Here is a 53,047-nt window from a genome sequence, read left to right on the forward strand (position 1 = left end):
GAAAGTTGGGTGTATTTCTTCATTGTGTGCTTTCCAATTGCGAGTTGAAAAAGTCTAATGATTCTATGAATACACCTAACTTTTTCAACTAACTACAAATGTGTTGCACTTGGGATTTGAATCTGCGTGATTTAAAAATGATAAAAATCAAAAAGAATAAAACCAAAGCGTTATTTCACCTAGGAATCAGGAACTCAGCTGCCTTCTTGCATGTTTCAAAGCCGTTCTTAAACCTTCTTCTAAAGTGGGATGATAGAAAGGTTTTTCTAAAATTTGGTGTATTGTTATATCTTCATCAAGAATCCAAACTAATGATAAATTTAAGTATTTATAAATGAAGGTGAAATTTTAAATTTATAATTACGTATATAAATAAAAAGAATAGAAAAAATACAAAAAAATGAGTTTTGAATAGTTATTTATGTTATAAAAAATAAAACGGCATAAAAATTGCTTATAAAGTGCGGTTCATAAGGGGGATGTAATTAATGAAACTTGCTATGGGGTTAAGAGTTGCCAATTCCCTGTCATTAACACCACAGTTGCAACAAGCTATTCGTTTATTACAATTATCAAGTCTGGAACTCGAGCAAGAAATTCAGATCCAATTAGATAGCAACCCTTTATTGGAAAAAATTGAAGAGCAAAATTCAGTTGAAAGCTTAAATAATTTACAAGAACAAGAAAGAGAGAGTAAAGATTTAACAAATGAACTCAATGCTGACCATTTGCCAGATGAATTACCTGTAGATACAGAATGGGATGATGTTTATACACATCAGCCAACAAGTTTAGGTGCTGCAGAATTTGAAGAGCGGGAAGATAATCGTCAAGGGCATCAAAGTTTACAAGCACATTTAATTGAACAGGTAAATTTACTTCACTTTTCACTTGTCGATAAATTAATCGCACATTGCATTATTGATTCATTGGATACAAAAGGTTTTCTAGATTGTGAAATTCAGGAGATTACACAATCCGTTCAACATCTTTTAGAGTCTATGGACTATGAAGAAGAAGTTGAAGACGATGAAGTATTGGTTGTACTTAAGCATATTCAGCGCTTAGATCCTGTGGGTGTAGGGGCAAGAAACTTAGCGGAATGTTTGATGGTGCAAGTACAAACATTGCCTGAAAATACACCGTGTCGAAAGGATGCTTTGGTACTCTTACAGAATTATGAGCTTTTGATTAGTAATGAGTTACCGAAATTAATTAAACAAACAGGTTTAAATACAGAACAATTAAAATTAGCAATTTCTTTATTAAAGACATTGAAAGCGCATCCTGGTCAAGAATTTGAAGATAAAGAGTCTGATTATCAAATTCCAGATGTTGTTGTGTTAAAGAAAAATGAACACTGGTTAGTGCAACTCAACCCAGATGTAATGCCAAAACTTCGTGTAAATTCTTTCTACGCAAATATGATTAAGCGTGCAGATCACAGTGATGATAATCAGTATTTACGTAATCAAATGCTTGAAGCTAAGAATTTCATTAAAAGCATTGATGAACGACACAAAACCTTACTGAAAGTTGCAACGTGTATTGTTGAGCATCAACGTGCTTTTTTTGAACAAGGCCCTGAGGCTATGCGCCCGTTAGTCTTACGTGATATTGCAGAGGAAGTTGAATTGCACGAATCTACAGTGTCTCGCGTCACTACAAATAAGTATATGCTGACACCACGTGGTTTATTTGAATTGAAATATTTCTTTTCTAGCCATGTTGGTACATCTACAGGCGGTGAAGCGTCATCGACTGCTATTCGTGCAAAAATTAAGAAAATGATAGCAGAAGAAAATACACGTAAACCTTTATCAGATAATGCAATTGCTGTGATGTTAAATGCAGAAGGGATTGATGTGGCACGACGTACTGTGGCCAAGTATCGTGAATCGTTACATATTCCATCATCATCTGAGCGAAAAGTATTGATCTAATTTTTAAAATCTGACTATTCTAGAGGTTCATTATGACGAAATAATGAACCTCTTTTATTTTAGGAATGGTTGAAATGTTCTGACGCTTTAAAATTTGGATGTTGTAATAGCGCAGGATGTTTTGCCCTGAACTTTCAAACCTTAACGAGACGAGGAATAGTGCTATGCAAATAACAATTCGTGGTCATCATTTAACAATTACGCCAGCAATAGAAGAAAATATAAGAATAAAGTTTGCTGAAATGACCAAGCATTTGGATCAAGTAAATAGTATGCAGGTGAAATTATCCAAAGATCATCAAATCGATAAACGTTCAAAAAAAGGTAGTGATAATCACATTGCAGAAGCCATTATACGTTTACCTGGGACAGAGTTTTTTGCCCAGGCCTGTGCGGATGATATGTATACCTCTATTAAGAAGCTCTCTGAAAAATTGAAAAAGCAGCTCGATAAGCATCGAAAAATGCAGTTGATCTATGTGCCTCTAACGGCATAATACATAAAAATGTAAAAAGAGGTTTTTTATAACCTCTTTTTTTATATATATAATGTATGTGACTAATGAATTATTTTTTAGATTTATAGTAAAATGACGGGTTTTACACCGTTAGTCCTATATGGGGTCTTGTGATGAATAGTGAACAGCTCACTGATATTTTAAAAGCTGCGTTTCCAGAAGCTGAAGTTGCAGTAAGTGGGCAGGGCGGCAAATTTGATCTACGTATTGTCGATGATCAATTTGAAGGTAAGCGTCCAGTTGCTCGTCAACAATCTGTTTATGCACCTTTGAACTCCTACATTGCCAGCGGTGAAGTACACGCAGTAACTATACGCGCAATGACCAAAGAAGAATGGCGCAAAGCAAGCTTATTCGGAGCTTAATAATTAATGGATAAATTTCTGATTCAAGGCGGCACAAAGCTCGAAGGTGAAGTGCGCATATCTGGTGCGAAAAATGCTGCGTTGCCACTACTTGCTGCAACAATTCTCGCGGATACGCCTATTACCTTGACGAATGTTCCAAATCTAAAAGATGTCAATACATTGGTCAAACTGATCGCTGGTCTTGGTGTTCAAATTAGTTATGAAGGTGATACTGTTAAAGCAGATATTTCTACGCTTGATAACCAATTTGCACCTTACGAATTAGTTAAAACCATGCGCGCATCTATTTTGGTGCTAGGCCCATTGTTGGCGCGCTATGGTAGTGCAAAAGTTTCACTTCCAGGTGGTTGTGCGATTGGCTCTCGTCCTGTTGATCAACATCTTAAAGCACTAGAAGCTCTAGGTGCTGAGATTGAAGTTGAAGCAGGTTATGTGCATGCAAAAGTGGACGGTCGTTTAAAAGGCGGCGAAGTTGTATTTGATATGGTCACTGTCGGTGGTACAGAGAATATTCTAACTGCCGCTGTGCTTGCTGATGGTGTTACTACGATTCGTAACGCAGCACGTGAACCTGAAATAACTGATCTTGCCAATATGCTGATCAAAATGGGTGCGAAAATTGAAGGTCTAGATACAGATACTTTAATTGTCACTGGTGTTGAAAGTCTTCATGGCTGTGAATATGCTGTTGTTGCAGATCGTATTGAAACGGGTTCATATCTTGCAGCTGCCGCAATCACGGGTGGTAAAATCAAAACAACACATACTGATCCAAACCTACTCGAATCTGTTTTAGATAAATTTGAAGAAATGGGCGCAGAAGTCACTCGCGGTGAGGATTGGATTGAACTCGACATGATGGGTAAACGTCCTAAAGCTGTCAGTTTCCAGACATTGCCGCACCCAGAATTTCCAACAGATATGCAAGCACAATTGATGGCAGTCAATGCGATTAGTCGTGGTTTTGCGACAATTTCAGAAACGATTTTTGAAAATCGTTTTATGCATGTACCTGAATTAGCACGTATGGGTGCCAATATTCAGGTTGAAGGTAATGATGCTGTTGTAACAGGCGTAGAAAAACTTTCTGCTGCACCTGTAATGGCGACGGATTTACGTGCTTCTTTCTCATTGGTTCTTGCAGCACTTGCCGCTGATGGGGAAACATTGATTGACCGCATTTATCATATTGACCGCGGTTATGAAGATGTTGAAGCGAAGTTACAAGGTTTAGGCGCCCAAATTAAGCGAGTAAGTTAATGAGCGATATGAGAAACGATGATCCAAACTTTGACGTTATGGGCAATTTTGATCATGGTTTAACTTTAGCATTAAGTAAGGGACGTATCTTAAAAGAAACACTGCCTTTGCTGGAAACAGCAGGCATCAACTTACTTGAAGATCCGGATAAATCTCGTAAGTTAATTTTCCCGACAACTCATAAACAAGTGCGTATTTTAATTTTACGTGCTTCTGATGTACCGACTTATGTTGAAAATGGTGCAGCAGATATTGGTGTTGCGGGTAAAGATGTTTTGATGGAGCATGGCGCTCAAAACGTTTATGAACCATTAGATTTGAAAATTGCCAATTGTAAGTTAATGACAGCAGGCAAAGTGGGTATGGTTCGTCCAAATGGTCGCTTAAAAATTGCCACCAAGTACGTAAATTTAACCCGTCAATACTATGCAAGCTTAGGTGAGCAAGTTGATGTTATTAAGCTTTACGGTTCAATGGAGCTTGCCCCTTTGGTTGGTTTGGGTGATTACATTGTCGACGTAGTCGATACAGGTAACACCTTACGTGCCAATGGTCTTGAGCCGTTGGAAGAAATTTGCAAAGTGTCTTCACGTTTAATCGTGAACAAAGCAAGTTTCAAGCGTAAACAGCAATTGCTGAATCCAATTCTTGCACAGCTTGAAAAGGCTGTAGAAGAACGCGAAGCTGCGAAAAAAGCATAATTTGCTTTATCTTTAGAAGACCGTCCATAAGGGCGGTTTTTTTATTTTTAAGAATTTGAATGTGTTAATTAATTTATCAATTTAACCAAATGCTATTTCCAATAAAATTCATGTTGATACTCGGCACTAGCTACCGACAAAAGTGCATAAAACAGGTAAACTAAAGCTTCCCTTTATTTTCATTGTGGATAAATTGATGCGACGTTTATCGACTCAAGATCAAAATTTCAAACAAATCTTTGCTGATTTGTTGGCTTTTGAGACAGTGAGTGACCCAGAACTTTTAAAAACCGTAGATCAAATCATTGCAGACGTACGTCAGCATGGTGATGCTCATGTTCTAAAACTCACACAACAGTTCGATCGACATCCAGCGCATCAATTCTCTGAACTTGAACTGACACAAGAACAACTCAAAGCCGCTTTTGAAGGTTTAAGCACAGAAGTGCGTGAAGCATTAGAACTTGCAGCAAATCGTGTACGTGAGTTCCATCAAGCACAAAAGCAAGATGGTTGGACGTATGTGGATGCTTTGGGTAATACCTTAGGTCAAAAAGTTACACCGCTTGACCGCGTGGGTATTTATGTACCTGGCGGCTTAGCATCGTATCCTTCATCAGTATTGATGAATGCTGTTCCTGCGCATGTTGCGGGTGTTGCTGAAATTATTATGGTTGTACCTGCACCAAATGGCGACTTAAACCCATTGGTGTTAGCGGCTGCTTATTTGGCGGGTGTACATCGCGTATTTACTATTGGTGGTGCACAAGCGGTTGCAGCACTTGCTTATGGTACTGAAACGATTCCGCGTGTTGATAAGATTACTGGACCAGGTAACCGTTTTGTTGCTGCGGCAAAACGTGCGGTATTTGGTCAGGTTGGTATTGATATGATTGCCGGTCCTTCGGAAATTTTGGTTTATGCTGAAGGCGAAAACAATGCTGAATGGTTAGCAATGGACTTATTGTCACAAGCTGAGCATGACACTGTTGCACAAGCTGTTTTCATTACACCAGATGAAGACTTGTTAAATGCGGTGGGTGAATGGATTGAAAAACACTTAGAAGCATTACCTAAAGCTGAGATTGCTCGTACTTCAATTGAAAACCGTGGTGCATTGGTTTTGGTGAAAGACCGTGCTGAGGGTGCAGTGTTGATTAACCAAGTCGCACCTGAACACTTAATGTTGTGTTTAGATGAAGCAGAAGCAATGGCGGAAGATATTCGTCATGCGGGTGCAATTTTCATGGGACGTTACACGCCTGAAGCCATCGGTGATTACTGTGCAGGTCCAAACCATGTGTTACCAACATCCGGTACAGCACGTTTTTCATCTCCATTGGGTGTATATGATTTCCAAAAGCGTTCAAGCTTAATTATGTGCTCAGAAAATGGTGTGAAAACACTAGCAAAAACGGCTGATATTTTGGCACAACAAGAAAACTTAGATGCGCATGCACGTTCTGCACGCTACCGTTATCAGTAAGTTTCTTTAAAAGATTACAAGGGGGCTGATTGATCAGCCCTTTTTTGAGACCAAATTCGAGATTGAAAAAAAATGTCTATTACAAATGAACAAATGCGTTTTTGGAGCCCTGAAGTACGTGAGTTGGAACCGTACACACCGGGTGAGCAACCAAAAATCCAAAATATTTTAAAACTCAATACCAATGAAAATCCGTATCCACCGTCACCAAAAGTGGTGGAAGCGGTACAAAAGGTGTTAGCAAACTCAGCGGATGTACTACGTCTTTATCCAGATCCTGATGCGACTGAACTGAAACAAGCGATTGCTAAACAGCAAAATGTGCCTGTTGAGCACGTATTTGTGGGTAATGGTTCTGATGAAGTTTTAGCACATATCTTTAAAGCATTTTTTGTACAAGAACTGCCAGTACTTTACCCAGATATCACCTATAGTTTCTATCCTGTTTATAGTCAGTTCTTTGGTATTGCGGCCAACACTAAAATCTTACCGCTCAACGACAACTTTGAAATTGTGGTTGATGATTATAAGCAGCCAAATGGCGGCATTATTATTACCAACCCAAATGCACCAACCAGTATTGCACTTGGTTTGTCTGCTATTGAAGAAGTACTACAAGCCAATCCGAACTCAGTTGTGGTCATTGATGAAGCCTATGTGGACTTTGGTGCTGAATCTGCGGTGGCATTGGTCGAAAAATATGAAAACTTGGTGGTATGTCAAACCACTTCTAAATCACGTTCATTAGCAGGGTTGCGTGTTGGTTTTGCTATTGCTCAGACACATTTAATTGCTGCGCTTGAAGCAGTGAAAAACAGCTTTAACTCATATCCAATAGATCGTTTTGCAATTGCAGCGGCAGTAGCGTCATTTGAAGATCAAGCATACTTTGAAGCACAAAATGCTAAAGTCATTGCAAGTCGTGACAAATTGGTTGTACAGCTTTCTGAGCTTGGTTTTAAGGTTTTACCTTCTGCTGCAAACTTCATTTTCGCAACGCTACCAACGAAAGATGCAGGTGAACTTGCGGCTGAATTACGTGAGCGTGGCATTATTGTACGTTACTTTAACAAGCCACGTATTAATCAGTATCTTCGTATTACCATTGGTACAGATGAGCAAAACCAGCGTTTAGTGGATACGTTGAAAAACGATATTTTGGCATAATTAATCCCTCCTAACCTCCCTTTATAAAAGGGAGGAATTCCCATCTTTATGAAAGAGGGGCTTCCCATAGGTTAAAAATCAGAAGTTCCCTCCTTTGGAAAAGGTGAGAAACACTGCTTCGCAAGGGGGAGATTGATAAAAAAGCGACTCAATCGAGTCGTTTTTTTATTTACTAAGGCGTATACCAAGTGTTGAGTAAATCTAACATCGCTTCGACTTTATCAAAGCACTCTTGATATTCAGCATCACAGTCCGAAGCAATCGTAATCCCACCACCAGCCCACAACGAAACATCTTCTTGATATTTTTGAATAGAACGGATCAAAATATTCCAACAACCTGTACCGTCATGATTAAAATAACCTAATGATCCACAATATGCTCCGCGTGGAGCAGCTTCAAGTTCTTCAATAATTTGCATGGCACGTATTTTAGGGGCACCAGTAATTGATCCGCCAGGTAAAGCCGACATTAAAACATTTAATGGGTTAACATCCGGTTTTAATATCGCTGTAATTTCACTCACCATATGGTGGACTTGATTGAAACTTTCTATATCAAATAATTTTGGTGTTTTCACTGAGCCGGTTTCAGCATATACGCTTAAATCATTTCGCAGCAAATCTACGATCATGACATTTTCAGCCATGTCTTTTTCTGAGCGTTTAAGTCTCTGTTTTGAGGCTTCATCTTTCTGAGCATTAGCATGACGTGGCATTGTGCCTTTAATAGGCTTAGTAATGATTTTGCGCTCAGCCTGAAAATCAATAAATAATTCTGGTGAACAACTCAATAACTCAAAATCACCCACGCGTAAGTAGCCAGAATATGGGGCTTGGGTTAAGTTCCAGAAATCATCAGCTGTATCTACTAAAGAGCCATAGGCTTTAGCCGTAAATTCCTGTGTTAAGTTAATTTGATAGCAATCGCCAGCTTTAATATATTCTTGCACGGAGTTGAATGCATAATCGTACTCTGATTTTGTCCATCGAGCTTGGCAGGGAGTGGTTAAAGCAAAAACTGATGTGCTTTGATTTGACTCAATTAAACTTAAAATATAGTTGAAAATATCATCAGCTATATCTTCATGACTATAAAAATACCAGCCAGTTGATTCTAGTTTTAAATAGCTTTTAAATTCACCTAAAAATAAACTCGGTTGTGCCTTTATACTTATCTTTGTATGTTGATTGGCAGCATAGTCATAGCTGACAAAACCGATAAGACCCCCTGTAAAACTAGGCGTGTTTTTATTTTTAGCGCTATTAAACTCAAAATTTAAAATTGCGTGCTCATCAGAAGCGATATATTCAGATATGCCACCACGTTTAAAAGATTGAATCTCACTGTTTATTATTTGTACATAAGATGTAGGCATGAGTCCGATAATCGGGCACTGCTGATTCTGCAGATATACTACATGAGGGAGAGTTGCAAAAAATTTTAATATTTTATTAACACTAATATCATGTTTAAAAATAAATTTTTTGTAAGTTGAGGATAGAGACATCTACAGCTATACATCAATAAAAGAACAAAGAATAGTTTATAACATTCCTCAATTGTTTTACTTGAAAATACCGTTTGTCGGTAAGAAATAGATTGCGACCAACAACAGTTGATCAATTGCTTCGTTGGATATAATTTAATCGTGCGAGCAAGCTACTCAAGGAAATGGTGTAAACGTTGCCACAAAATAAATATGCAGCGTAAAACATCGAGTGGTTGACAATCAAAAAAATAAATACTCTTGGGAGAGTAAAGTATGAAAAAGTTCACTAAATTAGCTTTAGTTTCTTCAATCGCATTTAGCGCTAATGCTATGGCTATGCAAGCAATGGATGATGCAGCGCTTAGCTCAACCACTGGTCAAGACGGTTTAAGTATTGGTCTTGGAATTTCTAAAGTTACTGTTGATAAATTATTTGTACATGATAATGATGGTTTGAGTAATACAGCATTAGGTGGTACTTCGACAGCTGGTGCGATTGTTATTCAAGGTACTACTGATGCGGCGAAGGCAAAAGAAATCACATTAACTGATGGTTCAAAAATTTCTTCTGCTGACTTTGGTGTTTTCGTCGGTGCGAACTATAAAGATGGTGGAACACATTTACTTAATACACATAATTTAGCTGACTTGGTAATTGATACAGATGCTGGTACTGCTGCTAAAGGTGGTGCATTTATTAACGTTGCTGCTCAAGTATCAGGCCTTGAAATTCATATTGGTGAAATTGGTGTAACTGCATCAGGTACTCAAGGTACAGCGACTTCAGCGATTCGTCGTGGCGGTGATAGTTCAAATTACAATGCAATTTTATCAGGACTTGGTATTAAAACAGGCATCATGTCTGCTAACGTTCAACTCGGTGCAGCACCACAAGGCGCGATGATTAAACTAAACTCTGTAATGCAGGGTGGATTGGAAATCACCGATCTTGGCATCTTGGATAGTTCAACTAAAGGTGTGACTGGTGTGGCGGGTGAAATTCTAATCGATAGTATCAAGGTAGCGAATACGGATTCTAAAGATTTGGATCTAAAATCGGCTATTTCTGTATATGGTGCTTCAGCTAACACAGGTAACGGTTTCCTACGTATTGTAAATGATGATGCTAAGGGTATTGATACTTATGTTAAAGGTGTTCATTTAGGTAGTGCTGCAGCAGCATCAATTGGCGATATCGAAGTTCAGGGTTTACGTACCTATTACAGTCCTGCTCAAGGTCAATTTGTACCTGGTTCTGTAATTACTGTATCTGGACACTAATCCTTATTTACACCTTGGCTTAAATTAGCAGATATCAGTAATGCGGATGCTTTTACAGTCGTCCAAAAGCTAATGAATATTTCAACAGCAGCGGTATTCCAGCCTGAATTTGCATTATTTTCAACCGCTGAACAAGCCATTTCTGCAATTAGTGGTTCAAACGGTTTAGTCGGTTGTGATAAAGATGTTTGTGAACTGACCGACAAGGAAAAAATTAACTTATTTGGTCATTTCATGTTAATGACGGATCGCCAAGGTATGACTTTTGGTAGTGGGCTACAATGGCGTGGGAAAGTAGATAAAAATTTATCTACGATTGGCACGACCAATATGCAATTGTTGACTCAAGTTCGCCCCGTTCGTATGACCGCGACGGCACAGGATAACTGGATAGATCCATTAACTAAATCTATTGATAAAAGTCGTAATCTTGGTTTTAAATTTGATGTAGATCAAACAGGCTCAGATCCGCTGATTGTACGTAAGGGAATGCTGCTTGCAGACAAAATGGTGATCGGCACTGCAGGAAATCTTTACAAAACATTAATGGGGTTAGCTGAAACCTATACGCCGACTGAAATAGACAAAGAAAGATTGGGGACATGGGATCAGACCATTAGTGGTACCAAATATAAAGGGACTCTAGATCTTTATAAACTTTATCCAGTGTCTTATTTGGATAAATCTGTCTTTAAATCGATTAATAATGTCGCAACTGGTGAAAACTATATTTTCCCACTTTATGCGGATTTATCATTTAAGTTCACTGATACCAGTATTAAATCGGTGAAATTAGGCGTTGTTATAGACCGAAATGGCGATATTCGTACCAATATTCCTGCGGGTGTTGCAGCAAATGCGTTGACGAAACCGCTTACTGATGTGGATTTATCGACAAGTGCTGATGGCTGTAATAGCACTAATGCGGATGGCGATGTGCTAGATAAATTTCTAATGAAAGATCAAAAGCAAGTTCAGCAGTATCGAATAGGAACTGTTTCAAGAACTTTTACCAAAATTGGTGGGGTTAATCCAAACACGATTTCTATTCGAATGATCTTAGCGGATCAGTTCTTTGGTATTTTGGACGGTGCTTTGATTGGTATGAACTCAAGTGTGAAAACTTCGGACAATACATCAATGACTGTGGGCGGTGCTTTGGTTCAATTGGAAAAATTAGTTGCCGCTGATGCTGGCACCAAGCCTGCAATTAGTTTGACGGATTCTGATAATCAGAAAGTGAAATGGGCTAATAGTTTGGCCAGCTTTACGAATGTTTATAGCAAGCAAAATGACTCCGATGCTGAAGCGAAGGAAATTGCTAAGTTGAGCGGTGGGGAGATTTCAATTTCACTTGCACAATGTTATAGCGTGAAGAAAAAATAACAATAAAAAAGCCCATCAATGATGGGCTTTTTTAGCGAATATAAAATCTAAAAGCATTAGCCTGTATGGTCAAGGCGCGTACCTAGGGTTTCTAAATGCATCTCAAACTGATCGGTTTTTCGGTCTTCAAAGTAATGTCTAAGGGTTCTTTCTACACTTGGGAAGGCTAAATCATCCCAAGGTATTTCTTCTTCGGTAAATAGGCGAGATTCGATCGTTTCATCACCTGCACCAAATTCACCATTCACTAAATCTGATTTAAAAAGTGCGTAAATTTGTCCAATCCGCGGAATATTGTACATACAGTAGAGTTGTTGAATATCTACTTCGGCTTCAGCCTCTTCACGGGTTTCACGTGCTGCACCTTGCTCCATGGTTTCATACAATTCCATGTAGCCAGCGGGAAGTGTCCATAGACCATAGCGTGGCTCAATAGCGCGACGGCAAAGTAAAACTTTATTTTCCCAAATGGCGAGCGCACCACAAATCACTTTAGGATTGACATAATGAATAAAACCGCATGCGGTACAAATACGACGTAATTGATGATCACCAAGTGGAATTGCTTCTTTGGTTTTCTGTCCGCAGTTTGTGCAAAAGTTCATATTCATCGTCAATGATAAAGTTAAACGTCAGAATAACTGAAAATTAGAACTTTGGCATCATTTCTAACCAGCCTAAACAAAATTCAGCTATGATGAGGAAATGATAAAAACAAGGTGGTGAAGTGGATGGAAGCCAGATTATTGACACAGCAATTGCAGCAAAGTTTACGGTTTTCAAAACGTATTCAACCTGCACATGCGGCTGTGTTAATAGCGATCACCCACGAAGAAAATCCACGAATTTTACTTACTCGCCGATCTTTATATTTAAATAATCATGCTGGAGAAGTGTCATTCCCTGGTGGAAAGCGTGATGCACAAGATATCAGTAATATTGTAGTTGCGCTGCGTGAAGCTCAAGAGGAAACGGGTTTAAATCCATTTGATGTACAGTTATTGGGCGATTTACCTATGCAAAAAGCTAGAAATGGGATGTTGGTCAAACCGATCGTTGGTCTGATTCCACCTGATGTTGAATTGATTCCACAGCCGACAGAAATTGACCGCATTTTTTTTGCGTCAATGAAACAGTTATTAGAAACACCGGCATCGCCTTATGAAGTTAGGTTTGCGCAGCAATCTTTATATTTTCCAAGTCTCAGAGTAGAAAATGAAATTGTTTGGGGACTCACAGCTCGCATGCTGATTTCACTATTTCGCTATGGATTAAATTATCAAAAAGAATGGCCATTTTTATTAAATTCACCTGCTTTTAAAATTAATCTATAGCTTTAAATTTAAACTAGCTGAATAATTAATGAAAAATTATCAAATTAGGATGTTTGATTATGTTGTATAAGTTTCAAGGATATAGCCCAAAAGCCACACATCAACCTTGGGATGGTTGGGTTGCTGAAAATGCGACGGTCATTGGTCAGGTTGAACTGGGTCGTGAAGTTAGTGTTTGGTTTGGTGCAGTCATTCGTGGGGACAATAGCCGAATTTGCTTGGGCGACTATACAAACGTGCAGGAAAATGCAGTGCTACATACCGATGCGGGCATTGAAATGCATATTGGTCAATATGTCACCATTGGGCATCAAGCCATGTTACATGGTTGTACCGTAGGGGATAACAGTCTAATTGGCATTAATGCGGTGGTTTTAAATAATGCAGTCATTGGTAAAAACTGCATCATTGGTGCTAATGCGTTAATTCCAGAAGGAAAAGTGATACCAGATAATTCGGTCGTGATGGGTTCACCAGGCAAAGTAGTAAAAACATTAGATGAACAAGCCGAGCTTCGTTTAAAAATGAGCGCCATGCACTATGCCACGCATTTTAAAAATTTTATCCAGCTAGAAGTGGCTGAATTATAAAATGTGACATCCTTACTCAATACAAAAGCCTCGATTATTTCGGGGCTTTCGTATATGCGAGGTTATTGTTGAATGGAAAATCTCGCGAACTGGGAAGGAGTGGAGTATCATATTCCACGTTTTTTAAGATTAAATTTAATTAAGGTTGCGCATGAAAGTACTGGCATTGGAAACTGCCAATGAGCAGTGTTCCATCTCGATTGTAGATGAAACTCAGGAACTTTATTTTCAACTCGATACACGGGCAAAGGCGCAGACACAAACGATTCTCCCAATGATTGAGCAAGGGCTTGATCAAACTGCGACTGAACTTGGTGATTTAACTGTGATTGCATTTAGTCGTGGGCCTGGTTCATTTAGTGGTGTGCGTATCAATGCAGCAGTAACACAGGCTTTGGCATGGGCCAATGATTTACCTGTAGTTCCTGTTTCAACGTTGCAAGCATTGGCACAAGCAGCCTATCGCGTACATGGTTTAACTGAAGTGTCAGCTGTACTTGATGCACGTATGCAGGAAGTCTACGTGGCGAGCTATCAGTTAGATGCTGCTGGTATTATGCAGGCAGTTGATTCTGAACAGATGTTGAATTATACAGAGGCAGCGCAGCAAATTAAGTTTACTGTTGTGGGCTCTGGTTCAGATTTAATTAAGCAAGAACAAACACAATACAAAGACTTAAGTGCAACGGCACAGGATATTGCTACTATTGCCCGCGAAGCTGCACAACGAGAAGCATGGGTAAGTGCTGATTTAGCACTTCCTGTATATTTACGTGATAATGCTTGGAAAAAAATTTCAGAACAAGGCAAGCCATAACTAGGGTTTTATATGGATCTTTTACTGCTGCTCAAAGCGGCAATCATGGGTATTGTTGAAGGGATAACCGAATTCTTACCTATTTCTAGTACAGGGCATTTGATTCTAGCCTCAGAATTAATGAACTTCTGGACCAAAGAAAAAAGTGATGTTTTTGTGATTGCCATTCAAATGGGTGCAATTGCTGCAGTTATTTATGAATACTGGGCTCGCCTATGGGGCGCAGCGACAGGGATGGTGACGGGTGAAGAAAAAGGCCGTCGTTTAGGCTTTGGCTTAATTTTAGCATCCATTCCTATTGTTCTGATTGGTCTTAGCTTTGGGCAAACGGTAAAAGCACTACTTTTCAATAATATTGCGATTGCGATAGGGTTGATTATTGGTGGTTTGATTATTATTTGGATTGAGAAAAACCCGCCACAAGTCCGCGCAAAAGAAGTAGAAGATTTAACAATTAAGGATGCCATTTGGATTGGTTTAATTCAGGTGCTTTCTTTGATTCCGGGTACATCTCGTTCAGGTGCAACTATTATTGGGGCAATGTTCTTAGGTGTATCACGTAAAGCAGCTACTGAGTTCTCATTCTTCTTGGGTATTCCGGTCATTGTTGGTGCAGGCTTACTGGATTTGTATCAAAGTTATGATGTATTCCAAGGTACGCAAGATTGGATCGTCATCGCTGTTGGTTTGATTGTTTCTTTTGTATCCGCATTATTGTTAATTCGTGCTTTAGTTGCTTATGTCGCAAAGCGTGATTTTATGATTTTTGCGTGGTATCGAATCTTTTCAGGTTTATTGATTTTATTGTTCGCATTTACAGGCTGGAAATTATGGTAAGCGACATCCGCTTATATACTGAACAAGAATTTCACCAGAAAGCACAGCAGTATTCTGCTGTGCTTTCTTCACGTGGTGTGTCTGTAAATATTGAATCGGTTGAAAAATTAAATTCGCGATTTTTACGTTTAAATCCGGAATTGGCACTTTGTGTGGATGCAGATGGATTGTGGCTGTGTGCCAATGGCATGAAGATGCAACCCGACTGGAACGCAGAAATTGGACGTTTAAAGCGCGCATCAATAAAGTCTGAAATGATTGCACGTGCGTGTAATTTAGCTGAGAAGCCGAGTTTAATTGATGCGACTGCTGGTCTGGGCCATGACAGTTTATTAATGGCACATCTTGGGGCACAAGTTACTTTAGTTGAACGTCATCCGATCTTATTTACATTGTTGGAAGATTCACATCAGCGTGCACAACAAGATGCATTTTTAAGTGCTGTTGTGGCACGTATTGAGTTGGTCTTTTCTGATTCTGCAGATTATTTAATTGAGCAGGCTCAACAGCAACAAGTTTTTGATGTGGTTTACTTAGACCCAATGTTCCCGCAGCGCGATCAAAATCAGCAGGCAGTAAAGAAGCAAGCGCAAGTCAAAAAGCAAATGCAGCTGTTACATATGTTGTTACCTGAAGACGGTGAAATGGATTTAGGTGATAATTTATTGGCTTTGGCACAAAAAGTTGCACGTCGCGTTGTTGTTAAGCGTCCTCGTTTAGCGGTTTTTTTGGCAAATACTGAACCTCAACATCAATGGCAAGGGGATGCGTGTCGTTTTGATGCTTACTTTCAGCATGAACTTGTAGCTTAAAATGATATTTGCTTCAAAATTGTTCAAAGATTTGTTATATAGTTAAAAAATAGCATTGCTAAAAATAACATCAGGCATAAAATTATTTGTGCAATTAAGCGAGCCTAGGCCCACATCAGAACTCTATGATTGATTTCAAACCCTCCATCAATTTTTGGCATGATTTTAAAAGCAACCAAACTGCGGGGATGTGGTTATTTTTAGGTTCGCGTCGATCTTTACAAATTGTCCGCCCATCCATGTTGCAATTGGTGTTTTGGGGGATATTAGGTGGATGTGCAAACAGCTTATTCAGTTGGCTCAGTACTGGTCGAATTGGTGAATTTAACCCGCAAGGTTTAATTAGTTATGCACTTTGGCCTTTCATTGCTTTAATTGTTGGTATTTTCCTGTCACAGCGGGTGAATAATCCGCGTCTGATGCTAGTGCCTGCACTGCTTTGGTTGGTGCTTGATACACACATCATGTTGTTTCAATGCTTGATTCAATATTTGGGTGATCTTGATTATCTTCCTTATATTTTATATGACTATATTCCAACGCTGTTCATTGTCCTGTTTGTTTGGCAAAGTCTTGCAGTGGTATGGGTATTCTCACGTGAACTGAAATGGCCATGGTGGGAACGTGCGCTGATTATGTTGGCGACGCTATTTACTTTGGTGGTTTGGCAAGTTTCTGTCAAAGACCAACCAATTTGGAAGGTTGAGGAAGTTCCGCCAAGTTTTGCCGAAGATGCCTTTTACGCGCAAAGTAAATTACTGAATAAATCGCTTGATGCTATTGAATATGGTGAATTTGCGCAATCACATTGGTATTTCTTAGGTGTTGCTGGTGCCAGCTATCAAGATGTCTTTAAGCTTGAAATTGAAAGGATTAAAGAACAATTTGATACGCGTTTCGGTACGTACGGGCGTTCTGTCGAGTTAATTAACCATCCTGCGACACGGACTGAAATTCCAATTGCCTCTAAAACCAGTATGGAGTTGGCGCTGCGTCGTATCGGTCAGCAAATGAATCGTGAAAGTGATGTGTTGTTCTTATACATGACTTCACATGGTTTACCGAATGTGTTTGAGATGGAAAATGCACCTTTAGATCTAGCACAGGTTGATCCAAAATGGTTAAAAGAAACCTTGGATGCTTCAGGTATTCGTTGGCGTGTGATTGTGATTTCATCATGCTATTCAGGTAGTTTTGTGCCAGCACTTCAAAATGAAAATACCTTAATTATCACCGCATCCGCCGCTGACCGTCAGTCATTTGGTTGTTCAAATGAAGCGGATTATACCTATTTTGGTCGTGCTTTCTTTGATCAAGCGATGCGAGAACAAACCAATATGCAAGGTGCTTTTAACCAGGCCAAAGAAACAGTTGCAAAATGGGAAGCTGCACAGGGCTTTGAACCTTCTGAACCGCAATGGTCAATCGGTAAAAATATGGCACTGATGTTGCCGCAATTAGAACAACGTTTATTTCCGCCAACAACAAAAGCGGCTGAAACACCTTAAGGGTGTCACTCGAAATTAGGAACATGCATCATGGAATTAGTACAGCACAATCAATGTTTCAATGGTGAACAACGAATTTATCAATTTGATTCGGAAAGCCTAAAATCTTCGACACGTTTTGGTATTTTTTTACCTGCTGAAGCGCTTCAGGGGCAGGCGTGTCCAGCGTTGTTTTACTTGGCCGGTTTAACCTGTACCGAAGAAACCTTTGCAATTAAAGCACATGCACAGCGTCTAGCTGCTCAACTTGGGCTCATCTTAATTAGTCCAGACACATCGCCACGTGGTGATGCTGTGGCAAAGGGTGATCATTGGGATATTGGACAAGGTGCAGGGTTCTATATTAATGCTACTGAACAGCCATGGGCTGAGCATTATCAAATGGAACGTTTTATTAGCGATGAGCTCTATGCTTTAGTACAAGCTGAATTTGCTGTTCAAGCAGATGCAATTGGGATATTTGGACACAGTATGGGCGGGCACGGAGCATTAACTCTAGCTTTGAAACATCCAGATAAATTTAAATCTGTCTCTGCCTTTGCCCCGATTTGTGCACCAAGTCAATGCCCATGGGGTGAAAAAGCATTTGGCCAGTATTTAGGTGCGAACCAAGGCTTTTGGCAAGCCCATGATGCGACGGCATTGGTTGCTGTGAAAGGTGCCTTGTTTAAAGAAATTTTAATTGATCAAGGCCTAGACGATCAATTTTATAGCCAGTTAAATCCAGCCTTGTTCCAACAGGCTTGTGACAGTGTCGGTCAAGCGCTGACATTGCGTGAACACGCGGGCTATGATCATGGTTATTACTTTATTCAAACCTTTATGGATGATCATTTACAATTCCATGCGGTACAACTGCAAGCTTAATTTTCATGCTACTATTCAAAGGCTGATCACGTTTCGGCCTTTTTATTGTTTCAAAGTTCATTCACGCTCATTCTGTTTTGGGCGTATATGAACCATAACACTTTAGATTTATAAGAATAAATTATGCAAAATTCTCAGCTCGAAACTGATTTACCGCCAGCTTTACCAATAATCAATGAAAAGCCTCCCACGCTTTTTGGTGAGACTGATCAGGCAGAATTACTCGGTCGGAACTACACCTTTCGTTTTAAAGGCAATGCATCTGAATATTTTGGGATTTGGATTGTTAATATTTTATTGACCATTATTACTATTGGGTTTTATGCACCTTGGGCCAAAGTCCGTCGTTTACGTTACTTTTATGGTAATACTTGGGTTTTCCAGCGCCGTTTTGATTTTACCGGATTGCCGACCAAAATTTTAGTTGGGCGAATCATTGCTTTGGTGGTATATGGTGGTTTCTCTTTAGCAGTCAAATATTCTTGGGAAGCCTTTCTAGCCGGATTTGTGCTGATTTTCTTTGCTGTACCTTGGTTAATCCGTTCGACAATTCGTTTCCGCGCGCGCAACAGCAAATTTAGCAATAGCCGCTTCTTTTTTTCAGGAACAAATAAAAGTGCTTATTGGTGTTTTGCCAAATGTTTAGCCGTGGTGGTGTTTACACTCGGGCTATTTACCCCAGTCGCTGTGTGGCTATATAAGCGAGAATGTCTGAATCATTTATATTTGGGACAGCTCAAGTTTAGTCTAAATGCGTCTTGGGGTGATTACATGCGTGCCATGTATATGCCACTTTTTGTATTTATGGGCGGCATTGCAGTTTTATCCATCCTGATGGCAATTTTATTTGGCAGCTCAGACGGTTTAAACCCCGCATATTATGTATTTTTAATGGCAGCAGCATATTTCCTTGGTTATATGTTTATTTGGCCACTCACCGCAGCTCGCTTATTTATTACCACATGGAATAACACCACGCTGAGCCGTAGCCAATTTCAAACCAATTGTAATCAATGGCGTTATGCATGGATTGTACTGAGTAATTGGTTTGCCAAGGTCATCAGTTTAGGTTTGCTGACACCTTGGACTGTGGTGCGTTTATATAAATATCAAACTGAATCATTACGACTAATGTTAGTTGATGATCCAGATCAATTACAAAATCAAATGCAGCAAGATCATAATGCGATTGCTGAAGAATTATCAGATATTTTTGACTTGGATATTTCCCTATAACAGAGGTGAAACGCATGAATACAGCTGTGGTAAATGCAACCTATTATGATGGGAAAATTTCTAAGCCTTATGATGCACAGGTGAGTGCAGATGGCGAGCATGCAGTGATTGTGCGTTATGGTGATCAATATGCACAAACTCAGCACTATACCTATAAAGACATGACACTGATTGGAGCACTTGGTGATATTCAACCGGTGATTGAATTGAAAAATGATGCACGTTTGGATTTTCACCAACCTTTGCCCGAATGGTTTAATTTAGAAGCCAAAAGTCGCTGGAATTCGGTATGGAAGCTCGAACGTTCGCCTGCTCTGATTGTATTTAGTGTGGTTTTTGTGGTGGCTTTTGCCTTTATCCTGATTAAGTGGGGGATTCCAGTTGCTTCTCATGTCGTTGCAAATCAATTACCTGAAACTGCAATGAAAAGTTGGGGCGATCAAGCTGAAAAATATGTCTTAGAAATGACTGAACCGACCAAGCTTTCCAAAGCACGACAACAACAACTTTTGCAAAAGTACCAGCATTTAGTTGCTGAACAACGTCCAGCAAAACTGATTTTTCGTGGTGGAGGTAGTATTGGTGCAAATGCTTTAGCAATTCCAAATAACACCATTATCGTGACAGATGAATTGGTGAAAATGGCTAAGGATGATTTTGAGCTGATTGGTGTATTGGCGCATGAGCAAGGGCATTTGGTACAGCGTCATAGTTTGCAGCAAAGCCTTTCAGGACTTGGAATTAGTATAATCTTGTTGATGATTACTGGTGATGGTTCAGATATTTTGACCAGCTTGCCCATTGCTGCGGTCGGGGCAAGTTATTCACGTGACTTTGAGTCTGAAGCAGATTTATATGCGCTGAAAACCATGAGCCAGCAAAATATTCCGACAGCACACTTTGCAAACTTCTTACAGCGTATGGAAGATGAAGAACGTAAAGAAGATACAAAACATGATCAAGCTGAATCGGAACAGAGCAAAGCAGAAACTAAAGATAAAAAATCGTGGACGGATTTTTTTGAATCACATCCTGCAACGAAAGCCCGTATTGATGCAGTGAGAAATTATCAAGCGCATCAGCATCAGTAAGAACCTTGCTAATTTAAGGATTTAAACGCATCATTCAAATAGAGACAGCCTTATTCGCTGTCTCTTTTCCATTTTGCTTCAAGTGGTTCTTGTCCCATTCGAATTAAATGATCTAACACGACACTCTCTAATTTTTCTAAATCGGCAGATGCATCTTGGCTAAGGATAGAAACATCTAGAAATTCAGGTTGTGGACAAAGCGTTACAAGGGCTGCGTGAAGCTGTATCTGAAATACAGGTGTTGAATCAGATAATGTTTCCTTCACGTCAAATTTGTGTTTCCAATGATTGACTAAGCGTTTGGCAATACGTGTCGATTGTAGGGTACTAATTTGTGTAGTCGTTTTCATCATTCATGTCTTTATTGTGGTGAGTAATAACTTAGCAAAGTCACGGGGGCTGATGTAAGCAAAAAAATGCAACGTTGTGTATCGCCTAAATTTGTATAGTCAGCGCTAGCCTAGCAGCAAGCGCCTTTATCGACTATTTGTTATAATGGCATAATTATTACCTTTTCAAAGCCAGGTTCTTTCCATGTCCAAGTCATTCTTAATTGCTCCTTCAATTTTGTCAGCAGACTTTGCGCGCTTAGGTGAAGAGGTTGAAAATGTTCTTGAAGCAGGTGCAGACGTTGTTCACTTTGATGTGATGGATAACCACTATGTACCAAACTTAACTTTTGGTGCTGGTGTATGTAAGGCATTGAAAAAATACGGCATTAAAGCACCAATTGATGTGCATTTAATGGTTTCACCAGTCGATCGTATGATTGGTGATTTCCTCGAAGCGGGTGCGGATATCATTACTTTTCATCCAGAAGCTACAGATCACATTGACCGTTCACTGCAGTTAATTAAATCGGGTGGGGCTAAAGCTGGTTTGGTCTTTAACCCAGCAACACCATTACATTATTTAGATTATGTATTGGATAAAGTTGATCAAGTCTTATTGATGAGCGTTAACCCAGGCTTTGGCGGTCAAAAATTTATTCCAATGACTTTAGAAAAACTTCGTCAAGCGCGCAAAATTATTGATGCTTCTGGTCGTGACATTCGTTTAGAAGTTGATGGTGGCGTGACACCTGCAAATATTCGTGAGATTGCTGAGGCGGGTGCGGATATGTTTGTTGCTGGTTCAGCGATTTTCGGCAAACCTGATTATAAAGCTGTAATTGACGAAATGCGTTCTGAATTGGCAAAAGCCGGTGCTCAGTCTGTCTAAGAACTGAGGTCTAAGTCATTGTGCGATTGTGGGTAACTTTGTGAGTAACTATATGGATATCTATGTCGATAACTATATGGATAAGTTGCATAAATTGTAAACGATTGCACATCAATAGTTTAATATTTAGACGTAAGAAGTATAAAAAGGACTCAATTGAGTCCTTTTTATTTGTCTGTATGTGGCATAAATTCAGTACTTTTATTAACCTACGGTTAATAAAAGTACTGTTTAAAATATAACTTTATTGTTTTAATTAAACGATTAGTACCGTGTTAACAGTTGAAGTATATAAATTTAAAATTATTGTGAATAACTGCACAATTGATCCGTGATAGATGAGTGATTCCTTTTCAACACGATTGGCAAAATCGCTCAATAAGGAAGTCAAGTCAAAAGTTGCTTTGAAAAAATCAGATCGAATTCCTGTTTTATTATGGATGTAATATGACATAAGTCGCACGCCAAATTCTTATTCCTTTTTGAGCTTTACAGGAAAGTTGTGCAAAATGATGGGGAATATGTGATGATTAGGATCTAGTCGGAATGATGAGTCAGAGATATTTTCATCGATTCCACAGTTAATTGTCAGCGATGTGTATTAACTGATGATGAAAGGAGTAAGGGTTGTTTTTAATTTTGCGTAAGCACCTCAGCTTTGCTTTACTGATGGCATTTGTCATTGGTTGGAGCGGTGTGGTTGCTGCACAGCAAAATTTCATCCATCAGCAAATGATGAATGAAATGATAACCGCACAAAATACTTCTCAGAATACCAAGACAGATACAGTATCGGTCAAACAGCAGGGTGATTCAGCGCATATTTTGCCTGATTGTCATCAGCCGCTTGTTAAACACAATGTTATACCTTCGCATCATCAAACAGCCGAACTTGAACATACAACAACTCAAGCAGCTCATTGCGATGAAATGAATCTGCAAAGCCAATCTAATATGGAACAGATGGACTGTCAGGACTGTGCTTTGTGGCATTGTCAGTTCAGCTCGTCATTGATGGATGCTGCTTTAGTTAACGTTCAAGCGGTCTCGATGACGGAATATCATGATGTACCTAAATTCATATATACAGCGCAACATCTAAAAGGGCATTGGCAAGAAATTTTGCGGCCTCCTCAAATTTAACCTGAGTTTTACGACGTTTATTTCGTTATTCAACACAAGGTTAAAACATGTCTATTCAATTTAAATCAAGCCTCATTCTTGGGGTGTGTCTGCTTTCGCCATCATGGGTATTTGCAGCAGTCAAAGAATATCATCTAAATATTGATGAGAAGACCATCAATCTGACCGGTAAAGCGGTCAAGAAAATCAGTGTGAATGGTCAATTTCCTGCACCGCTTTTAGAGTTTGAAGAAGGTGATGATGCAGTGATTCATGTACATAATCAGCTAAAAAAACAAAATACTTCGGTGCATTGGCATGGACTGTTATTGCCCGGTCTGATGGATGGTGTGCCTGGCTTTAATGGTTTTAATGAAATACAACCAGACGGTAGTTTCACTTACAAATTTAAAGTTCGCCAAAGCGGCACCTATTGGTATCACGCACATTCTAAAGGTCAAGAACAAGACGGTTTGTATGGCGCATTGGTGATTTACCCTAAAGGAAAACAACCAATTACTGCCCACGAAAATACACAGCAGGACTATGTGGTCATGCTGTCGGATTTTCATGAATCGTCTAGCGCACAGATCATAGCCAATCTGAAAAAATCTGCTGAGTATTATCAAAATCAACGGGAAACCACCAAAGACGTATTGAAGCAAATTAAACGCGACGGTTTGAAAAGTACTTGGAAAGACCGTTCGATGTGGAATCAAATGCGCATGCTGAAAACGGACTTGTCCGATGTGACGGGTTATACCTTTTTGGTCAATGGTAAAACGCCAGAACAAAACTGGACAGGTCTGTTTAAGCCAAATGAAAAAGTGCGTTTACGCTTTGTAAATGCTGCTGCAATGTCATTCTTTGATGTACGTATTCCAAACTTAAAAATGACTGTGGTCAGTGCTGATGGTCAACCGGTTAAGCCTGTGCCAGTGGATGAGTTCCGCATTGGTGCTGCGGAAACTTACGATGTGATTGTACAGCCTAAAGCAGCGCATTATCAGATTGAAGCAGAGTCAATTGACCGAAGCGGTTTTGCCATCGGCACTTTGCATGATGAAACTCAGCCGCAGCATGCGGGAATTCATATGCCGGAAGAACGTCCTCGTGCGCTACTGACAATGGAAGATATGGGACATGGCAGTATGTCTAGTACAGATCATTCTAAAATGAATCATGATGTGATGCCAAATACGGATCACTCTAAAATGAAGCATGATGCGATGCCTAACATAGATCGTTCGAAAATGAATCATCAAGCAATTGCACTAGATTATGCTGTACATCACTCAGTCGCTAAAAATAATAAGCCAAAGCCGGAACCATCCGTGATGGGGTGGGCCAATGCGTCAACACCTGTCGGTGATAAAGCACTGCAATACAGCGATTTAAAATCTTTGCAAGCGCAGCCTGACACCCGTGAACCGACACAAGATTTAGTGATTCACCTAGGCGGAACCATGGAGCGTTATTTATGGACGATGAATGGTAAAAAATTCAGTGAGGCTGAACCGCTAAAAGTCAAATACGGCGAACGTATTCGATTGAAGTTCGTCAATGACAGCATGATGGCGCACCCGATGCATTTGCATGGCATGTTTATGCAGCTAGAAAATGGTCAAGCCTCTTCTGAAATGCCGAACAAACATACGGTGATTGTGCCGCCAGGAAAAACTGTCACAGCATTGTTAACTGCAAATGAATTGGGCGAATGGGCGATTCATTGCCATCTGCTGTATCACATGTCTGCAGGCATGATGAATAAATTGATTGTGGCAAATGTGGCTAATTCTTCAGCACAACCAATCCAGCCAGCAGCGAACACAGCGGAGGCTTCACATGCGCATCATTAAATCCTTCAAGTTGTCAGCTGTAACACTTGCTTTGGGCAGCATGACCTCAACATTGTGGGCGATGGGCGAACATACCGATACACACATGTCATCACATCAGATGAGAGACATGTCTGATATGCAATATTTGGCCAAAGACGTTTTCACAGATTCCGCTCAAATCAATCATGCTGAACATGCTGAACATGCTGAACATGCTGAACATGCTGAACATGCTGAACATGCTGAACATGCTGTCGAGCTGCTGATTGCATCAACAGAAAAGCATGTGCATACGGCAGACCATCGTAAAGAACACGGCGGTCAAATATATCAATCCACAGAAATTGATAGTCGCTGGCTTAGCAATTCTGATGGGGAAGGGCTTTTAAAATCCGAGTTAGAAAGCCGCATTGGCACGGATGAAAACAAACTGTTTTTAAAGCTACATGCCGATAAAGCAGAATCAGCCAAAGCAGATTATGCTGCGCAGGCGATGTATAGCCGCATGATTTCTGATTTTTGGGATGTGCAGGTGGGCGTACGCTATCGTTATGATCAAAAGCATAGCAACGATAAATCACGTTATGACGCAGCTTTAGGTTTGCACGGTTTAGCGCCGTATTTTTTTGAAACCGATGCATATCTTTTTGTCGGGCAGGATAATCAAGTCAGTTTTTCTTTGGAAACTGAACGCGATATTTTGCTGACACAAAAGCTAATTACGCAGCCTTATTTAAATATGAATGTGGTATTTAGCGATGACTCACGTTATGCCCAAAAGACAGGCTTAAATGATGTTTGGCTCGGTGTAGAAACACGCTACGAAATTAGCAAGAAAATAATGCCTTTTGTCGACATTGCTTATCACTATGAAAAAGGCGATAAGCAAACGGCATGGCAAACCAAGACCGATAGTGAAGCCGATTGGTGGTATGGTGCAGGCGTTCGAATGAAGTTCTAAATCACGGCTACCCGACTTAAACGATTTTAATTAAATCGAAGCACCATGAATGAATGTTCATGGTGCTTTTTTGGGTTTAAATGGGCGAAAAATACGGTTAAACGCATGAACTGCTTTTATTTGGAGCGAAAGCAGGGCGCGCATAGTAATCAAAACGTATTCAAAGCACTAAAAATGGTCAAAAATTGTAAGCGTTGCCCTAAAATTCAGCAAATTTGCTATACTGGCTAACATCACAGGAGGAACGACCTCCCTTTAACCTTCTATCGAAGGGGCAAGAAAAATCGTCAGGACGACCTGACTCTACTATGGAGGAAGGCATCGTGGCCTGGATTGTTCTTGTTTTCGCGGGTATTTTTGAAATTATTTGGGCTTATTCAATGAAGCTGTCTGAAGGCTTCACAAAACTCGGCCCGAGTTTAATCACATTATTTTTTATGATCCTAAGTTTTGGTTTATTGGCCTATGCTATGAAAACCTTGCCCTTGGGAACTGCCTATACTATTTGGACGGGTATCGGTGCGATAGGTTCATTTTTGGTGGGGATTTTTATCCTCGGTGAACTCGCGACAGCGATGCGGATGTTGGCAGCAGTCTTGATTATTTCAGGATTGATCTTAATGAAATTATCTTCAAGTTAATATTTAAATCGCACAAAAGTGTTTCGCGCTTTTGTGCTTTTTTTTATGGGTATAGAAAATGGCGTGGATGTTATTGATTGTGGCTGGATTGCTTGAGGTTGTTTGGGCCTATTGCATGAAAGTGTCTGACGGTTTTAGCAAATTAACACCGAGTATTCTCACCATAGTCTTTATGATAGCGAGTTTTGCATTATTGTCTTATGCCATGAAAAGTTTGCCATTAGGCACGGCTTATACAGTTTGGACAGGCATAGGTGCGGTCGGTTCATTTGTTTTGGGTATTGTGGTGCTTGGTGAGCCAGCAAATGCAATGCGGATGTTGGCTGCGGTACTGATTATTTCAGGATTAGTCTTGATGAAATTATCATCGTCCTGAATAATCTAAACTGAACTTTTCAATAAAGCTGGTGGCCGTGATGCAATTGTCGTATCAATATTTAGACTCTCCTGTAGGACAGCTACAATTGGTTGCAAACGAAACCGCTTTGGTTGCAGTGCTATGGGAAAATGAAAAGCCTGATCGTGTGCGCTTAGCGAGTTTAGTTGAAGATCACAAACATCCGATTTTGCTTAAAACAGCCAAGCAATTGAATGAATATTTTGCGGGAAAACGTCAAATATTTGACTTGCCGCTCGATTTTTCTGGCACGGAATTTCAGCAAAAAGTGTGGCAAGCGCTATTAACCATTCCTTTTGGTGAAACCCGCAGTTACAAACAAATTGCTGAACAGATTGGTAATGTAAAGGCAGTTCGTGCGGCAGGTGCGGCCAATGGAAAAAATCCAATTTCAATTATTGCACCATGTCATCGCGTCGTTGGTGCGAATGGTAAGTTGGTAGGTTTTGCAGGTGGTTTAGAAAATAAAGATATTTTATTGAAAATTGAGAAATTACAATAAAATAGCATGTATATTTGCGAATAATAAATTACAAAAAGATTTGATAAATGAACATCAGCCAAATATTTGCACCGCTAATTTCAATGCTGTGGTGGGTGATTCCTGTCTTATTAATTCTAGGTGCAATAAAAGTATTTAAACCTTTTTTAAAAGGAAAAATAGGTGAATTTGCTGTAGCAGCGCATGTCAAACTTTATCTAAAAGGTGATTACATACTTCTGAATGATTTGACATTGCCTGATATCGAAAGTGGGACTACGCAAATTGATCATATTCTTTTGAGTCCTTATGGCATTTTTGTTATAGAAACCAAAAATTATAAAGGGTGGATTTTTGGTACTGAGCGTCAAAAACAATGGACTCAAAAAATTTATAAGCAAAGCTTTAAGTTTCAAAACCCGATCCATCAAAATTATAAACATATGAAAGCGCTTGAAAAGATTTTAGCTGATATTTTGGATAAGGAGTTTATACATACAGTCATTGTATTTATGCCCGAAGCTGTATTTAAGACAGACATGCCCTCAAATGTTTTTCATCGTTGTGGAGCAGATTAGACAGATTATGTAAAAACTTACAAACAATCCGTAATTTCACCTATGAAATTAAAGCGTGTCCAACTCAGATTAGAAAAAGAAATTTTGGAAAAGTCTTGGAAAACTAATCGTCAACATGTAGAGAGCTTAAAGCAGCGGCATGATTCTTAATCATGGTGTATTCTTAAATTTTAAGTGATCATTTTTATTACAATAATTCGTCGGACATTAAAAATGCAAAATTCCCTTCAACAGCTCTATGAAACAACCTCCGATCATCCGGAACAATACCAAGATTTCTATCAGCAATTGTTGAATACTCAAGTGTTCTGTTTAGGTGAAAGAGATGAAAATCAGCAGTTACATTTTCAACTCATGCAAACTGATGATGGGGAACGAGCTATTCCATTCTTTTTAAATTTAGCTATGTTGCAGCAAGATGTTGGACTTGACGCTGAATTTGTCATGATCAATGCGGAAAAGTTATTTACGATTACCAAAGGCGCAACTTTAGTTATGAATCCACTCTCAGAACATCCAAAAGAGTTTTTAGCTGAAGAAGTTGAGGCAATTTTAGAGTTCGCAAAACAAAAAAACCTTTGATTGTTTAAGTACAAACAAAGGTTTAAACATGGTTACATACCCGCTTTAAGCTTTTCGACAATTTCATCCAAAGGCTTAACGCGTTTTACTTCATCCCAAAGGATTTTGGCTTCAGGGTAGTGCTTTGACATCATTCCTAGCCACTGCTTATAGCGACCGACCATATTCATTTCTTTTTTGTATGAACCATTTAAGAAGCGAATTTGTAAGCCTAATAATTCATGCCATGTAATTAAGGGTTGGTCAGTATTTTGGCGAATACACTGGGTAATGTCAGGGGTAGTGACAGCAGCACGGCCAATCATCAGGTCTTCACAGCCTGATTCTAATTGACATTGCTTGGCATCTGCATTGTTCCAAATTTCGCCATTGGCAATCACATTGATTTTTAAGGCTTCACGAATGGGTTGTAACTGATCCCAAAAAGCTGGTGGGGTATAACCATCTGCCTTTGTTCTTGCATGAACGGTTACCCATGCTGCGCCTGCATCTTCAATGGCATGTGCATTTTCTAAAGTAAAGTTACGGTCCATGTAGCCTAGACGCATTTTTGCTGAAACTGGAATATGACTTGGGACAGCATCGCGCACAGCTTTAACCAGTTCATAAACAACTTCTGGTTCATCTAGTAGCACGGAACCACCGCGGTGTCGATTCACTGTTTTAGCAGGGCAACCGAAGTTCATATCAATAGCCGGAGCACCGAGTTCAACTGCACGAACAGCATTAGCTGCAAGCATGGTTGGATTATTACCTAAGAATTGTACATGTACAGGCGTACCAGCAGCAGTTTTGCCATCATGTAACAGTTCAGGACAGTAACTATGATAAATGTGATCCGGCAGCACAGAGTCCGTGACACGTATGAACTCAGTTACACACCAGTCAAAACTCCCCACATGCGTTAAAACATCGCGCATAATTGGGTCGGTTAAGCCTTCCATGGGTGCAAGTACAAGTTTCACAGTGACACTGCCAGAAAAAGAAAAACGGTGTTATACGTGTTTTTAAGCATGCTGTCTAGGTTGTAATCGGTTAGTAGATAAAATTGTTAAAAAGTATAAATTTTTCTGAAAATGAACAGATCTCTACTGCGAAAGTAGAATTTAACTGACATGAAATTTAAATAATAATGTGATGAAATACATGAGGATAGTAAGAATTAGAATATGATTTACTTCGTTGTTTTTAAATGGAATCAACGACATATATGACACTTGAATAATCTAAGATTTCATGTATGATAGCTGCAACTAGAAAAAAAGTATTGTTTCGTAAATTTTCTTTAAGTATCGCAGTGTTAGTCATAATCCTTCGTTTTTTCAGAGATGAAGTTCAATTCTTTATTATTTTCAAAGTTATAGTCAGTCATCATCCAATGGCTAAATCAACAAATTAATAGGTATTATTATGTCTAATACAGTTACTGGTACAGTTAAATGGTTCAACGAAACTAAAGGTTTCGGTTTTATTGCACAAGACAACGGTCCTGACGTTTTCGCTCACTTCAGCGAAATCACTGGTTCTGGCTTCAAAACTTTGCAAGAAGGCCAAAAGGTTTCTTTCAGCATCGCTCAAGGTCAAAAAGGCCCGAATGCTGTAAACATCGTTGCTCTATAATTTAGACGTAATGAAAAAAAAGCGCGATTCGCGCTTTTTTTATGCCTAAAATTTATTGAGTTGTATAACTTTAACTACAACTAGACAAATTTGAGGCAGTAAAAAAGGGAGTAAATAACTCCCTTAAAATATATCGTTTGAATAACAATAAATGCTAGTTAGCGGCCCAATACCATTTCCAAGATAAACTTTGAACCAATAAAGCCAACAGCCAACAAGCAAAAACCAATAATAGTAAAGCGAATCGCTTTTTGACCACGCCAACCAAAGCGATAGTGTCCAATCAATAAGGCGCCGTACACAAACCACGAAATAATACTGAACGCAGTTTTATGGGCTAAATGTTGTGCAAAGAAGTTATCAATGGTGAAGAAACCGAATCCTAAAGCAAAGGTCAATAGCGCAAAGCCGGCAATCAATAAGTCAAACAGTAAAGATTCCATAGCTTGGAACGAGGGTAGCAAGCTGACCCATACACGCTTTTTTTGTTTGTTTTTCAGTTCACGATCCTGAAAACGTAATATCACAGCTTGAATGGTTGCCATGAGCAATACGGCATATGCGGAAAGCGACAAAATAATGTGAACATCTAAGCCGAGAGAGTGCTGTTCAATAAACTGATTTTGTTTACTAAAGGCAAAACCCAATATTAAACCCATTGCTGCCACAGGAATACCGAGCAAATTCATTGCAAGAACAGGGCGATAGGTACTAAAAATTAAACTGAGAAAAAGCATTAAACCTGATGTAAAAGACATCAAGTTAAACACATCATAATTAACACCTGATGGTGTCATCATGTCGTTATATAAAACGCCTGCATGTAGCAACATGCCTAAGCCAAGCACTACACCAATTAACCAATGGTTCGGTACACGTTTAGACATCAAATGGCTGAATAAATACCAAAAAGAAGTGGTATAAGCGATTAATGCTAAGATCGTATAAACCAAGGGGAGACTGATCATGTCAAACCTTTTTCAGGATGATGAATATTCATTTATATAAATTCTGCAAGAACTAAAGTATCCTATAGCATTCTATGCATAAATTTTCTATTTTAAGAAACAATTTTTTGCTCATGGCTATTTTAAGCGGAATTTGCAATGTTTGATACCTTAACAGAACGACTCACGCAGAGTTTAAGAAATGTTACTGGCTCAGGGCAGCTAACCGAAGACAATATTAAAGATACGTTACGTGAAGTACGTATGGCACTTCTTGAAGCCGATGTGGCGTTACCTGTAACTCGTGAATTTATCGCGAAAGTTAAGGAAGAGGCATTGGGTCAAGAAGTGATGACTCAGTTATCACCGGGGCAGGCATTCGTCAAAATCGTTCATGATGAATTGACCAAAATGATGGGGGAGGCGAATGAAAGCCTTGACCTAGCAGCAAAACCTCCTGTGGTTGTGCTTCTTGCAGGTTTGCAAGGCGCGGGTAAAACAACGACTGCAGCAAAATTGGCACGCTTCTTACAAGAACGTCAAAAGAAAAAAGTCGCAATGGTTTCTGCCGACGTTTACCGTCCAGCCGCGATCAAACAGCTTCAAACCGTAGCAGGTGAAGTCGGTGCGATTTTCTTTGAATCTAGTCCTGATGAAAAACCCATTACCATTGCGAATCGTGCAATCGAGCAAGCAAAAATCCAATTTGCTGATGTACTGATTGTCGATACAGCAGGTCGTCTACACGTAGACGACGAAATGATGGATGAAATTAAAGAGCTGCATGCGGCAATCAAGCCAACTGAAACCTTGTTCGTGGTTGATGCCATGACTGGTCAGGATGCTGCAAATACGGCAAAAGCCTTTAACGATGCGTTGCCATTAACGGGTGTGATCCTAACCAAAACTGATGGTGATGCACGTGGTGGTGCGGCACTTTCAGTACGTGCAATTACTGGTAAGCCAATTAAATTTTTGGGTATGGGTGAAAAACTCGATGCCCTTGAACCATTTCACCCTGAACGTGTTGCACAACGTATTTTGGGTATGGGTGACGTGCTTTCTTTGGTCGAAGAACTTGAACGTAAAGTCGACAAAGAAAAAGCCGAAAAAATGGCGAAAAAATTGCAAAAAGGCGGTAGCTTCAACTTTGAAGATATGCTGATGCAATTTGAACAAATGAATAAAATGGGCGGCATGATGGGCTTCTTAGATAAGTTGCCTGGTATGAGTAATGCTGGCCTTCAGGATGCGATTGCGCAAGCGAATCCTGAGAAGCAAGTGAAAAAAATGGAAGCGATTATTCAATCGATGACCATTAAAGAACGTCGCAATCCAGACTTAATGAACCCTAGCCGTAAAAAACGTATTGCTGCAGGCTGTGGTATGGATGTTTCTGAAGTCAACAAACTTATTAAACAACATGCACAAATGGCGAAGATGATGAAGAAGTTTGCTAATCCGTCAGGTATGGCAAAAATGATGAAATCATTAAGCGGTATGCAAAAACAGTTCGGCGGCGGCGGTGGCATGGGCCCGTTGTTTGGCGGTAAAGATAAATAAGTTTATCTAACTGGTTCTAGACATAAAAAAAGCGCCTTGGGCGCTTTTTTTATGTCAGCGATTTACTGCTGTAAGCTTGCTAGTTCCCAAATTAAATAATTACAAATATTCGCCAAAAAGTTATTGAGTTCGTAGGGAGATACGCATACAAAATGAGCTAATTAGAAACTGACTTTATGTCGTTGAAAAAGGCTAAAATAAGAACTTACACATGAACACACATCTGCAGCCAGAGCACAAAAAGGTTTATATCATTCATGGCCATGATGCCTCACCGAATGATCATTGGTATCCGTGGCTAAGTCGTAAATTACAAAATGCAGGCCATTTATCGAAACGTATTGTTTTGGCCAATGCTGATCAACCAAATTTTGATGATTGGCAGAAATTTCTAGCCTTACAAATGCCTATTTTGGATGAAAACACGATTGTTATTGCACACAGCTTGGGCTGTTTAACGGTGCTGCATTATTTGAATCAATATTTTCAGCAACATAATGCCAAAATTAAGGCAGGTATTTTTGTATCAGGTTTTAAAGCAACCTTAGCAGTGAAGCCTGAACTAAATGAATTTATAAAAAAAGCGCGGATGGACAGTGGGGTTTTGCAGATACATATGCCGATTGCGATCAGCTTTATATCTTCTAACGATCCGATTGTGCCACCACCTGCATCTATACAATTAAGTAGCTTTATCAATGCACAACTTTATGAAGTCAAGGATGCAGGACACTTCATGGCAAAAGATGGATTTTCAGAAATTCCTGAACTTTGGGATATTTTGCACCCATTACTTTCTGCTTAAGTATAAAAAAGGCGCAGTATGCGCCTATTTACTTTATGCAGATTATTCTAATGCATTCGAAATATTTTCGCGGATCTCATCAATTTGGTCATCTGCTGCTGTACCATCTTCTTTCCACGCTTTATACGCACCCACATATTCATCATCTAAATCGACCACATATTCAGTGGCTTTTTGACCAGATGGATACCATAGGGTATATGCCAAGTTTCCTTGAGCATCTGCCGTGTAAGCAGCACCGCGTTTACCATTAGGATAAAACTCCTCACCTTTTACATAATTGCCATCTTCAATAGTAAAGGTCGATTCCACCTTGCCGTTTTTACGGTATAAGGTCACAGGGCCTTCCACATCTTCGCCGTTGAAACTAAACAGTTTTAACGGATCTTTGACCCAGCTTGCTGAGGATTGTGGGGTTTTGGTCTCTTGATAAAAGTCTTGTACTAAGAAATCACCAGCGGCATTACGCCCGAGTAATACACGGTAAAAACCATCTTCTACTGGTTTCATGTAATAACTTGAGTCGATATATGAAACGCAACCACAATATTCAGGATTATCTTCTTTACCGAAGTAACCTAAAATTGCTTGATTTGTAGTGAGTTGAGATTTGATGTCGGCAGGAAGTTTGGTGCTGGCTAGGTTTTGTGTTGTTGAACAACCGCTAAATAATAATGCTGAAGCGAGTACGCCTAAGCCCAATAAGTTTTTTAATTTCATGTAGATGCTCTTAGTCTTATATTATGTTGGTCAAGACGTTTTAAAATTATAAAGTGTGTGATAAATCAATGATTATCGTGGTTTATTGTAAAGGCTTGAATAAAAAAAGGGCGTCAATTGAGATACAGTTTGTAAATGAAGGCTTTTGATGTATTGCGATAAACAAATGTAAAAAACAGCCTAATGCGGCTGCTTTTTCACACATTCATTGTTCAAAATTAAACAAGAATATTAAGTAATATTAATGTGCGTTGACGTAACTTTGTAAGCCACGTAACAGTAGGTCAGCTTCAATATCTGGTTGATATTTTTCTAAATAGCGGGCAAAGAGCGAAGCATCACCGCCTGTTAAAATCAATTTACTAGGGTACTTTTCAAGAACTTTTTCAATCGTACTGACTAAGCCTAATAAAATGCCGTGATGTACCGCATCTATGGTGTTTTTACCCGGTGAAAGTTCATCAAAAGTCGCATCAGGAATTTTAATTCCCTTGGTATTTTGAATGAGGGAGTCGCGCTGCAAATACAGATTTGGCAAGATATAACCGCCTAAATGCTGTAAACCGTCTGTCAGGTCGATTGTGAGCGCAGTACCACAACTAATCACGCAATATTTTAGTGTTGGGTCTTTCACCACAGCGAGCATTTGTAGCCAACGATCAATACCAAATTTACTGGTATCCTCATAGGCACAGCGCAAGCCTCCATATTCGGCATGCACTTTGGCAATCGTGACGGGAACAGCTAAAAATTTCAAAATCTTTTGGATACGATCGTTATTTTTTTTGTCGAGTACAGAGGAGATGCCGACTTGATCTATATTTTGACTTTTAAAATGTTGAATTAAACCTAGCAAAAGTTCCGCAGGGGATTGCAGGTGCAGTTCGGCAGCATGCTCAATAATTTGATCATGCTGTGTAATCCAATATTTAAGACGTGTATTGCCGACATCAAGCCATAATTTTTTCATAAGCTTACCTTTACGCCTGTGAATTTAATGGCAATCCGAAAGACGTAAACGTCCTTGGAAGTGATTTTCTAAGCCTTGGGTTGTTTGTATATTGATCGAGCCATCATTTTCGATGCCCAAAAACAATCCTTGGCTGATGCCTTGCAAATGTTCCAGCGCAACGGCTTGCTGCATAAATGCAGCATGGTGATTGAAACGTGCGGCAAGGTTGTAGCAATTGTGATTAAACCATTCGCCTGCTTGTTGAATCGCCTCATAGAGTTCAGCAATGAGCTTTAAGCGATTCGGGGAAGCCATGCCCAGTTCTGATAAAGAGCTTGCGCGTTGTTCGATGCCTGCTTTTGGAACGGGATATAAATTCATCCCAACACCGACAATAACTTGGGTATTTGATAAGGGTTCAACCAAAATACCGCCCCATTTACCTAATGGGCTATACAAGTCATTTGGCCATTTCACTTGCAGGTTCAAATTTTGCAAGCTTGGCATTTGCAGGATATTTAAGGCGATTTCAAGTGCGAGGCGGCCATCTATCGCTGTCTGTAAATTCAGCAATGTGCTTAAATAGATATTACCAACGGGTGAGACCCATTGATGTTCACGTTGACCACGACCATGCGTTTGTTGCTCACTACACACCAATACATGCTGAATGCCTTTTTTGGCAATTTCGCGCACGTCGTCATTGGTTGATGTCGTAATCGGTTTAAGCAGTAGCACCTCAGGTGGCAGGGGTGTTGTGCGAAGTAAGTCTTGTAAATGTCTAGTCTCTAAATCCATTTGAATCTGAGAGTTGTGGAATAATTGTGATGGAGTTAATCATATATTTGCTCATCGGCGCAATCGCTGGTTTTGCAGCAGGGCTGTTTGGCGTTGGTGGTGGCCTGATTATTGTGCCCATTTTGTACATCGTTTTTACTCAGCTTCAATATGATCCGAGTGTGATTATGCACATGGCGGTGGGTACCTCCTTAGCGACGATTATCGTCACGTCATTTAGTTCCGTCTCAGCGCATCATAAAAAAGGTGCGGTGATGTGGAAGGTATTTCGGAATCTCGCACCAGGCTTGGTCATTGGCTCATTTTTAGGTGCTGGTATTGCGGATGTGATGTCCGGACAGGGCTTACAATTATTAATTGGTGTGTTTGCACTTTGGGTTGCTGTAAAAATGTTTTTGGGTGCAGCGACACCTGTCGATCCGTCTAAACAATTACCATCAACCACAATGCAAATGGTAGCAGGTGGGGGAATTGGTGTTGCATCGGCAATCTTTGGTATTGGTGGGGGCAGTTTAACTGTGCCTTACTTAAATAAAAATGGTGTGGTGATGCAAAAAGCGGTTGCGACCTCAGCTGCGTGTGGTTTACCTATCGCGATTGCTGGCGCGCTCGGGTTTATGTGGTTTGGTCATCAGTCCGAGGTTGAAGTTCCAAATACTATGGGTTATGTACATATTTATGCTTTTATTGGTATTAGCGTGATGAGTTTTATGACTGCAAAACTCGGTGCGAAAGTCGCACATATGCTTTCGCCATTCATGTTAAAACGTTGTTTTGCGTGTTTATTAACGACGGTGGGATGTTATTTTGTTTACCAAGGGTTTCAGCAATTTTTAGTATAAGGACGGTTTAAATTGCCAAGGATTGGCTTTTAAGACACAAGATTGTCCGACAATGTCATATTCATCTGACCTGTAAATCGTTTTTAATGCAGCATGATTGAGTTAAATCTCAGCATTGCATCTTATAAAAACAAGACAGGAATAGTATGCAACAACAAGAAGCGGACAGTTTATCAGAACAAATTGCCAAACATATCGGCGAACAGATTATTCGCGGAGAGTTGGTGGAAGGTGAGCGTATTCAAGAATTGCGCATTGCCGCAGAATTGGATGTGAGTCGGGGCTCTGTTCGTGAAGCCCTTTTGATTCTAGAAAGAACCCAGTTGATTGAAATATATCCACGTCGTGGTGCGTTGGTTTCGGAAATGTCGGCCTTACAAGTGCGATCTTTATTCGATATTGCTTCTTTATTGTTGGGGCAAATTGTTCACCGTATGGCTGAAACTTGGCGTAGCCATGAAGCAGAGCGCATTCAGCTATTACTTGAGCAATTAGAAGTTGAAACCCGCCAAGGCAATACTGAAAAGTTTTATGATTTGATCTTTCAGGGTATGGCTCGTCAGCACGAAATGGTTGGCAATGCCTACCTCATGCGTTATTACCAAGAGTTATTGCCTTCACTCCGAAGAAGTTATTTTTTAACGCTGAATATTTCAAGGCGAGAACTGCAAGAATCTTATGATTTATTTAAATTGGTAACTGATGCGGTTTTAATCAGAAAAACACATCAGGCTACTTTATTTATGGAAGATTTTTGTCGACACTTACGCAACCTTGTGTTGGAATCACTAACACGGATGAAACAAATCGAATTAGCGTGGGCGAGACGTTCACGCCGTTGATCAGGACACTATGCGTTTAAGCAGCTTAAAACTTTCCGGCTTCAAATCTTTTGCCGACAGCACAACATTAAAATTTGAAGGCAACCGTAGTGCGGTTGTTGGCCCGAATGGCTGTGGTAAATCTAATGTGATTGATGCCATTCGTTGGGTCATGGGTGAATCAAGCGCCCGCCAATTGCGTGGTGGTACCATGCAGGACGTTATTTTTACGGGCACAGCAAAGCGTAAGCCTGTCGGTGTGGCAAGTGTTGAACTGCGCTTTGATAATACCTATGGCAAGCTCGGTGGGGCGTATAATGCCTATAATGAACTGGCAGTGCGTCGTCAGGTTAACCGTGATGGTAAGTCTGAATATTTCTTAAATGGCACCAAATGCCGCCGTCGTGATATTACCGATATTTTTCTGGGGACAGGTTTAGGTCCGCGTTCATATGCAATTATTGAACAGGGCATGATTAACCGTTTGGTCGATGCCAAGCCTGAAGAAATGCGGGTCTATATTGAAGAAGCTGCGGGTGTGTCACGTTATCAAGCACGCCGACGTGAAACGTTATTGCACCTTGAGCACACCACGCAAAACCTTGAACGTTTGGAAGATATTGCCGCAGAGTTAAAATCTCAGCTAAAGACCCTAAAGCGCCAGTCAGAAACTGCGGTGCAATACAAAGAACTCGAAACCCAGATTCGCACAATTAAAATTGAAGTACTGTCCTTTCAATGTGAGCAAAGTACCCGTTTGCAGCAAGAATACACCGTACAAATGACGGAACTGGGCGAAACTTTTAAATTAGTACGCTCTGAGTTGAATACCTTAGAACATGATTTGACCTCAACCAGTGCTCTGTTCCAACGTTTGATTCAACAATCGACGCCGCTACAAAGTGAATGGCAACAAGCAGAAAAAAAGCTTTCTGAATTGAAAATGACCTTGGAGCAAAAACAAGGTTTATTTGCACAAAATTCAGCAAGTTTAGTAGAGCTAGAAAAACAAAAAGCCCAAACCAAAGAGCGCTTACAGTTATTAGAACTGCAACTTGAAACCTTGCAAGAACAGCAAGATATGTTCACTGAGCAATTGCAGCAACAAGAAAGCAGCACTCAAGATCACACTCAGCAACTTGCCGACTTAAAAGCACAGCAGCAACAAGCTACACAGCAGTTTGAATTAGTACGTACTCAAGTTGAGAAACAGCAACAACAAAAACTGCAAATGTTGGCACAAAGTGAGCAACTCACCAAAAATATTAGTCGCATTGAACAGCAACGGGAAACGCTACAACAGCAACGCGGTCAAATTCAGAACCAAGCCCAGCAAGATGAGCTTGAACATTATGAACAAGACAAACAGCAATTACAGCAACAGGTAGCACAGCAAGAGCAGTTGATTACTGATCTTCAAGTTAAATTGATTGCGGCACAAGAACAGCAGGCTCAGCATAAACAAAATGTGATGCAGCTTAAATCTGAAATACAGGTACTGTTGTCTGAACAGAAAAACCTGAATCAGCTGTTAATCAAATCTAGTCCGAAGCAGCAAAGCCAGCGTCAACGTTTAATGCAAAGCTTAAAACTGACGGCGCAAGGCAAAGTTCATGCACAGTTGGTGGAAAAATTCTTAGCCAAATGGCTAAATGCCCAAGTCTTAGAATCGGACGACGCATTTCAAGACAGCGTGGCACGACAGCTTAAAGCACAATCGAATCAGTCACATAGTCAAATTTGTGACTTAACACCACTTGCTGCATGGATCGAAGCGCCACAATATTCAATTTGGCAGCAGGTCGCAGTGGCTGAGACTTTAAACCAAGCCATGCGGCATCAAGCGCAGTTGCAATCAGGTCAATCCATTTTAACGTTAGATGGTTATCACGTGGGGCAGGACTGGGTGATTGGCCTGGACTATGACGAAGACAGTCAAGCCGGACAGGGTGCGCTGAGCCACCGCATTCGCTTGGATGAATTGACAACCTCATTGTCTGTGCTACAGCCGCAGCTTGAACAAGCAGAAGTAGCTTTACCTGAGTTGCAGCAAGCTGTACAGGACTTACAACAACACTTGCAGCAACAGCAAAACCAACTCAAGACATGGCAAAAAGACAGTCAAAACCTTGATTTGGCAATTACCAAAGTTCAAAGCTCAAACCAAGCTTTTGCTTTGCAAAAGCAACAATTGCAAGATCAATTGCAACAACTGGAAGAGCAGCTTGAAGAAGATGCCATGCAAAAAGATGATCTAGAAATTGATCTGCATGCATTGAATATGAAGCTTGAGCAAGCCTTACCAAACTACAAAACCTTGCAGTTTCAAGTGGAAGAGTTGACTGGAAATTTAGAGTCAGCACAACAAGTGGTTCTACATAACCAGCAAGAATTGGAAATTGTGCGCCGTCAATCCGTACAAACCAAACAGCAAATTGAATTGTTGGAAAAAGATGCTGTGTTTTTAAAAGCACAAACCCAACAAATTTTGGGGCAAATGGAACAGGCGAAGAAGTTTGTTGATCCTGTACAGCTTGAATTACCGGCACTCGAGTCGCAGTATTCTGAACAGGCTCAAATCACTGAACGTTTGCAAAAAACTTGGAATGATTGGCAGCTCGAACTGAATAATGTACAGACCAAGCAGCAGACATTGACTGAGCAGCGTCACTCACATCAGCAACAAGATGAAAAGCTGCGCACACAGTTGGAAGAAAAGCGTCTGGCTTGGCAGTCAGCACAGTCGGATCTGCAGCATTATTCAGAACAATTGAAAGAAATGAATAGTGAGATGCTGACTGGTCTAAGCATTGATGTCGCATCACATCAGCAGAAGCTTGAAAAAGCCCAACAGCAGTTTGATAAATTAGGCGCAGTCAATTTGGCAGCAGCTGAGGAATACACAGAAGTTGCGAAGCGCTTTGAAGATCTGAGTCATCAAATTGATGATTTGCAAAAAACTGTTGAGCAGTTGCAAGCGGCTATGAAAAGCATTGATCAGGAAACACGTAAGTTATTCATGACCACCTTTGATAAGGTTAATGCAGAATTACAAGAACTGTTCCCTAAAGTATTTAATGGTGGTGAAGCAAGTTTAAGCCTTGAAGATGGCTGGCAATCGGGTGTAAAACTAATGGCTCGACCACCGGGTAAACGAAACAGTTCTTTGGCATTGTTATCGGGTGGTGAAAAAGCATTAACAGCATTGGCATTGGTCTTTGCAATATTCCGTTTAAATCCAGCCCCTTTTTGCGTTTTAGACGAAGTAGATGCACCTTTAGATGATGCCAATGTAGGAAGATTTTGTAATCTTGTAAAAGAACTTTCCGAACAAGTGCAATTTATTTACATTACACACAATAAACTAGCAATGACAATGGCGACGGATCTGTTGGGTGTGACCATGCCAGAACCAGGAACTTCAAAACTAGTGACTGTTAATATTGAGCAGGCCAAAGAATACGGTTTAGCTGCGGAGGCATAACATGGAAATCACCACAATCGTAGGGATTGTAATAGCGGTTATTATTATGGTCGTGGGCATTCGAATGATGTTTCGTAAGCCTGCTGACGCAGCCCCATCCTTAGATTCAGAATTGCATATCGACCCTGACAGTCAACAGCCTGTGATCCCTCGTCATGTACGTAGCCAATTACAAGCGGCGGAAACAGCACGTGTTGAACCTACGTTGACTGAACAAGCTGCGCAAGTGTCGGATGAAAAAGCTGTTGAAGTGGCACAAGAAGATAAAACTGAAAGCTTTGAACCGAAAGCTGCTGCATCTGTGGAGGCTATTCAATCAGAAGTTGTCGAAGCTGCATTAGAAAAGTCAGAAACTGTTGTTGATAAAGTGGATTTAGATCAGGTTGCTGAAACAACGCTTGATAAGTCGCAAATTGAAGTTCAAGCAGAAACTACAAAACTTGAGCCGTCTGAGGATTCATTAGTTGCAGAAAAAGCACCTGAATTTAGTGTGAACAGCAACATTGAAAAAGCAGAAATCAGCGATTTTGATGAAGAAAGCAGTATTTTAGATGCGCATCTACATGAACAAAAAATTGTGGATGAAGAAAGTGCTTTAGCGACTGCCGAAACTTATATTGCGCTAAATGTATTCCCAGATAGCCGCGCGTTATCTGGTGAAAAAGCGCTAAAAGTTTTACTTAAATACGGTCTACGTTATGGTGAAATGGCGTGTTTCCATCGTTATGATGAAGAAGGTAATAAATTATTGTTCTCTGTATTACAGATGAATAGTGATGGTATTCCGGCCGGTTTTGATCTTGAAACGTTATCAACGGAAGAAGTCAAAGGTTTGGCATTCTTCTTGGCATTACCACACAGCGATGTGCAAAATGCCTTTGATACCATGGATAGCATCGCACGTCTGATTGCTCGTGAAATTGATGGTACGGTCTACGACCAAAATAACCAAGAGTTCACACCGCAAATGCGTGAACACTGGCGTCATCAAGCAATTGATTATCGTCAAGGTCAAGCCATTGAAGTTTAATGGTCGAAGATTGAAACTCACCGAGTGGATTTCTATAATAGCGACAGAAAATGAAATATTAGGGCGGAATCAGAACCGCCCTTTTTTATGGTGAATATATGACACAACAATCCACTGTCGTTGCACAGATGCGACAACTGATTCAACTTTTGGCGAAGCATAACCATGCGTATTATGTGATGGATACGCCAGAAATTGAGGACAGTGAATACGATCAATTATTTCACCAATTAAAAGCACTTGAAGAACAATATCCTGAGCTAACTCAACCCGATAGCCCGACCAATAAAGTAGGTGGTAAAGCGCTATCCAAATTTGAGTCGGTGACGCATGCCGTGCCGATGTTGTCATTGGGCAACGTTTTTAATGCTGAAGATTTATTTGCCTTTGCACGCCGCGCAGAAGAGCGCTTACCCAATCAAAAAATTGAATATGATGTCGAGTTAAAGTTCGATGGCCTGGCGATTTCACTGTGGTATGAAAATGGTATTTTGATCCGCGGTGTTACCCGTGGTGATGGTGAAACAGGCGAAGATATTACGCAAAACGTCAAAACCATTCGCAACTTGCCACAAGTGTTGACTTCAAACGAAACTGAGATACCAACTTTGTTAGAGGTTCGTGGTGAAGTGCTAATGCCAAAGTCGGGTTTTGAAAAGCTTAATGCTGAAAATGAAGCAAAAGGCGAGAAAATATTTGCAAATCCGCGTAATGCAGCAGCAGGGAGTTTACGTCAGCTCGATCCTGCCATAGCAGCATCACGCCCTTTGGCATTTTATGCCTATGGTATTGCACAGTGTGAACCAAATCATGGGCAAAGCACCATGTCTGCAAGTCTTGAGTGGTTGACACAATTTGGCTTTGCCGTGGGTGAGCGTCATTTTATTTGCGACAACATTCAAGACGTACAAAAAGCCTATGAGCAGATGATTATTGATCGCCCAAGCCTCAGTGTTGAAATTGATGGCATGGTGATTAAGGTTAATAGCTTGAAACAGCAGCAGACTTTAGGTTTTTTAAGCCGGGAACCACGTTGGGCAACCGCTTATAAGTTTCCAGCAGTTGCAGCACTCACAACAGTTGAAAATATTGATTGGCAAGTAGGGCGTACTGGGACATTAACGCCAGTCGCACGTTTAAATCCAGTCGCTGTTGGTGGTGTAACCGTGTCTAATGTGACATTGCATAACATCGGTGAAATTCACCGCCTAGACGTTCGTGTGGGAGATACGGTGAGTGTTTACCGTAGTGGTGACGTGATTCCCAAAGTGGAGAAAGTTTGGCCTGAATTTCGACCTGTAGAAACAGTTGAAATTCAATTGCCCGAATGTTGTCCTGTCTGTTCTTCACCTGTGGTGATGCCTGAAGGTGAAGCATTGGCACGTTGCTCAGGCGGTTTGTACTGTGCAGCGCAACGTATTGAAGCGATTCGCCACTTTGTCTCACGTAAAGCCATGGATATTGAAGGTTTAGGTGATCGCTGGGCTGAGTCATTATTACATCTCGATTTACTTAAAGATGTTGCGGATATTTACAGCCTGCATGAGCACCGTGAAAAGTTATTGACCATTGAAAAAATGGGTGAAAAATCAGTACAAAATCTGATTGATTCCATTGAAAACAGTAAGAAAACTACTTTGGCGGCATTTATTTATGCACTCGGTATTCGAGGTGTCGGTGAAACGACAGCACGTATGCTTGCGAATACTTTCCAAACATTTGATGCAATTCGTCATGCAGACTTAGATGCATTGAAAAAGACACCTGATGTGGGTGATATCACCGCAGAATGGATTGTCGACTTCTTCCAAGCACCGCATAACCTGGAAGTAGTAGATCGTTTACTCGCCGCTGGGATTCACTGGGATGCACCGATTGCACCAACACGCCAACCATTGAATGGTGAAAGTTGGGTCATTACAGGAACATTAAGTAGCATGGGGCGTGATGAAGCAACTCAAATGCTGCAAGCTCTAGGTGCCCGTGTAAGTGGTAGTGTATCGAGTAAAACCAAATGTGTGGTAGCAGGTGAGAAAGCAGGCTCTAAATTAGAGAAAGCTGAAAAGTTAGGTGTACCGGTGATGACAGAGCAAGAATTTATCATTTTTGTTCAGCAGCATAATGGATAAAACCTGAAGAATTATTGGTGGTTTAAGTGAAGATAAAAAGAGGCATAGCGATGCCTCTTTTTTTGCTAAGTCGAAAAGTGAAAAAGTTGTTCATGAAATGAGGAAAACCCACATCAATATCTAATAAAGCTTAAATGGTCCTTAAACTTAGTTAGTCATCTGTTTAATTATTAATCAAATAGAACTCAAATTTTATTCGATTAAAATCTAATTTTATTTTTTAAATATGATTTTTATTCTTTTTTAACAATTACTTATTTAAAAAAATAATAGTTTTACTTTTTTTAAGATTTTAATTACTGATAAAAATTAGATTTTAAAACGAGATTCTCAACAGTGGTGAGAATCATTCTGCATATAATAATGATTCTTATTAAAATAAATTAAGCGTTCAACAATGATCAATTTTCCAAAAACTCATTTAGTCCGTGCGATTTCAATCGCGATCTTAGGGGTGGGCACATCTGCAGTAGTAAATGCAGCAGAGCGAACTGTGCTTGAAACGATTGAAGTTGAGGTACCAGCTGAAAAGCAGCTTGCAAATGGAAAATTGAAAGCGCAGACAGACCTTGGTGCACTGGGAAATAAAAAAATTGTTGATACGCCATTTAGCGTTGCTGCATATAGTGAAAAATTAATTGAAGAACAGCAGGCTACGACAGTTGGTGAAGTTTTAAAAAATGATGCGAGTATCCGTATTACAACCAACCAAGGTCATTTAAACGAAAACTTTAATATTCGTGGCTTTGACATCAATCACGATGACATTGCACTCAATGGTATGTACGGTATGGCGCCTTATGGACGCGTACCGACTGAATTTTTAGATTCGGTAACGGTTTTAAAAGGCCCGAATGCCTTGGTTGCAGGTATGTCGCCTGCTGGTGGGGTCGGTGGTGTGGTCATCGCTAAAACTAAGCGTGCAGATAAAGAAAAAACTCAAGTTTCAGCTTCAATGGAAGAAGGTGGTTTTTACCAATCAGGTTTTGACGTTTCACGACGTTTTGGTGCTGAAAAAGAATTTGGTCTACGTGTGAATGGTGCTTATGGTCAAGGTGAGCACATTATTGAAGGCATGGAAGATAAACATGCATCAGGTGCAATTGCTGCAGACTATACAACGGATAAGTTAAAACTTAATTTTGATGCCTATGCGGTACGTGATGATCGTAATGGTGGGTCACCTGCAATGGTCGCGTTCGGCGTGAAAGACGCACATGGTCATATCTATAATGGCGTACTTGATGCGCCTAAAGGCGATACCAATTATTTTAGTAATTTAGAAGGTCATACAGATAGTGAGTTTGTAGGATTAAGTGGTGAATATGCATTCACGCCTGATTTAAATGTGTATGCGGGTGTAGGGCATATTGAAAAGGCCTATAGCGGACACATTTTTGGTACGCGTCTTATCGTAGGGCAAGCTGATGGTCATGCTACTTCACAGTACTATCGTACAGGGTCATCTGAATCGATTACATCAGCCAATACAGGTTTCCAATATAAGTTTAATACAGGTGCTGTAAAACATGCCTTAAATGTAAGAGCTGACTACTTGACCAAAGAAACAGATCAGCATGTGAAAGCGACGCAAGAGAATATTGAGTCAACCAATTTATATGATCCTAACACCACTATCGGTATGCCTTCAGCGTATCCTGTGGTTCAACCAAACTTAGACAATAGATATGTCAGCTATACGGTGTCTGATCAGATTTCGATGTTAGATGATAAATTGCAGCTGATTGTTGGTGCACGCTATCAGGATATCGATACCAAGAATTTACAAAGAAAGACTGGCTATCAAGATGATAAAATTTCGCCAAGCTTAGGTGTTGTGGTTAAACCTTTTGGTGAGAATCTTTCTATTTATGCAAACTATGTAGAGGGACTTTCTGAAGGTGTAACGGTGAATAACGTTGCAGATGCCAACAATAATGTTACCTTCGCGCCATTTCAAACTAAGCAATATGAATTGGGTGCAAAATATCAAGCAGGTTCTTGGTTGAATACATTTGCTCTGTATCAAATTGAAAAACCATCGACCATGGTATCTTCATATTCTGACGGTCAACCCAATAGTACAATCAATCAAATTACCACAGATGATGCAGAAACACGTTCACGTGGCGTGGAATGGTCATTTTCAGGAGAGATTTATACAGGTCTAAATCTGATGGGTAGTTTGGCTTATATCGATGCTGAATATACCAAAGCAGCGGTGAAAAGTGGCGTAACTAATCAAGGTAATACGGTATATGGTATTCCTGACTTTACCGCAACGCTAGGTTTAGATTATGCAGTACCTTATGTAGATGGATTAAATGTGAATGCACGTGCAAACTACGTGAGTGAACAGTACTTAAATGAAACCAATGCACTTAAACTACCAGACTATACAATTTTAGATTTAGGTGCGCGTTATAAAACCAATTTGGGTGGTGTAAATACTACATTCTTAGCCAATGTTGATAACGTGACTGATGAGAAATATTGGGAAGGTACATTCAACTCAGGTTATGCCTTAGTGGGTGGTCCTCGTACCTATAAAGTCGGCGTGACTTTTGATTTCTAAGTTAGTTTAGTTTTTTTATATAAAAAGCCACCGTCAGGTGGCTTTTTTGCAAATGAATGATTTACGGAATATATTGCTTAACCACACCGTCATCGAGTAATTGTTGGAAATGTTCAACCACACTTTGTTGAATATCTCGGTACTCAATGCCCAATTCTTTTTTACTTTTTTCAGCATTAAAGTAAATTGGGTAACCCATATTCAGTTCAACAAACTTTCGTGGGAAACCTGCAAGAGGGCCAAATGCTTTAAAGGCAAACTTCGGTAAGGTATTACGTGGAAAAGGAAATTTATTACCAAAATGCGAGCGTAATATTTTCCCCATTTCTAATAAACTTAAAGTACCACCGCTAATGATATAACGACCTGATACTTTAGGGTTTAATGCTGCTTGTACGTGCGCATCGGCGACATCACGGACATCGACAATTCCATTCCACATCGGAGGAACACCCGCCAAAGTCATACCATTAGCAAACTGCTGCAGCACTTCAACGCTACCCGATTTGGTCATGGCCGTTAATGATGGGCCAAGCACCAAGGCTGGATTGACACACACTAGCTCCCAGCGATCTTGTGCCTTTTGCATATCCCATGCTTTTCGCTCTGCCATAACTTTTGAATACGGATAAGGCTGATGCGTCTCAGAGCTAGAAGTGTTCCAATGCGATTCATCAAATTCATTATGTTCGGTCTGTAGAATATCAATGGCATCACCATAAGTTGATGCAATGCTTGACGTTACCACCACTCGCTTAACGGATTCAGTTTTATTTACACTATTGAGTACATTTTCAGTGCCTATCACCGCAGGTTCAATAATGTCTTTAATTGCGTCTTTATAGTTGGTCACCACAAAAGGGGACGCCATGTGAATGACAATATCGCAGCCCTGCATTGCTGTATCGAATGCACCTTGATCGAGTAGATTGGCCTGGAATAATTTTAATGTGCCACTGGTTTTTGCTGCAATGTTTTCTAAATGGATGAAGCTGGCTTTTTTGTTGAGATCTCGAACTGTGGCGTGAACGGTATGTCCAAGTTCAAGTAAGTTTTTAATGACCCAACTGGCAATATAGCCTGTTGCGCCTGTGACGAGTATCTGTGTTGTTATCTTGCTATTCATATTCTTCAACTTTAATTGACGCATTTTTTTATCATAATGAGAATATTTAGTTTTGTCTTTGATTGATTTGAAAAAATATATGTTGATGATTGGGTTTAATGCGCTTTGAATTCAACAGAAAATGCATGTGAGCGCTGCAAAAGCGATTTTTTATTGATGTAAAAACGCGAATATGGGATGAATTTTGGATAGATGTATATTCTTATGATTATGGACGCAAAATCTCACAGAAAAATGGACAAAGAGTCATATCTAACTTGTGAGCATTAATTTAAAGCCTAGATCTTAGATCTAGGCTTCTTTATTTCGTATAACAGCTATGATGTTAAATAGTAAGGATTTTAGATACTATTAATCATAAAGTTTTGAAAAGTGGTTATAAACATTTAGTTATGTCTAGAAAGAAAAAATTTAAAAATTTAAAAGTTAGTCCATTACTGAAGGTATTTGAAAATTCTAATTTTCAGGGGCTTTGTTGCACAAAGATTTGAAATGCAAAGCGCCCCTAATTGAGCCAAATTTAAGGCGTAACTTGGGTAAGTGGTCGACCTAATTCCGTAAATCTGTTGAGGACTGCTACACGTGCATGAATTTCATTCACCTGACTAGGAAAGCTTCTTGCCATTAATTTATCGCCTAATAATTTGATGCAATGCATCTTGGTTTCCACCAAACTGCGGCGATGATAGCCTGACCATTTTTTCCATAATGTCCTGCCTAAACGTTTAACTGTTCGAAGTAATTCATTTCGCTCTAGCGAGCTACTCTTTGTATCTTTCCATGGTTTCGCATTTTTTCTAGGTGGAATCACCGCATGTGCTTGCCGATCTGCAATGACCTGACGGCATTGCTTGGTGTCATAAGCTCCATCGGTATAAACAGAGTCAATCTGCTCATCTTGTGGAATCTGATTAAGTAAATCACCAAGCACCTGTGAATCACTGACATTATTGGTTGTGAGCTGAATAGCGCGTATTTGTAGGGTTTTGGCATCTATACCAATATGAAGTTTACGCCATTGGCGACGATATTCAGATCCATGTTTCTTGCGTTTCCATTCGCCCTCACCTAGAAACTTCATGCCTGTAGAGTCCATGAGTAGATGCAGCCCATCGCTACTTTTTTGGTAGCTGATTGCAATATCAATATGCTTTTGTCTTCTACAAAGCGTGGTGTAATCTGGTGCTGTCCAATTTAATCCGCAAAGTTTAATCAGACTTTGCACAAAGCCAGTAACCATACGTAAAGACAGACGGAATAAGGATTTAATCATTAAGCAGCATTGGATGGCTGCGTCGGAGTAGGTTTGATTTCGCCCTTGTTTGCCTTTTGATGGCGCATACCATTGCGTAGCAGGATCAAACCAAATGGCAATATTTCCGCGACTCATAAGTGCTCGGTTATATGCGGGCCAATTGGTTGTGCGGTAGATTTTGTGTGCAGGCTTCTTCATTTGAAAATTATATCGCTGAAAAAGCCTTTACAGATAGGTTTGTGCAACAAAGCCATTTTCAGGTAAGTTGTATCAAACCTGTAATTTTAAATTTTGAAGACTTAGCAAAGTCAACTAGACGAATTTTTCATATATTTTCAGATTCTTCAGTAGATGAAAGTACAAATTTTAAAGATATTTATTTTGCAAATTGGGGAACAGGTATTCTTATTAAGGATGACCTTAAATATTTTCTTTTAACAGCTCGTCATGTTATGGAGGATTATTTTAAACATTCTTCAGGTACTAATACTTCGCCTTTTCGTGTTACTGATAGATCTACACGTAGTTTTAGTAAGGTTGATGATTTTCTATATCCTAAATATTTTTGGGCTATAGGAGATATAATAGAGGAACATGAATACTACGATTTTAAAGATGCTATTCTTGTTGAATTATTTCATCCTGTACCAGGCCAAGTAGTTGACCACTTCATTGATATTAATACAGTAAAGCCACTAGAGATTGATGAATTTAAAGATGGTATGGTTGCCGTAGATTTTGGTTACTCTATACAATCCAATCCTTATTTTTATGATTCTGATAATAATATTGCGCCATTTAATAGTGAAATACATTCATGTAGTACTACGATAAATATGGATATCATCAATGGTCATTTGAGAAAAGATAAATTTACATTTGTTTTTGAAAAATATAATAATTTAAATCTTGATACTAATGGTATGTCGGGTGGCTTGATTATTGGTGTTTTAGATGGAATAGCTAGACCATTGGGTATGCACTTTAGAGGAAGCGCAACAAGTAATAAAATTAACTTTTTACCTATTGCAGAACTATTTAGAGTTATTAAATGTAGGGGGCAATCAGAAAAAATTATTATTGATTACTGTGCACATGATCGTCTAACACAAAGTAAAGATTTAATGTCTATTGGTGAAATGTTTTTCGATTGGGCATCTAAGCAACCACCAGAATCTTTAAGATCTATTGAAGATAATCCAATGGCTCTTGCTGATGATATGGCTGATTTTATTATTAGAAATAAAGAGATGCTATTAGCTGCTGAGGCTGAAAGAAAGGAAGTAGGACTTTTAAATGATGAGGATAAAGAGTTTGGGATGAAATGGTTTATTGAAATGACTGAAACATACAAAAATAATAGCGATAAAAAAATTGAGTAATCTAATTATTTTTGTACGACAGAAAATATTAAGTATTTCAAATTTAACGTAAGACATGTTATACGAAATTAAATTTTTACTTTATATAAATCATTGTCTTATGTTGGTGTGAAAAGCCCAATCATCACCGATTGGGCTTTTTTGTTGATTCTTTATGTTTCGCGACTATTGTTTAATTAATGTTCCACGGTTTGTTTAATGAGATTTAATGCTATAGCAAACAAAAATGTCCAGATAAAATAAGAATAGACTTCCAAGTGGTTAATGATTTGCAGATAGACAAATAAAAGGATAGGGGCGTCATTGATGGTTAAATTCACGTACAATATCGACTAATTTGCAGGTATAGATCCTGCCTTATCAGATCATTCTGTTCTCCCGTTGATTATTGGCAAATACATGGCGCAAGCAAAGAAATCTTTTCCGCAACAAAAATCGGAATTACATTTACGAAATCTGCATCGTAGTCGTTACGATTTTCCTCAACTCATCAAGAGCTGTCCGGAACTTGCGCCTTTTGTCAGCCCAAATAAATATAATGATTTATCGGTAGATTTTTCTGATCCACAGGCTGTGAAAATGCTGAATAAAGCATTGCTCAAACATTTTTATGGCATTCAATATTGGGATATTCCTCAAGATTATCTTTGCCCGCCTATTCCAGGTCGAGCGGACTATATTCACTATTTAGCTGACTTGTTGAGTGCCAGTAATGAGGGGCAGATTCCAACGGGACATACCGTTCAAGTGTTAGATATTGGGGTTGGCGCGAACTGTATTTATCCGATCATTGGTCATCGGAGCTATGGTTGGAAATTTGTCGGCTCAGATATTCATTCTGCATCGGTTAAAAGTGCTCAATTTATTGTGGAGGCTAATCCGAATCTGCGTAAAGGCATTCAGATTCGATTGCAGAAAAAAGCGAGCAATATTTTCAATGGTGTGATTAAACCTTCAGATCGTTTTGATTTGACCATGTGTAATCCACCATTTCATGCCTCGCAAGATGAAGCCAACGCGACAGCCACTCAAAAATTAAGAAAACTGGGCAAGCCGGTTGATCGTACAAAGGTGGTGTTAAACTTTGGAGGTCAAAAGAACGAACTTTGGTGTGATGGCGGCGAAGAACGATTTGTCTGCCAAATGGTGCAAGAGAGTATTCAGTTTGCTGAGCAATGCCTTTGGTTTAGTACGCTGGTTTCCAAGAAAACAACATTGCCTGTGCTGTTAAATGCCTTAGCGAAGGGCGGAGCAGTGGATGTAAAAACCATTAAAATGACGCAGGGACAAAAAGAAAGCCGTTTTGTCGCTTGGACCTTTTTAGATTTAAGACAACAGCAAGCGTGGAAGAATGCACGTTGGACTTCAGCATAAGCCTGCCTTTGCTCGAAGTGTTCACTTTGTTTTGGGCATGCAATGCATGAAGCTTCAGTAAAAGTTTCCTATATCGATAAACACAGCAGCGCAAGCACAGTGTGTTGAATCAATCTGGAGATATTTTTGCTAAACAAGACGCATTGTTAATTGTTACAAAAAACAGCATACAGCGATTTTTGATTATTACGTGTTCTAAATGCCTTGAATATTCTGCAAGGGCTTCTTTTATATGTGAAAAATGAGCGGAATTGAACTGCAAATGCGTATGTTTATCATTTAAATTTTATATAAATCATAAACTTACAAAAATATTATTTTGCATTCATTTTGAAACTTGTCCATAATATTTGAAAAGGGTATGGAGTGAAGAAAATGCGTGGCAATCCAGAAGTCGTAGACTACTTAAATATGCTGATCGGTGGCGAACTGGCTGCTCGTGATCAATACTTAATTCATTCCCGTATGTATGAAGATTGGGGTTTAAGTAAAATCTTTGAACGTATCGATCATGAAAGCCAAGAAGAAGGCTCACATGCAGATGCATTGATTCGTCGCGTATTGTTCCTTGAAGGAACGCCGAATATGAATCGTGATGATATTGAAGTCGGCACAGACGTTGTGACCTGTTTAAAAGCGGATTTGGCGCTTGAATATCATGTTCGTGAGAAACTTGCACAAGGCGTAAAATTGTGTGAAGAAAAGGGTGACTATGTGACCCGTGATATGCTGCGTCAGCAAATGTCAGATACTGAAGAAGATCATACCTACTGGCTTGAAAAGCAAATGCGTTTGATCGAACTGATTGGCCTACCAAACTATATTCAGTCTCAAATGTAATTTGCGAAAAAATCTAAAGACCCAGCACAAGCTGGGTTTTTTATTAAGTCATGAAAACTATCTTAAAGTGAAAGAGGACTCCACCCGACAGTCAGGGTGGAGGTGAATTTCAAAGATTTTAACCTTGTTGGTTTTCAATGTATTTTTTAATAATATCCAAAGGTGCGCCACCACAAGACCCTGCAAAATATGAGCGTGACCACAAAACAGGTTTTGCATAACTACCACGTAAATCTAAAAACTCATTTCTCATTCTTCTGCTTGTT

49 protein-coding genes and 2 pseudogenes are annotated in these 53,047 nt (G+C 39.7%); 39 read left to right on the top strand and 12 right to left on the bottom strand.

Annotation, left to right across the window (positions count from 1 at the left end; all coding sequences use genetic code 11):
- Positions 1–186: 186 nt before the first annotated feature.
- Positions 187–345 (bottom strand): annotated as a pseudogene (locus tag FTV09_RS18050) (dihydrolipoyl dehydrogenase); the annotation flags it as partial.
- A 143-nt stretch (positions 346–488) separates the two neighbouring features.
- Here FTV09_RS18050 and FTV09_RS05680 point away from each other — a divergent pair.
- From FTV09_RS05680 to hisC, 7 genes are all read left to right on the top strand, one after another.
- Positions 489–1,943 carry an RNA polymerase factor sigma-54 gene (locus FTV09_RS05680; RefSeq protein WP_180057231.1) on the top strand — a complete coding sequence of 485 codons (1,455 nt, stop codon included), beginning with the start codon at positions 489–491 and terminating at the stop codon, positions 1,941–1,943.
- A gap of 164 nt (positions 1,944–2,107) precedes the next feature.
- A complete protein-coding gene (hpf, locus tag FTV09_RS05685) occupies positions 2,108–2,440 on the top strand; it encodes a ribosome hibernation-promoting factor, HPF/YfiA family (protein ID WP_067762026.1) in 333 nt (110 codons plus the stop codon).
- Between the two features lie 134 nt (positions 2,441–2,574).
- The gene (gene ibaG, locus FTV09_RS05690) at positions 2,575–2,826 is read left to right on the top strand and encodes a BolA family iron metabolism protein IbaG (protein ID WP_067761938.1); all 252 of its coding nucleotides are present in this window, start codon (positions 2,575–2,577) and stop codon (positions 2,824–2,826) included.
- 6 nt (positions 2,827–2,832) lie between these two features.
- Complete coding sequence (gene murA, locus FTV09_RS05695; RefSeq protein ID WP_180057233.1) at positions 2,833–4,089, top strand: UDP-N-acetylglucosamine 1-carboxyvinyltransferase; 1,257 nt, start codon at positions 2,833–2,835, stop codon at positions 4,087–4,089.
- The gene (gene hisG, locus FTV09_RS05700) at positions 4,089–4,790 is read left to right on the top strand and encodes an ATP phosphoribosyltransferase (RefSeq protein WP_067761934.1); all 702 of its coding nucleotides are present in this window, start codon (positions 4,089–4,091) and stop codon (positions 4,788–4,790) included. The genes murA and hisG overlap by 1 nt, the downstream gene beginning before the upstream one ends.
- A gap of 184 nt (positions 4,791–4,974) precedes the next feature.
- Positions 4,975–6,276, top strand: a complete 1,302-nt coding sequence (hisD, locus tag FTV09_RS05705) for a histidinol dehydrogenase (RefSeq protein ID WP_180057296.1) — start codon at positions 4,975–4,977, stop codon at positions 6,274–6,276.
- Positions 6,277–6,348: 72 nt separating this feature from the next.
- Positions 6,349–7,443 (top strand): histidinol-phosphate transaminase, encoded by a 1,095-nt coding sequence (gene hisC, locus FTV09_RS05710; RefSeq protein WP_180057235.1) that lies wholly within the window; start codon positions 6,349–6,351, stop codon positions 7,441–7,443.
- Positions 7,444–7,615: 172 nt separating this feature from the next.
- Here hisC and FTV09_RS05715 read toward each other — a convergent pair whose 3' ends face one another.
- Positions 7,616–8,953: an anthranilate synthase component I family protein gene (locus FTV09_RS05715; protein ID WP_180057237.1), complete on the bottom strand. Its 1,338-nt coding sequence runs from the start codon at positions 8,951–8,953 to the stop codon at positions 7,616–7,618.
- Positions 8,954–9,208: 255 nt separating this feature from the next.
- On the opposite strand from FTV09_RS05715, the gene FTV09_RS05720 reads away from it, so the two are divergent.
- Positions 9,209–10,216: a DUF6160 family protein gene (locus FTV09_RS05720; protein ID WP_180057239.1), complete on the top strand. Its 1,008-nt coding sequence runs from the start codon at positions 9,209–9,211 to the stop codon at positions 10,214–10,216.
- A 72-nt stretch (positions 10,217–10,288) separates the two neighbouring features.
- Positions 10,289–11,602, top strand: a complete 1,314-nt coding sequence (locus FTV09_RS05725; protein WP_180057241.1) for a hypothetical protein — start codon at positions 10,289–10,291, stop codon at positions 11,600–11,602.
- Between the two features lie 56 nt (positions 11,603–11,658).
- Here FTV09_RS05725 and FTV09_RS05730 read toward each other — a convergent pair whose 3' ends face one another.
- A complete protein-coding gene (locus FTV09_RS05730) occupies positions 11,659–12,207 on the bottom strand; it encodes an NUDIX hydrolase (protein WP_180057243.1) in 549 nt (182 codons plus the stop codon).
- Positions 12,208–12,333: 126 nt separating this feature from the next.
- Between FTV09_RS05730 and FTV09_RS05735 the strand changes: the two genes are divergently transcribed.
- The 9 genes from FTV09_RS05735 (at position 12,334) to FTV09_RS05775 (ending at position 20,694) form a co-directional block, all read left to right on the top strand.
- On the top strand, positions 12,334–12,936 hold the full coding sequence (locus tag FTV09_RS05735; protein ID WP_180057245.1) for a CoA pyrophosphatase: 603 nt from the start codon (positions 12,334–12,336) through the stop codon (positions 12,934–12,936).
- A gap of 59 nt (positions 12,937–12,995) precedes the next feature.
- Entirely contained in the window at positions 12,996–13,526 is a 531-nt protein-coding gene (locus FTV09_RS05740; protein ID WP_180057247.1) for a gamma carbonic anhydrase family protein, read from the top strand.
- A gap of 151 nt (positions 13,527–13,677) precedes the next feature.
- Positions 13,678–14,343 (top strand): tRNA (adenosine(37)-N6)-threonylcarbamoyltransferase complex dimerization subunit type 1 TsaB, encoded by a 666-nt coding sequence (gene tsaB, locus FTV09_RS05745; protein ID WP_180057249.1) that lies wholly within the window; start codon positions 13,678–13,680, stop codon positions 14,341–14,343.
- 12 nt (positions 14,344–14,355) lie between these two features.
- Positions 14,356–15,180, top strand: coding sequence for an undecaprenyl-diphosphate phosphatase (locus FTV09_RS05750; RefSeq protein ID WP_067761907.1), 825 nt, complete (start codon positions 14,356–14,358; stop codon positions 15,178–15,180).
- Entirely contained in the window at positions 15,174–15,992 is an 819-nt protein-coding gene (locus FTV09_RS05755; protein ID WP_180057251.1) for a class I SAM-dependent methyltransferase, read from the top strand. The genes FTV09_RS05750 and FTV09_RS05755 overlap by 7 nt, the downstream gene beginning before the upstream one ends.
- A 125-nt stretch (positions 15,993–16,117) precedes the next feature.
- Entirely contained in the window at positions 16,118–17,500 is a 1,383-nt protein-coding gene (locus tag FTV09_RS05760; RefSeq protein WP_180057253.1) for a C13 family peptidase, read from the top strand.
- A 30-nt stretch (positions 17,501–17,530) separates the two neighbouring features.
- The gene (gene fghA / locus FTV09_RS05765; protein ID WP_180057255.1) at positions 17,531–18,367 is read left to right on the top strand and encodes an S-formylglutathione hydrolase; all 837 of its coding nucleotides are present in this window, start codon (positions 17,531–17,533) and stop codon (positions 18,365–18,367) included.
- A 123-nt stretch (positions 18,368–18,490) separates the two neighbouring features.
- Positions 18,491–19,603 (top strand): YjgN family protein, encoded by a 1,113-nt coding sequence (locus FTV09_RS05770; protein ID WP_180057256.1) that lies wholly within the window; start codon positions 18,491–18,493, stop codon positions 19,601–19,603.
- A 14-nt stretch (positions 19,604–19,617) separates the two neighbouring features.
- Positions 19,618–20,694 carry a M48 family metallopeptidase gene (locus tag FTV09_RS05775; RefSeq protein WP_180057258.1) on the top strand — a complete coding sequence of 359 codons (1,077 nt, stop codon included), beginning with the start codon at positions 19,618–19,620 and terminating at the stop codon, positions 20,692–20,694.
- Positions 20,695–20,744: 50 nt separating this feature from the next.
- Here the strand turns inward: FTV09_RS05775 and FTV09_RS05780 are convergent, their stop codons facing one another.
- Positions 20,745–21,044, bottom strand: a complete 300-nt coding sequence (locus FTV09_RS05780) for a DUF2218 domain-containing protein (RefSeq protein ID WP_180057260.1) — start codon at positions 21,042–21,044, stop codon at positions 20,745–20,747.
- Positions 21,045–21,228: 184 nt separating this feature from the next.
- Here FTV09_RS05780 and rpe point away from each other — a divergent pair, with 184 nt between their 5' ends.
- From rpe to FTV09_RS05825, 9 genes and pseudogenes are all read left to right on the top strand, one after another.
- Positions 21,229–21,915 carry a ribulose-phosphate 3-epimerase gene (gene rpe / locus FTV09_RS05785; RefSeq protein WP_180057262.1) on the top strand — a complete coding sequence of 229 codons (687 nt, stop codon included), beginning with the start codon at positions 21,229–21,231 and terminating at the stop codon, positions 21,913–21,915.
- 627 nt (positions 21,916–22,542) lie between these two features.
- Positions 22,543–23,058: a hypothetical protein gene (locus tag FTV09_RS05790; protein WP_180057264.1), complete on the top strand. Its 516-nt coding sequence runs from the start codon at positions 22,543–22,545 to the stop codon at positions 23,056–23,058.
- A gap of 47 nt (positions 23,059–23,105) precedes the next feature.
- Positions 23,106–24,896: a copper resistance system multicopper oxidase gene (locus FTV09_RS05795; RefSeq protein ID WP_180057266.1), complete on the top strand. Its 1,791-nt coding sequence runs from the start codon at positions 23,106–23,108 to the stop codon at positions 24,894–24,896.
- Entirely contained in the window at positions 24,883–25,839 is a 957-nt protein-coding gene (locus tag FTV09_RS05800; RefSeq protein WP_180057268.1) for a copper resistance protein B, read from the top strand. Before FTV09_RS05795 ends, FTV09_RS05800 begins: the two co-directional genes overlap by 14 nt.
- Before the next feature lie 323 nt (positions 25,840–26,162).
- A complete protein-coding gene (locus FTV09_RS05805) occupies positions 26,163–26,480 on the top strand; it encodes an SMR family transporter (protein WP_180057270.1) in 318 nt (105 codons plus the stop codon).
- A gap of 58 nt (positions 26,481–26,538) precedes the next feature.
- Positions 26,539–26,856, top strand: coding sequence for a quaternary ammonium compound efflux SMR transporter SugE (sugE, locus tag FTV09_RS05810; protein ID WP_180057273.1), 318 nt, complete (start codon positions 26,539–26,541; stop codon positions 26,854–26,856).
- A 40-nt stretch (positions 26,857–26,896) separates the two neighbouring features.
- The gene (locus tag FTV09_RS05815; protein ID WP_180057275.1) at positions 26,897–27,379 is read left to right on the top strand and encodes a methylated-DNA--[protein]-cysteine S-methyltransferase; all 483 of its coding nucleotides are present in this window, start codon (positions 26,897–26,899) and stop codon (positions 27,377–27,379) included.
- An 83-nt stretch (positions 27,380–27,462) separates the two neighbouring features.
- Positions 27,463–28,086: pseudogene (locus tag FTV09_RS05820) on the top strand (nuclease-related domain-containing protein).
- A 63-nt stretch (positions 28,087–28,149) separates the two neighbouring features.
- The gene (locus FTV09_RS05825; protein WP_180057277.1) at positions 28,150–28,518 is read left to right on the top strand and encodes an SseB family protein; all 369 of its coding nucleotides are present in this window, start codon (positions 28,150–28,152) and stop codon (positions 28,516–28,518) included.
- A gap of 32 nt (positions 28,519–28,550) precedes the next feature.
- Here FTV09_RS05825 and FTV09_RS05830 read toward each other — a convergent pair whose 3' ends face one another.
- Positions 28,551–29,483, bottom strand: a complete 933-nt coding sequence (locus FTV09_RS05830; protein WP_180057279.1) for a tRNA-dihydrouridine synthase — start codon at positions 29,481–29,483, stop codon at positions 28,551–28,553.
- A gap of 445 nt (positions 29,484–29,928) precedes the next feature.
- Between FTV09_RS05830 and FTV09_RS05835 the strand changes: the two genes are divergently transcribed.
- Positions 29,929–30,138: a cold-shock protein gene (locus tag FTV09_RS05835; RefSeq protein ID WP_067761877.1), complete on the top strand. Its 210-nt coding sequence runs from the start codon at positions 29,929–29,931 to the stop codon at positions 30,136–30,138.
- Positions 30,139–30,296: 158 nt separating this feature from the next.
- Here FTV09_RS05835 and FTV09_RS05840 read toward each other — a convergent pair whose 3' ends face one another.
- Positions 30,297–31,106 carry an inner membrane protein YpjD gene (locus tag FTV09_RS05840; protein WP_067761875.1) on the bottom strand — a complete coding sequence of 270 codons (810 nt, stop codon included), beginning with the start codon at positions 31,104–31,106 and terminating at the stop codon, positions 30,297–30,299.
- Positions 31,107–31,244: 138 nt separating this feature from the next.
- Here FTV09_RS05840 and ffh point away from each other — a divergent pair, with 138 nt between their 5' ends.
- The gene (ffh, locus tag FTV09_RS05845) at positions 31,245–32,648 is read left to right on the top strand and encodes a signal recognition particle protein (RefSeq protein WP_067761873.1); all 1,404 of its coding nucleotides are present in this window, start codon (positions 31,245–31,247) and stop codon (positions 32,646–32,648) included.
- A 211-nt stretch (positions 32,649–32,859) separates the two neighbouring features.
- Entirely contained in the window at positions 32,860–33,453 is a 594-nt protein-coding gene (locus FTV09_RS05850) for an alpha/beta hydrolase (RefSeq protein ID WP_067761871.1), read from the top strand.
- 42 nt (positions 33,454–33,495) lie between these two features.
- Here FTV09_RS05850 and FTV09_RS05855 read toward each other — a convergent pair whose 3' ends face one another.
- From FTV09_RS05855 to FTV09_RS05865, 3 genes are all read right to left on the bottom strand, one after another.
- Entirely contained in the window at positions 33,496–34,173 is a 678-nt protein-coding gene (locus FTV09_RS05855; RefSeq protein WP_067761868.1) for a hypothetical protein, read from the bottom strand.
- 241 nt (positions 34,174–34,414) lie between these two features.
- Positions 34,415–35,143 carry a type III pantothenate kinase gene (locus tag FTV09_RS05860; RefSeq protein ID WP_180057281.1) on the bottom strand — a complete coding sequence of 243 codons (729 nt, stop codon included), beginning with the start codon at positions 35,141–35,143 and terminating at the stop codon, positions 34,415–34,417.
- Between the two features lie 24 nt (positions 35,144–35,167).
- Positions 35,168–35,923 carry a biotin--[acetyl-CoA-carboxylase] ligase gene (locus tag FTV09_RS05865; protein ID WP_067761864.1) on the bottom strand — a complete coding sequence of 252 codons (756 nt, stop codon included), beginning with the start codon at positions 35,921–35,923 and terminating at the stop codon, positions 35,168–35,170.
- Positions 35,924–35,952: 29 nt separating this feature from the next.
- On the opposite strand from FTV09_RS05865, the gene FTV09_RS05870 reads away from it, so the two are divergent.
- The 6 genes from FTV09_RS05870 (at position 35,953) to FTV09_RS05895 (ending at position 46,804) form a co-directional block, all read left to right on the top strand.
- Positions 35,953–36,765, top strand: a complete 813-nt coding sequence (locus FTV09_RS05870; RefSeq protein ID WP_067761862.1) for a sulfite exporter TauE/SafE family protein — start codon at positions 35,953–35,955, stop codon at positions 36,763–36,765.
- A gap of 146 nt (positions 36,766–36,911) precedes the next feature.
- Positions 36,912–37,607, top strand: a complete 696-nt coding sequence (locus FTV09_RS05875) for a GntR family transcriptional regulator (protein WP_067761860.1) — start codon at positions 36,912–36,914, stop codon at positions 37,605–37,607.
- Between the two features lie 10 nt (positions 37,608–37,617).
- A complete protein-coding gene (gene smc, locus FTV09_RS05880) occupies positions 37,618–41,070 on the top strand; it encodes a chromosome segregation protein SMC (protein WP_180057283.1) in 3,453 nt (1,150 codons plus the stop codon).
- 1 nt (position 41,071) lies between these two features.
- Positions 41,072–42,100 (top strand): cell division protein ZipA C-terminal FtsZ-binding domain-containing protein, encoded by a 1,029-nt coding sequence (locus FTV09_RS05885; protein ID WP_180057286.1) that lies wholly within the window; start codon positions 41,072–41,074, stop codon positions 42,098–42,100.
- Between the two features lie 98 nt (positions 42,101–42,198).
- Positions 42,199–44,229: an NAD-dependent DNA ligase LigA gene (gene ligA, locus FTV09_RS05890; RefSeq protein WP_180057288.1), complete on the top strand. Its 2,031-nt coding sequence runs from the start codon at positions 42,199–42,201 to the stop codon at positions 44,227–44,229.
- 397 nt (positions 44,230–44,626) lie between these two features.
- Positions 44,627–46,804: a TonB-dependent siderophore receptor gene (locus FTV09_RS05895; protein ID WP_180057290.1), complete on the top strand. Its 2,178-nt coding sequence runs from the start codon at positions 44,627–44,629 to the stop codon at positions 46,802–46,804.
- A gap of 61 nt (positions 46,805–46,865) precedes the next feature.
- Here the strand turns inward: FTV09_RS05895 and FTV09_RS05900 are convergent, their stop codons facing one another.
- Together FTV09_RS05900 and FTV09_RS05905 are read right to left on the bottom strand one after the other, a co-directional pair.
- Positions 46,866–47,930, bottom strand: coding sequence for an aldehyde reductase (locus FTV09_RS05900; RefSeq protein WP_180057291.1), 1,065 nt, complete (start codon positions 47,928–47,930; stop codon positions 46,866–46,868).
- A 520-nt stretch (positions 47,931–48,450) separates the two neighbouring features.
- The gene (locus FTV09_RS05905; protein ID WP_180057292.1) at positions 48,451–49,383 is read right to left on the bottom strand and encodes an IS5-like element IS17 family transposase; all 933 of its coding nucleotides are present in this window, start codon (positions 49,381–49,383) and stop codon (positions 48,451–48,453) included.
- On the opposite strand from FTV09_RS05905, the gene FTV09_RS05910 reads away from it, so the two are divergent.
- The 3 genes from FTV09_RS05910 to bfr all read left to right on the top strand — a co-directional run bounded on the left by FTV09_RS05910 (position 49,368) and on the right by bfr (position 52,781).
- The gene (locus tag FTV09_RS05910; protein ID WP_180057293.1) at positions 49,368–50,567 is read left to right on the top strand and encodes a hypothetical protein; all 1,200 of its coding nucleotides are present in this window, start codon (positions 49,368–49,370) and stop codon (positions 50,565–50,567) included. The two genes, FTV09_RS05905 and FTV09_RS05910, sit on opposite strands and share 16 nt — an antisense overlap.
- Before the next feature lie 399 nt (positions 50,568–50,966).
- On the top strand, positions 50,967–51,941 hold the full coding sequence (gene rlmF, locus FTV09_RS05915) for a 23S rRNA (adenine(1618)-N(6))-methyltransferase RlmF (RefSeq protein ID WP_180057294.1): 975 nt from the start codon (positions 50,967–50,969) through the stop codon (positions 51,939–51,941).
- A gap of 375 nt (positions 51,942–52,316) precedes the next feature.
- Positions 52,317–52,781 carry a bacterioferritin gene (gene bfr, locus FTV09_RS05920; protein ID WP_067762676.1) on the top strand — a complete coding sequence of 155 codons (465 nt, stop codon included), beginning with the start codon at positions 52,317–52,319 and terminating at the stop codon, positions 52,779–52,781.
- Between the two features lie 118 nt (positions 52,782–52,899).
- Here the strand turns inward: bfr and FTV09_RS05925 are convergent.
- Positions 52,900–53,047 (bottom strand): transposase (locus FTV09_RS05925; protein WP_180057295.1); only part of this gene is annotated, 148 nt, incomplete at its 5' end.

It is taken from the genome of Acinetobacter sp. YH12227 (assembly GCF_013417785.1).
Classification (GTDB): domain Bacteria; phylum Pseudomonadota; class Gammaproteobacteria; order Pseudomonadales; family Moraxellaceae; genus Acinetobacter; species Acinetobacter gandensis.

Coding starts and splice junctions, on each gene's coding strand:
- FTV09_RS05725 (WP_180057241.1), top strand. CDS start 10,289: ATGAATATTTCAACAGCAGCGGTATTCCAGCCTGAATTTGCATTATTT.
- FTV09_RS05800 (WP_180057268.1), top strand. CDS start 24,883: ATGCGCATCATTAAATCCTTCAAGTTGTCAGCTGTAACACTTGCTTTG.
- rpe (WP_180057262.1), top strand. CDS start 21,229: ATGTCCAAGTCATTCTTAATTGCTCCTTCAATTTTGTCAGCAGACTTT.
- FTV09_RS05795 (WP_180057266.1), top strand. CDS start 23,106: ATGTCTATTCAATTTAAATCAAGCCTCATTCTTGGGGTGTGTCTGCTT.
- fghA (WP_180057255.1), top strand. CDS start 17,531: ATGGAATTAGTACAGCACAATCAATGTTTCAATGGTGAACAACGAATT.
- FTV09_RS05715 (WP_180057237.1), bottom strand. CDS start 8,953: ATGTCTCTATCCTCAACTTACAAAAAATTTATTTTTAAACATGATATT.
- FTV09_RS05835 (WP_067761877.1), top strand. CDS start 29,929: ATGTCTAATACAGTTACTGGTACAGTTAAATGGTTCAACGAAACTAAA.
- FTV09_RS05735 (WP_180057245.1), top strand. CDS start 12,334: ATGGAAGCCAGATTATTGACACAGCAATTGCAGCAAAGTTTACGGTTT.
- FTV09_RS05855 (WP_067761868.1), bottom strand. CDS start 34,173: ATGAAATTAAAAAACTTATTGGGCTTAGGCGTACTCGCTTCAGCATTA.
- FTV09_RS05680 (WP_180057231.1), top strand. CDS start 489: ATGAAACTTGCTATGGGGTTAAGAGTTGCCAATTCCCTGTCATTAACA.
- FTV09_RS05840 (WP_067761875.1), bottom strand. CDS start 31,106: ATGATCAGTCTCCCCTTGGTTTATACGATCTTAGCATTAATCGCTTAT.
- hisC (WP_180057235.1), top strand. CDS start 6,349: ATGTCTATTACAAATGAACAAATGCGTTTTTGGAGCCCTGAAGTACGT.
- FTV09_RS05720 (WP_180057239.1), top strand. CDS start 9,209: ATGAAAAAGTTCACTAAATTAGCTTTAGTTTCTTCAATCGCATTTAGC.
- FTV09_RS05815 (WP_180057275.1), top strand. CDS start 26,897: ATGCAATTGTCGTATCAATATTTAGACTCTCCTGTAGGACAGCTACAA.
- FTV09_RS05775 (WP_180057258.1), top strand. CDS start 19,618: ATGAATACAGCTGTGGTAAATGCAACCTATTATGATGGGAAAATTTCT.
- FTV09_RS05875 (WP_067761860.1), top strand. CDS start 36,912: ATGCAACAACAAGAAGCGGACAGTTTATCAGAACAAATTGCCAAACAT.
- FTV09_RS05760 (WP_180057253.1), top strand. CDS start 16,118: ATGATTGATTTCAAACCCTCCATCAATTTTTGGCATGATTTTAAAAGC.
- FTV09_RS05865 (WP_067761864.1), bottom strand. CDS start 35,923: ATGGATTTAGAGACTAGACATTTACAAGACTTACTTCGCACAACACCC.
- FTV09_RS05885 (WP_180057286.1), top strand. CDS start 41,072: ATGGAAATCACCACAATCGTAGGGATTGTAATAGCGGTTATTATTATG.
- FTV09_RS05870 (WP_067761862.1), top strand. CDS start 35,953: ATGGAGTTAATCATATATTTGCTCATCGGCGCAATCGCTGGTTTTGCA.
- FTV09_RS05860 (WP_180057281.1), bottom strand. CDS start 35,143: ATGAAAAAATTATGGCTTGATGTCGGCAATACACGTCTTAAATATTGG.
- FTV09_RS05850 (WP_067761871.1), top strand. CDS start 32,860: ATGAACACACATCTGCAGCCAGAGCACAAAAAGGTTTATATCATTCAT.
- ffh (WP_067761873.1), top strand. CDS start 31,245: ATGTTTGATACCTTAACAGAACGACTCACGCAGAGTTTAAGAAATGTT.
- murA (WP_180057233.1), top strand. CDS start 2,833: ATGGATAAATTTCTGATTCAAGGCGGCACAAAGCTCGAAGGTGAAGTG.
- hisG (WP_067761934.1), top strand. CDS start 4,089: ATGAGCGATATGAGAAACGATGATCCAAACTTTGACGTTATGGGCAAT.
- bfr (WP_067762676.1), top strand. CDS start 52,317: ATGCGTGGCAATCCAGAAGTCGTAGACTACTTAAATATGCTGATCGGT.
- FTV09_RS05750 (WP_067761907.1), top strand. CDS start 14,356: ATGGATCTTTTACTGCTGCTCAAAGCGGCAATCATGGGTATTGTTGAA.
- FTV09_RS05740 (WP_180057247.1), top strand. CDS start 12,996: ATGTTGTATAAGTTTCAAGGATATAGCCCAAAAGCCACACATCAACCT.
- FTV09_RS05780 (WP_180057260.1), bottom strand. CDS start 21,044: ATGAAAACGACTACACAAATTAGTACCCTACAATCGACACGTATTGCC.
- ibaG (WP_067761938.1), top strand. CDS start 2,575: ATGAATAGTGAACAGCTCACTGATATTTTAAAAGCTGCGTTTCCAGAA.
- FTV09_RS05825 (WP_180057277.1), top strand. CDS start 28,150: ATGCAAAATTCCCTTCAACAGCTCTATGAAACAACCTCCGATCATCCG.
- hpf (WP_067762026.1), top strand. CDS start 2,108: ATGCAAATAACAATTCGTGGTCATCATTTAACAATTACGCCAGCAATA.
- rlmF (WP_180057294.1), top strand. CDS start 50,967: ATGGCGCAAGCAAAGAAATCTTTTCCGCAACAAAAATCGGAATTACAT.
- FTV09_RS05755 (WP_180057251.1), top strand. CDS start 15,174: ATGGTAAGCGACATCCGCTTATATACTGAACAAGAATTTCACCAGAAA.
- FTV09_RS05905 (WP_180057292.1), bottom strand. CDS start 49,383: ATGAAGAAGCCTGCACACAAAATCTACCGCACAACCAATTGGCCCGCA.
- tsaB (WP_180057249.1), top strand. CDS start 13,678: ATGAAAGTACTGGCATTGGAAACTGCCAATGAGCAGTGTTCCATCTCG.
- FTV09_RS05895 (WP_180057290.1), top strand. CDS start 44,627: ATGATCAATTTTCCAAAAACTCATTTAGTCCGTGCGATTTCAATCGCG.
- FTV09_RS05900 (WP_180057291.1), bottom strand. CDS start 47,930: ATGAATAGCAAGATAACAACACAGATACTCGTCACAGGCGCAACAGGC.
- sugE (WP_180057273.1), top strand. CDS start 26,539: ATGGCGTGGATGTTATTGATTGTGGCTGGATTGCTTGAGGTTGTTTGG.
- FTV09_RS05770 (WP_180057256.1), top strand. CDS start 18,491: ATGCAAAATTCTCAGCTCGAAACTGATTTACCGCCAGCTTTACCAATA.
- smc (WP_180057283.1), top strand. CDS start 37,618: ATGCGTTTAAGCAGCTTAAAACTTTCCGGCTTCAAATCTTTTGCCGAC.
- FTV09_RS05730 (WP_180057243.1), bottom strand. CDS start 12,207: ATGAACTTTTGCACAAACTGCGGACAGAAAACCAAAGAAGCAATTCCA.
- ligA (WP_180057288.1), top strand. CDS start 42,199: ATGACACAACAATCCACTGTCGTTGCACAGATGCGACAACTGATTCAA.